Origin of the sequence: Nonomuraea sp. NPDC049655 (assembly GCF_044465465.1) — a bacterium.
GTDB lineage: Bacteria > Actinomycetota > Actinomycetes > Streptosporangiales > Streptosporangiaceae > Nonomuraea.
In genome coordinates, this window is the sequence record NZ_JBITLS010000015.1 from 220,785 (window position 1) to 274,731 (window position 53,947).

The 53,947-nt window shown below is 72.1% G+C and carries 57 protein-coding genes (2 of these 57 only partly in view); 29 read left to right on the top strand and 28 right to left on the bottom strand.

The genetic code is table 11. The features are described from left to right. Together ACIBQ6_RS40135 and ACIBQ6_RS40140 are read right to left on the bottom strand one after the other, a co-directional pair. Window positions 1-1,366 carry the 5' portion of an AMP-binding protein gene (locus tag ACIBQ6_RS40135; RefSeq protein WP_397218375.1) on the bottom strand. It extends 122 nt beyond the left edge of the window, so 1,366 of the gene's 1,488 nt are visible here — the first part of the coding sequence; its start codon is at window positions 1,364-1,366; its stop codon lies beyond the left edge, outside the window. Then, the gene (locus ACIBQ6_RS40140) at window positions 1,326-2,003 is read right to left on the bottom strand and encodes a TetR/AcrR family transcriptional regulator (protein ID WP_397218376.1); all 678 of its coding nucleotides are present in this window, start codon (window positions 2,001-2,003) and stop codon (window positions 1,326-1,328) included. The genes ACIBQ6_RS40135 and ACIBQ6_RS40140 overlap by 41 nt, the downstream gene beginning before the upstream one ends. Window positions 2,004-2,114: 111 nt before the next feature. Between ACIBQ6_RS40140 and ACIBQ6_RS40145 the strand changes: the two genes are divergently transcribed. The 3 genes from ACIBQ6_RS40145 to ACIBQ6_RS40155 are packed head-to-tail and all read left to right on the top strand — an operon-like array spanning window position 2,115 to window position 4,365. After that, the gene (locus ACIBQ6_RS40145) at window positions 2,115-2,933 is read left to right on the top strand and encodes a MerR family transcriptional regulator (protein ID WP_397218377.1); all 819 of its coding nucleotides are present in this window, start codon (window positions 2,115-2,117) and stop codon (window positions 2,931-2,933) included. After that, window positions 2,894-3,865 carry an RNA polymerase subunit sigma-70 gene (locus tag ACIBQ6_RS40150; protein ID WP_397218378.1) on the top strand — a complete coding sequence of 324 codons (972 nt, stop codon included), beginning with the start codon at window positions 2,894-2,896 and terminating at the stop codon, window positions 3,863-3,865. Before ACIBQ6_RS40145 ends, ACIBQ6_RS40150 begins: the two co-directional genes overlap by 40 nt. A 14-nt stretch (window positions 3,866-3,879) precedes the next feature. After that, window positions 3,880-4,365 (top strand): GyrI-like domain-containing protein, encoded by a 486-nt coding sequence (locus tag ACIBQ6_RS40155; protein WP_358282409.1) that lies wholly within the window; start codon window positions 3,880-3,882, stop codon window positions 4,363-4,365. Window positions 4,366-4,373: 8 nt separating this feature from the next. Here the strand turns inward: ACIBQ6_RS40155 and ACIBQ6_RS40160 are convergent, their stop codons facing one another. Further along, the gene (locus ACIBQ6_RS40160; protein ID WP_397218379.1) at window positions 4,374-5,879 is read right to left on the bottom strand and encodes an MFS transporter; all 1,506 of its coding nucleotides are present in this window, start codon (window positions 5,877-5,879) and stop codon (window positions 4,374-4,376) included. Window positions 5,880-6,036: 157 nt separating this feature from the next. Between ACIBQ6_RS40160 and ACIBQ6_RS40165 the strand changes: the two genes are divergently transcribed. Beyond that, a complete protein-coding gene (locus tag ACIBQ6_RS40165) occupies window positions 6,037-6,405 on the top strand; it encodes a YciI family protein (protein WP_352324881.1) in 369 nt (122 codons plus the stop codon). 194 nt (window positions 6,406-6,599) lie between these two features. Here ACIBQ6_RS40165 and ACIBQ6_RS40170 read toward each other — a convergent pair whose 3' ends face one another. Genes ACIBQ6_RS40170 through ACIBQ6_RS40185 form a run of 4 tightly spaced genes read right to left on the bottom strand, consistent with a single transcriptional unit; the run spans window position 6,600 to window position 11,370 of the window. After that, window positions 6,600-8,234, bottom strand: a complete 1,635-nt coding sequence (locus tag ACIBQ6_RS40170) for a phospho-sugar mutase (RefSeq protein ID WP_397218459.1) — start codon at window positions 8,232-8,234, stop codon at window positions 6,600-6,602. Between the two features lie 47 nt (window positions 8,235-8,281). Continuing rightward, on the bottom strand, window positions 8,282-9,085 hold the full coding sequence (locus tag ACIBQ6_RS40175) for a purine-nucleoside phosphorylase (protein WP_397218380.1): 804 nt from the start codon (window positions 9,083-9,085) through the stop codon (window positions 8,282-8,284). Window positions 9,086-9,088: 3 nt separating this feature from the next. After that, window positions 9,089-10,393, bottom strand: a complete 1,305-nt coding sequence (locus tag ACIBQ6_RS40180; RefSeq protein WP_358282414.1) for a M20/M25/M40 family metallo-hydrolase — start codon at window positions 10,391-10,393, stop codon at window positions 9,089-9,091. Continuing rightward, entirely contained in the window at window positions 10,390-11,370 is a 981-nt protein-coding gene (locus ACIBQ6_RS40185; protein WP_352361981.1) for an Lrp/AsnC family transcriptional regulator, read from the bottom strand. The genes ACIBQ6_RS40180 and ACIBQ6_RS40185 overlap by 4 nt, the downstream gene beginning before the upstream one ends. 114 nt (window positions 11,371-11,484) lie before the next feature. Here ACIBQ6_RS40185 and ACIBQ6_RS40190 point away from each other — a divergent pair, with 114 nt between their 5' ends. Further along, window positions 11,485-12,789: an MFS transporter gene (locus ACIBQ6_RS40190; protein WP_397218382.1), complete on the top strand. Its 1,305-nt coding sequence runs from the start codon at window positions 11,485-11,487 to the stop codon at window positions 12,787-12,789. On the opposite strand, the gene ACIBQ6_RS40195 is transcribed toward ACIBQ6_RS40190, so the two are convergent. After that, entirely contained in the window at window positions 12,786-13,205 is a 420-nt protein-coding gene (locus tag ACIBQ6_RS40195; RefSeq protein ID WP_358282418.1) for a gamma-glutamylcyclotransferase, read from the bottom strand. The two genes, ACIBQ6_RS40190 and ACIBQ6_RS40195, sit on opposite strands and share 4 nt — an antisense overlap. Before the next feature lie 253 nt (window positions 13,206-13,458). Here ACIBQ6_RS40195 and ACIBQ6_RS40200 point away from each other — a divergent pair, with 253 nt between their 5' ends. Beyond that, a complete protein-coding gene (locus ACIBQ6_RS40200) occupies window positions 13,459-14,853 on the top strand; it encodes an NAD(P)H-quinone dehydrogenase (protein ID WP_352325471.1) in 1,395 nt (464 codons plus the stop codon). Between the two features lie 138 nt (window positions 14,854-14,991). Then, window positions 14,992-15,498, top strand: a complete 507-nt coding sequence (locus ACIBQ6_RS40205; RefSeq protein ID WP_358282420.1) for a hypothetical protein — start codon at window positions 14,992-14,994, stop codon at window positions 15,496-15,498. Window positions 15,499-15,526: 28 nt separating this feature from the next. Here ACIBQ6_RS40205 and ACIBQ6_RS40210 read toward each other — a convergent pair whose 3' ends face one another. Further along, window positions 15,527-16,072 (bottom strand): TIGR03086 family metal-binding protein, encoded by a 546-nt coding sequence (locus ACIBQ6_RS40210; RefSeq protein ID WP_397218383.1) that lies wholly within the window; start codon window positions 16,070-16,072, stop codon window positions 15,527-15,529. Between ACIBQ6_RS40210 and ACIBQ6_RS40215 the strand changes: the two genes are divergently transcribed. Then, window positions 16,071-16,958, top strand: a complete 888-nt coding sequence (locus tag ACIBQ6_RS40215; RefSeq protein ID WP_397218384.1) for a DUF6597 domain-containing transcriptional factor — start codon at window positions 16,071-16,073, stop codon at window positions 16,956-16,958. The two genes, ACIBQ6_RS40210 and ACIBQ6_RS40215, sit on opposite strands and share 2 nt — an antisense overlap. Here the strand turns inward: ACIBQ6_RS40215 and ACIBQ6_RS40220 are convergent. Together ACIBQ6_RS40220 and ACIBQ6_RS40225 are read right to left on the bottom strand one after the other, a co-directional pair. Beyond that, the gene (locus ACIBQ6_RS40220; protein WP_397218385.1) at window positions 16,904-17,290 is read right to left on the bottom strand and encodes a DUF5713 family protein; all 387 of its coding nucleotides are present in this window, start codon (window positions 17,288-17,290) and stop codon (window positions 16,904-16,906) included. The genes ACIBQ6_RS40215 and ACIBQ6_RS40220 overlap by 55 nt on opposite strands. A 39-nt stretch (window positions 17,291-17,329) precedes the next feature. Further along, window positions 17,330-17,776: a hypothetical protein gene (locus tag ACIBQ6_RS40225; protein WP_397218386.1), complete on the bottom strand. Its 447-nt coding sequence runs from the start codon at window positions 17,774-17,776 to the stop codon at window positions 17,330-17,332. 89 nt (window positions 17,777-17,865) lie between these two features. Between ACIBQ6_RS40225 and ACIBQ6_RS40230 the strand changes: the two genes are divergently transcribed. The 3 genes from ACIBQ6_RS40230 (at window position 17,866) to ACIBQ6_RS40240 (ending at window position 19,712) form a co-directional block, all read left to right on the top strand. Further along, the gene (locus ACIBQ6_RS40230; protein ID WP_397218387.1) at window positions 17,866-18,678 is read left to right on the top strand and encodes a helix-turn-helix domain-containing protein; all 813 of its coding nucleotides are present in this window, start codon (window positions 17,866-17,868) and stop codon (window positions 18,676-18,678) included. A gap of 80 nt (window positions 18,679-18,758) precedes the next feature. Continuing rightward, entirely contained in the window at window positions 18,759-19,148 is a 390-nt protein-coding gene (locus ACIBQ6_RS40235) for a VOC family protein (protein ID WP_397218388.1), read from the top strand. 60 nt (window positions 19,149-19,208) lie between these two features. After that, window positions 19,209-19,712 carry a GNAT family N-acetyltransferase gene (locus ACIBQ6_RS40240; RefSeq protein ID WP_358282433.1) on the top strand — a complete coding sequence of 168 codons (504 nt, stop codon included), beginning with the start codon at window positions 19,209-19,211 and terminating at the stop codon, window positions 19,710-19,712. Here ACIBQ6_RS40240 and ACIBQ6_RS40245 read toward each other — a convergent pair. Further along, window positions 19,646-20,023, bottom strand: a complete 378-nt coding sequence (locus ACIBQ6_RS40245; RefSeq protein ID WP_397218389.1) for a hypothetical protein — start codon at window positions 20,021-20,023, stop codon at window positions 19,646-19,648. The genes ACIBQ6_RS40240 and ACIBQ6_RS40245 overlap by 67 nt on opposite strands. A gap of 168 nt (window positions 20,024-20,191) precedes the next feature. Between ACIBQ6_RS40245 and sigJ the strand changes: the two genes are divergently transcribed. Together sigJ and ACIBQ6_RS40255 are read left to right on the top strand one after the other, a co-directional pair. After that, complete coding sequence (gene sigJ, locus ACIBQ6_RS40250; protein WP_397218390.1) at window positions 20,192-21,085, top strand: RNA polymerase sigma factor SigJ; 894 nt, start codon at window positions 20,192-20,194, stop codon at window positions 21,083-21,085. 66 nt (window positions 21,086-21,151) lie between these two features. Then, window positions 21,152-21,652 carry a carboxymuconolactone decarboxylase family protein gene (locus ACIBQ6_RS40255; protein WP_357969886.1) on the top strand — a complete coding sequence of 167 codons (501 nt, stop codon included), beginning with the start codon at window positions 21,152-21,154 and terminating at the stop codon, window positions 21,650-21,652. A 10-nt stretch (window positions 21,653-21,662) separates the two neighbouring features. Here the strand turns inward: ACIBQ6_RS40255 and ACIBQ6_RS40260 are convergent, their stop codons facing one another. From ACIBQ6_RS40260 to ACIBQ6_RS40290, 7 genes are all read right to left on the bottom strand, one after another. Beyond that, complete coding sequence (locus ACIBQ6_RS40260; protein ID WP_387669042.1) at window positions 21,663-22,424, bottom strand: PIG-L deacetylase family protein; 762 nt, start codon at window positions 22,422-22,424, stop codon at window positions 21,663-21,665. A gap of 8 nt (window positions 22,425-22,432) precedes the next feature. Beyond that, a complete protein-coding gene (locus ACIBQ6_RS40265) occupies window positions 22,433-23,569 on the bottom strand; it encodes an ROK family protein (RefSeq protein WP_397218391.1) in 1,137 nt (378 codons plus the stop codon). 2 nt (window positions 23,570-23,571) lie between these two features. Further along, entirely contained in the window at window positions 23,572-24,393 is an 822-nt protein-coding gene (locus tag ACIBQ6_RS40270) for a carbohydrate ABC transporter permease (protein ID WP_358282444.1), read from the bottom strand. A gap of 1 nt (window position 24,394) precedes the next feature. Continuing rightward, on the bottom strand, window positions 24,395-25,276 hold the full coding sequence (locus ACIBQ6_RS40275; protein ID WP_352325487.1) for a sugar ABC transporter permease: 882 nt from the start codon (window positions 25,274-25,276) through the stop codon (window positions 24,395-24,397). Window positions 25,277-25,279: 3 nt separating this feature from the next. Further along, a complete protein-coding gene (gene ngcE, locus ACIBQ6_RS40280; RefSeq protein ID WP_358282445.1) occupies window positions 25,280-26,707 on the bottom strand; it encodes an N-acetylglucosamine/diacetylchitobiose ABC transporter substrate-binding protein in 1,428 nt (475 codons plus the stop codon). A 112-nt stretch (window positions 26,708-26,819) separates the two neighbouring features. Further along, window positions 26,820-27,797: an N-acetylglucosamine kinase gene (locus tag ACIBQ6_RS40285; RefSeq protein ID WP_397218392.1), complete on the bottom strand. Its 978-nt coding sequence runs from the start codon at window positions 27,795-27,797 to the stop codon at window positions 26,820-26,822. Next, window positions 27,791-29,041 (bottom strand): 6-phospho-beta-glucosidase, encoded by a 1,251-nt coding sequence (locus ACIBQ6_RS40290; protein ID WP_397218393.1) that lies wholly within the window; start codon window positions 29,039-29,041, stop codon window positions 27,791-27,793. Before ACIBQ6_RS40290 ends, ACIBQ6_RS40285 begins: the two co-directional genes overlap by 7 nt. A gap of 179 nt (window positions 29,042-29,220) precedes the next feature. Between ACIBQ6_RS40290 and ACIBQ6_RS40295 the strand changes: the two genes are divergently transcribed. Further along, window positions 29,221-29,820 (top strand): dihydrofolate reductase family protein, encoded by a 600-nt coding sequence (locus ACIBQ6_RS40295; protein ID WP_397218394.1) that lies wholly within the window; start codon window positions 29,221-29,223, stop codon window positions 29,818-29,820. Here ACIBQ6_RS40295 and ACIBQ6_RS40300 read toward each other — a convergent pair. Next, a complete protein-coding gene (locus ACIBQ6_RS40300; RefSeq protein WP_397218395.1) occupies window positions 29,789-30,250 on the bottom strand; it encodes an ATP-binding protein in 462 nt (153 codons plus the stop codon). The two genes, ACIBQ6_RS40295 and ACIBQ6_RS40300, sit on opposite strands and share 32 nt — an antisense overlap. 219 nt (window positions 30,251-30,469) lie before the next feature. On the opposite strand from ACIBQ6_RS40300, the gene ACIBQ6_RS40305 reads away from it, so the two are divergent. From ACIBQ6_RS40305 to ACIBQ6_RS40320, 4 genes are all read left to right on the top strand, one after another. Continuing rightward, window positions 30,470-31,285: a Scr1 family TA system antitoxin-like transcriptional regulator gene (locus ACIBQ6_RS40305; RefSeq protein ID WP_397218396.1), complete on the top strand. Its 816-nt coding sequence runs from the start codon at window positions 30,470-30,472 to the stop codon at window positions 31,283-31,285. Continuing rightward, window positions 31,273-31,479: a DUF397 domain-containing protein gene (locus ACIBQ6_RS40310; RefSeq protein ID WP_397218398.1), complete on the top strand. Its 207-nt coding sequence runs from the start codon at window positions 31,273-31,275 to the stop codon at window positions 31,477-31,479. The genes ACIBQ6_RS40305 and ACIBQ6_RS40310 overlap by 13 nt, the downstream gene beginning before the upstream one ends. Window positions 31,480-31,680: 201 nt before the next feature. Further along, entirely contained in the window at window positions 31,681-32,382 is a 702-nt protein-coding gene (locus ACIBQ6_RS40315) for an RNA polymerase sigma factor (protein ID WP_397218399.1), read from the top strand. After that, entirely contained in the window at window positions 32,372-33,385 is a 1,014-nt protein-coding gene (locus ACIBQ6_RS40320) for a CU044_5270 family protein (RefSeq protein WP_397218400.1), read from the top strand. Before ACIBQ6_RS40315 ends, ACIBQ6_RS40320 begins: the two co-directional genes overlap by 11 nt. Window positions 33,386-33,395: 10 nt before the next feature. Here the strand turns inward: ACIBQ6_RS40320 and ACIBQ6_RS40325 are convergent, their stop codons facing one another. The 5 genes from ACIBQ6_RS40325 to ACIBQ6_RS40345 form a co-directional block, all read right to left on the bottom strand. Beyond that, window positions 33,396-34,472: a CU044_5270 family protein gene (locus tag ACIBQ6_RS40325; protein WP_397218401.1), complete on the bottom strand. Its 1,077-nt coding sequence runs from the start codon at window positions 34,470-34,472 to the stop codon at window positions 33,396-33,398. After that, window positions 34,469-34,966, bottom strand: coding sequence for a SigE family RNA polymerase sigma factor (locus ACIBQ6_RS40330; RefSeq protein ID WP_358282469.1), 498 nt, complete (start codon window positions 34,964-34,966; stop codon window positions 34,469-34,471). Before ACIBQ6_RS40330 ends, ACIBQ6_RS40325 begins: the two co-directional genes overlap by 4 nt. A 103-nt stretch (window positions 34,967-35,069) precedes the next feature. Next, window positions 35,070-36,470: a hypothetical protein gene (locus ACIBQ6_RS40335; RefSeq protein ID WP_358282471.1), complete on the bottom strand. Its 1,401-nt coding sequence runs from the start codon at window positions 36,468-36,470 to the stop codon at window positions 35,070-35,072. A gap of 105 nt (window positions 36,471-36,575) precedes the next feature. Continuing rightward, window positions 36,576-38,327 carry a biotin carboxylase N-terminal domain-containing protein gene (locus ACIBQ6_RS40340; protein WP_358282473.1) on the bottom strand — a complete coding sequence of 584 codons (1,752 nt, stop codon included), beginning with the start codon at window positions 38,325-38,327 and terminating at the stop codon, window positions 36,576-36,578. 36 nt (window positions 38,328-38,363) lie between these two features. Continuing rightward, window positions 38,364-39,083 (bottom strand): SDR family NAD(P)-dependent oxidoreductase, encoded by a 720-nt coding sequence (locus tag ACIBQ6_RS40345; RefSeq protein ID WP_397218402.1) that lies wholly within the window; start codon window positions 39,081-39,083, stop codon window positions 38,364-38,366. A 124-nt stretch (window positions 39,084-39,207) separates the two neighbouring features. Between ACIBQ6_RS40345 and ACIBQ6_RS40350 the strand changes: the two genes are divergently transcribed. From ACIBQ6_RS40350 to ACIBQ6_RS40360, 3 genes are all read left to right on the top strand, one after another. After that, complete coding sequence (locus ACIBQ6_RS40350; RefSeq protein ID WP_358282476.1) at window positions 39,208-39,480, top strand: WXG100 family type VII secretion target; 273 nt, start codon at window positions 39,208-39,210, stop codon at window positions 39,478-39,480. 90 nt (window positions 39,481-39,570) lie between these two features. Continuing rightward, window positions 39,571-40,719: a S8 family serine peptidase gene (locus ACIBQ6_RS40355; RefSeq protein WP_397218404.1), complete on the top strand. Its 1,149-nt coding sequence runs from the start codon at window positions 39,571-39,573 to the stop codon at window positions 40,717-40,719. 90 nt (window positions 40,720-40,809) lie between these two features. Beyond that, on the top strand, window positions 40,810-43,224 hold the full coding sequence (locus ACIBQ6_RS40360) for a protein kinase (protein WP_397218405.1): 2,415 nt from the start codon (window positions 40,810-40,812) through the stop codon (window positions 43,222-43,224). 149 nt (window positions 43,225-43,373) lie between these two features. On the opposite strand, the gene ACIBQ6_RS40365 is transcribed toward ACIBQ6_RS40360, so the two are convergent. From ACIBQ6_RS40365 to eccCa, 3 genes are read right to left on the bottom strand one after another with little or no spacing between them, the layout of a single operon-like run. Further along, a complete protein-coding gene (locus tag ACIBQ6_RS40365; RefSeq protein WP_358282482.1) occupies window positions 43,374-44,444 on the bottom strand; it encodes a transglycosylase SLT domain-containing protein in 1,071 nt (356 codons plus the stop codon). Next, window positions 44,441-44,725, bottom strand: coding sequence for a hypothetical protein (locus tag ACIBQ6_RS40370; RefSeq protein ID WP_358282484.1), 285 nt, complete (start codon window positions 44,723-44,725; stop codon window positions 44,441-44,443). Before ACIBQ6_RS40370 ends, ACIBQ6_RS40365 begins: the two co-directional genes overlap by 4 nt. After that, window positions 44,725-48,714, bottom strand: a complete 3,990-nt coding sequence (gene eccCa, locus ACIBQ6_RS40375; protein ID WP_358282486.1) for a type VII secretion protein EccCa — start codon at window positions 48,712-48,714, stop codon at window positions 44,725-44,727. Before eccCa ends, ACIBQ6_RS40370 begins: the two co-directional genes overlap by 1 nt. Before the next feature lie 102 nt (window positions 48,715-48,816). Here eccCa and eccD point away from each other — a divergent pair, with 102 nt between their 5' ends. From eccD to ACIBQ6_RS40415, 8 genes are all read left to right on the top strand, one after another. Then, entirely contained in the window at window positions 48,817-50,253 is a 1,437-nt protein-coding gene (gene eccD / locus ACIBQ6_RS40380) for a type VII secretion integral membrane protein EccD (RefSeq protein WP_397218406.1), read from the top strand. A 74-nt stretch (window positions 50,254-50,327) separates the two neighbouring features. Continuing rightward, entirely contained in the window at window positions 50,328-50,780 is a 453-nt protein-coding gene (locus ACIBQ6_RS40385) for a YbaB/EbfC family nucleoid-associated protein (RefSeq protein ID WP_358282490.1), read from the top strand. A gap of 126 nt (window positions 50,781-50,906) precedes the next feature. Then, window positions 50,907-51,233 carry a WXG100 family type VII secretion target gene (locus ACIBQ6_RS40390; protein WP_358282492.1) on the top strand — a complete coding sequence of 109 codons (327 nt, stop codon included), beginning with the start codon at window positions 50,907-50,909 and terminating at the stop codon, window positions 51,231-51,233. A 13-nt stretch (window positions 51,234-51,246) separates the two neighbouring features. Beyond that, the gene (locus ACIBQ6_RS40395; protein WP_357994585.1) at window positions 51,247-51,561 is read left to right on the top strand and encodes a WXG100 family type VII secretion target; all 315 of its coding nucleotides are present in this window, start codon (window positions 51,247-51,249) and stop codon (window positions 51,559-51,561) included. Between the two features lie 52 nt (window positions 51,562-51,613). Continuing rightward, on the top strand, window positions 51,614-52,018 hold the full coding sequence (locus ACIBQ6_RS40400) for a hypothetical protein (protein WP_352361899.1): 405 nt from the start codon (window positions 51,614-51,616) through the stop codon (window positions 52,016-52,018). Window positions 52,019-52,024: 6 nt separating this feature from the next. Continuing rightward, on the top strand, window positions 52,025-53,467 hold the full coding sequence (locus ACIBQ6_RS40405; protein WP_397218407.1) for a hypothetical protein: 1,443 nt from the start codon (window positions 52,025-52,027) through the stop codon (window positions 53,465-53,467). 10 nt (window positions 53,468-53,477) lie between these two features. After that, a complete protein-coding gene (locus tag ACIBQ6_RS40410; protein ID WP_397218408.1) occupies window positions 53,478-53,936 on the top strand; it encodes a hypothetical protein in 459 nt (152 codons plus the stop codon). Between the two features lie 5 nt (window positions 53,937-53,941). Next, window positions 53,942-53,947: the 5' portion of a hypothetical protein gene (locus ACIBQ6_RS40415; protein WP_397218409.1), read on the top strand. Its footprint extends 1,269 nt past the window's final position; 6 of the gene's 1,275 nt are visible here — the first part of the coding sequence; the start codon lies at window positions 53,942-53,944; the stop codon falls past the right edge of the window.

The following is a 53,947-nucleotide window of genomic DNA, read 5'->3' on the forward strand; positions in this document are numbered from 1 at the left end:
ACGCCGGGACCTTGAAGCGGGCCAGGCGTTCCCTGGCGTGGGCGATGACGGCGGCGGCCGTGCCGGCGTCGGCGGCGTGACCGGGGCGGAGCTGGAGGAACGCCTTGGGCAACTCGCCGAAGAGGTCGTCGGGGATGGGCACCAGGGCCGCGGACAGGACCGCGGGGTGCCCGGCGAGCACGCTCTCGACCTCGGCGCACGAGATGTTCTCACCGCCCCTGCGGACCATGTCCTTCAGCCGCCCGGCGTGCCGGATGCGGCCTCGCGCGTCGCGGACGCCGAGGTCGCCGGTGTGGTACCAGCCGCCGCGGAAGGCGTGCGCGGTGGCCTCGGGGTGGTTCCAGTAGCCGGTCATCATGGGCGTGCCGCGGACCAGGATCTCGCCCGTCTCCTCGTCGAGCCGGACCTCCTTGCCGGGCGGCGGCGTGCCCAGCGCGCCGGTGCCGACGGTGTCGTCGGCGTCCGGGTCGGCCATCAGGTCGCAGCCGCTCTCGGTGGAGCCGTACAGCTCGCGCCAGGGCGCGCCCCAGCGCTCCTCGAACGCGCGGTGCAGGCCGGGCGCGATGCCCGAGCAGAGCACGAGCCGCATCCGGTTGTCGCGGTCGAGGGGGCTCGGCGGCTGCTTGTGCATCAGCAGCGGCATGGTGCCCAACACGTACGTGAGGGTCGCGCCGTGCTCCCGGACGGCGGGCCAGAAGCCCGATGCGGAGAATCGGGGGAGCACCACCTGCGGGATGCCGCCGAGCAGGCAGACCAGGGTGGTCCACTGAGGGTCCATGTACGAGTACGCCTGGGCGATCAGCAGCACGTCGTCGTCGCGCAGGCGGACGAGGTCGGCGACGACGCGGGCGGTCCTGACCCAGTAGTCGTGGGTGAGCAGGCAGGCTTTGGGGAACCCCGTCGTCCCCGACGTGTACTGAAAATTGGCGACATTGTCCGCGCTGAGGGATATGTCGAGAGGTGGGCCGTCGGTCAGCTCGTCCACGAGGTGCACCACGCCCGGCACGCGCGCGGCGTGCTCCGCGCCGGTCAGGGTGGCGACCGCGCCGGAGTCGCGCAGGACGTGCTCCAGGTCGGCGGCCTGGTACCGCACGTTCACGGGGACGGTGACCGCCCCCGCCTTCAGGACGGCGAACCAGCTCAACGGCCACCACGGCTCGTTGTCCAGCATGACGGCCACCCGGTCGCCGGGGCGTACCCCCTGGCCGGCCAGCGCGCGGGCCAGACGGTCGGAGACGGCGTCGGCCTCGGCGAAGCTCAGCGAGGCCGCCGGGAGGGCGGGTGAGGAAGCGGGGAAACGGAGGAACTCGCGCTCGCCGTACGTGCTAGCGGCGTGCCTCAGCAGGTCGGGGATCGTGGTGTGCATCCGGCGGCTCCCACGGGAAGACGGGCAGCAGGCGTCGATCGAGGGGCGCCACGACCGGGCCGGCGGCGCGTACGGCGGCCAGGCCGATCGTGACGAACTCCGCGCACACCTGCTCCAGCGTCGAGTCCCCGTCGGGGCGGTACCACTCGCTGGTGCCGGTGCACATGGACATGAGGGCGAGGCGGGTCAGCTTCTGGTCGGCGACGTGGAAGGCGCCTTCGGCGACGCCGTCGGCCAGGGCGCTCGTCCAGTGGCTCTCGTAGGCGTCGCGCAGGGCGATGACCTCGGTGTGCGCGGGCGAGCCGGGGGTCAGGGAGCGGAGCTCGCCGTCCATGACGCGGCTGGTCAGGGGGGTGAGCGCGTGCAGGGCGGTGAGCGAGGTGATCAGCAGGGCGAGGCGGTCGGCGGGACGGGTGGCCCCGTCCAGGACGCGGGCGGTCGAGTCGATCAGTCCTTGCAGGCCGGTCCGCATGAGGCCGGCCAGCAGGGCTTCCTTGCTGTGGACGTGGTGGTAGACGCCGGCGTTGGTCAGGTTCACCGCCCTGGCCAGGTCTCTGATGCCGGTGGCGGCGTAGCCCTGCTGGGCGAAGAGCCGCACCGCGGCCGTCCTGATTCGGAGCAGTGGGTCCACGTCCATGGCGACCTAACGAACGTTCGGTTGCTTCTTACGCTGGAAATTACCCCATGTCCCTAGAAATCGCCATAGGTTGACTCTGACACCGTGTGAGCCCCTACTTCTGGACCCGACATGTTCAGCATCGGAGATTTCGCTCGGCTGGGGCTCGTGTCCGTACGCATGCTCCGCCACTACGACGCCATCGGCCTGCTGCGCCCCGCGCACGTGGACCCGCTCACCGGTTACCGGTCCTACCAGGCCGCGCAACTGGCCAGACTCAACCGGATCGTCGCCATCAAGGACCTCGGCTTCACGCTGGAACAGGTCCGGACGATCCTGGACGAGAAGGTCAGCACCGAGGAGCTGCACGGCATGGTACGGCTGCGCCGCGCCCAGCTGGAGGCGCAGATCAACGCCGACCTGGCCAGGCTGCGCGGCGTCGAGGCGAGACTCCGCAGCATCGAGACGGAGGGGCACATGAGAACCGCGGAAGTCGTGCTGAAGAAGATCGACCCGGTCCGGGTCGCGCAGCTCGGCGCCAGGGCGGCCAGCTACGAGGGCGAGGACGTCGGCCCGGTGATCGGGCCGCTGTTCGAGGAGATCTGCGCCCGCGTGGAGCGGGCGGACGTCCGGGTGGCCGGCCCCGGCCTGGCCTACTACCGCCAGGAGGACGACGGCTCGGTCATGGTCCACGCCTGCCTGCCGGTCAACGTGGACCCCGACCCCCGCCACGACTTCGAGATCAGGGACCTGCCCGCGATCGGCACGGCGGCCACGATCATCCACCACGGCCCGATGGAGGCCGTCGGACCGACCTTCCAGGCCCTGGCCCACTGGATCGAGGAGAACGGCTACCGCTCGCTCGCCCTGGCGAGAGAGGTGTCGCTGCACTGCCCGCAGGACCGCGCGGAATGGGTGCACGAGCTGCAGATCGAGGTGGCCGCGGCGTAGTGGAGGCGAGCGAGCTGGAACACCATCGGGTCGAGCTGACCGGCTACTGCTACCGGATGCTCGGCTCGGGCTTCGAGGCCGAGGACGCGGTGCAGGAGGCGTTCGTCAGGGCGTGGCGCACGTACGAGCCCGGGCGGGGGCCGTTGCGCCCGTGGTTGTTCCGGCTCGCCACGTCCGTCTGCCTGGACATGCTGCGCGGGCCGCAGCGGCGGGCGCGGGCGATGGACCTCGGGCCGCCGGCGCGTCCCGGCGACCCGCTCGGCGATCCGCTGCCGGGGGACGCCTGGGTGTGGCCGGTGCCCGACGGGCGCGTGTTGCCGGCCGACCCGGCGGAGCTGGCGGTGGCCAGGGAGAGCGTGCGGCTGGCGTTCGTGGCCGCGCTGCAACGGCTGCCGCCGCGGCAGCGGGCCGTGCTCATCCTGCGCGACGTGCTGAAGTGGCAGGCCGCCGAGGTGGCGGGGCTGCTGGGGGTGAGCGTCGCGTCCGTGAACAGCGCGTTGCAGCGGGCCCGCGCCCGGCTCCCCGCGGTCGCCTCTGAGGACGCCCCGGAGGACGCCGCGGTCGACGGCAGGCTGCTCGACCGCTACGTCTCCGCCTTCGAGCGGTACGACGTGGCCGCGCTGGTCTCGCTGCTGCACGAGGACGCGACGATGTCGATGCCGCCGTTCGCGTGGTGGCTGCGCGGCCGGGAGGCGATCAGGGCGGTCCTGCTGGCCGCCGGGGCGCCCTGCGAGGGCACCCGCCTGCTGCCGGTCGGGGCCAACGGCGCGCCCGCCTTCGCCCAGTACCGGGACGGGGAGGCGTTCGCCCTGGTAGTCCTGGAGATCGGCGGCGGAGTCGTCACCGGCGTGACCACCTTTCTCGATCCCCGGCTCGTGCCGTTCTCCGGCCTGCCGATGAGTATCGGCCGGCCGCTCCGTACTGACAGGTGAAGGAGGACAGACACATGCCACAGATCGTCGAACTTCCCGAGCGTCCTTACCTCGGGATCACGAAGACCATCACGATGACCAGTTTCGGCCTCGTCGGGGACCGGATCGCGGAGATGATCGGCTGGCTCGCCGAGCGCGGGCACACGATGGCCGGAGCCCCGTTCTTCCGGTACCACAGCATCGACATGCCGCAGGACCGGCTGGTGGTGGAGGCGGGCGTGCCCGTCACCGAGCCCGTGGAGGGCGAGGGCGAGTTCCACGCGGGCACGCTGCCCGCGGGCCGTTTCGTCACCGAGTCCCACCACGGGCACCCCGACCAGCTCTCCGGCGTCATCGAGTCGGTGCTGACGTGGGCCGCCGAGCAGGGCCTGACCTGGGACATGACCGAGAAGGACGGCACCGAGCACTGGGGCTGCCGGCTGGAGCTCTACCAGACGGACCCGCGGATCGAGCCCGACCTGAACAACTGGGACATCGACCTGCAGTTCCGCCTGGCCTGAGCCGGCCGTCACGCCGCGTTCGCGCGGGGCAGCAGCGAGGTCAGCAGCGCGGCCAGCACGAACAGGACCGCGCCCGCCAGGCCGATCGCCACGATCCCGTTGAAGAACGCGGCGTGACTGGCCGCCAGCAACTCGGCGGCCCGCGCCGGGGCGAGCGTTCCGGCCACGGCCGCCGCGCCCGCCAGGGTCTCCCTGGCCGCGTCGGGCACGTCCGCGGGCAGGGCGTGGTGGTAGACGGCCGCGGCGACCGTGCCGAGCAGGGCCAGGCCGAGCGTCCCGCCCAGGAAGTTGCCCGACTCGGCCAGCGAGGCCGCCGACCCGGCCTTCTCGGGCGGCACCGAACCGACCACGATCCCCGTGCCCAGGGCGAACAGCGGGCCGGTGCCCAGCGCCAGCACGGTGATGGCGGTGATCACCACCGGCAGCCCGGCCTCGGCCTGCGTGAGCAGCGCCGCCCCGGCGGCCGACAGCGTCAGGCCGCCCATGACGGCGGCGCGGGGGGCGACGCGGCGGGTCAGGGCAGGGGTCAGCGTGGTGCCCAGCGCGACGCCGAGCCCCATGGGCGCGAACCACAGCGCCGACTGCGCCGGGGTGTACCCCAGCACCGACTGCAGGTACTGGGTGACCAGGAGCCCGGTGCCCGCCATGGCGATGCCCGCCAGCACGAGCGCGGTCAGGATCAGGGTGAGCGGACGCTGGGCGAACAGGCGCAGGTTGAGCAGGGGAGCGTCGAGCGTGAGCTGCCGCCGTACGAACGCCGCCCCGAACGCGAGACCGACCGCGATCGCGGCGAGCGGCGCGCCGGGCCCGGCCGACGCCGACGAGGCGGCCAGCTCCTTGACGCCCCAGACCACCGGCAGGATCGCCAGCATCGACAGCGCGACGCTGGCCAGGTCCATGCGCCCGCCGTCCGGGTCGCGGAACTCCGGCAGCAGCAGCACGCCGCCCACGAGCAGCACCGCGATCACGGGGACGGCCATCAGGAACACCGACCCCCACCAGAAGTGCTCCAGCAGCAGCCCGCCGACCACCGGCCCGAGCGCGGCCCCGGCGAACTGGCAGGTGGCCCAGACGGCGATGGCCGTGCCGCGCTGCCGGGCGTCGCGGAACATGTTGGTGATGAGCGCGAGCGTGGAGGGCATGAGCGTGGCGCCGGCGACGCCCAGCACCGTACGGGCGGCGATCAGCATGGCGGGGCTGGCCGCGTACGCCGCCACGAGGGAGGCGACGCCGAAGGCCGCCGCGCCGGTCAGCAGGAGCCGGCGGCGGCCGATGCGGTCGCCGAGGCCGCCCATCGTGATCACCAGCCCGGCGACCATGAACCCGTAGATGTCGATGATCCACAACTGCTGGACGGCGCTCGCCCCCAGCTCCACGCTCAGCCTGGGCAGCGCCAGGAACAGCGCGTTGATGTCGACCGCGACGAGCAGGGTGGGCAGGGCGAGCACCGCCAGCCCGGCCCATTCACGCCGCCCGGCCCTCGGTTCGGCGGCGGTCTCGGTGAGATGCGGCATGTCGGGAGCCTCCTGGTGTCGTCCGTTTCACCAGGAGGTCGGAGCCCGGCTCGCGCGCTCGACGTGCTTTCCGGAAAAGTTTCGCGGGGCATGTCGAGAGGGACGCGCCGGCTCCGACCACGGCACGACGGAACTCGCCCGACCACGAGGAGAGACGATGAAGTTTCTGTTGATCATGCAGGTGAACCAGCAGGTCATGGACACCCTGAGCGAGGAGCAGCGCGAGCTGATCATGAGCGGCCACGGCGCGTTCATGAAGACGATCCAGGAGTCCGGCGAGATGATCGGCACGCAGGCGCTCGGCGACCCGTCCACCAGCGCCGTCGTCCGCACCCGCAATGGCCTGCCGGCCGTGACCGACGGCCCCTTCCTGGAGGCCAAGGAGTACATGGGCGGCTACTACATCGTCGACTGCGAGAGCCGCGAGCGGGCGATCGAGCTGGCCGGGATGATCCCCGACAGCCAGATCGAGGGCCTGGCGATCGAGGTCCGGCCGATCATGTTCTCGGCGGGCGCCGACATGTGACCGGGCGGGGGGGGGGGGGGGGGGGGGGGGGGGGCGGGGGGGGGGGGCGGCGGGCGGGGGGGGGGGGGGGGGGGGCGCGGCGCCCCCCCCCCCCCCCCCTGGGGCGGGGGGGGTGGGGGCGGGCCGCCCGGGGGGGGGGGGGGGGGGGCCCCGCGGGGGGGGGGGGGGGGGCCCGGGGGCGCGCCCCCACCGGTCTACAGGCCCAGGCGGGCGGTCAGGTCGGCCTTGAGGCCGTCGAGGTCGCGGGCGGCCGACGCGCGCGCCTGCGCCACCTCGCCGGTCACCGGCACCACGACCTCCAGGTAGCACTTCAGCTTGGGCTCGGTGCCCGACGGGCGGACCACGACGCGCCCGCCGTCCGACAGGTGGAAGCGCAGGCCCTCGGTCGGGGGCAGGCCGCCGTCGCCGCGGCTCAGGTCGTCCACGGCCTCGACCGTGTGGTCGCCCAGCGTGGCGGGCGGGGCGGCGCGCAGGCGGTCCATCGCGCCGGAGATCAGCGACAGGTCGGCGACCCGGAAGCTGAGCTGCGACGTCGCGTGCAGGCCGTACCGGACGGCCTGGTCGTCGAGCAGGTCGAGCAGCGTGCGGCCGGCGCGCTTGGCGGCGGCGGCGACGGCGGCCACGGTCAGGGCAGCGCCGATGCCGTCCTTGTCGTGGACCGGCAGGCCGGCGTCGGAGCCGACGCAGTAGCCGATGGCCTCCTCGTAGCCGAAGACCAGGCCCTCGCCCGCCTTGACGATCCACTTGAACCCGGTCAGCGTCTCGCCGTAGCGCACGCCGTGGGCCTGCGCGATCTTGCTCAGCAGGGTCGAGGAGACGATCGTGGTGGCCACCAGCCGGTCGCCGGTGGTGTGCGTGATCACGTGCTCGGCCAGCAGGCCGCCGACCTCGTCGCCGGTCAGCATGCGGCACGTGCCGTCGGGCAGCGGCACGCCGACCGCGCACCGGTCGGCGTCGGGGTCGTTGGCCAGCACCAGGTCGGAGCCGAGCTTGGCGGCCAGCGCGACCGCCAGGTCCATCGCGCCGGGCTCCTCCGGGTTGGGGAAGGCCACCGTCGGGAAGTCGGGATCGGGGTTGCGCTGCTCCTCCACGGCCATCGGCGTCTCGAAGCCCGCCGCGAGGAAGGCCCCCGTCAGCGTCCCCGAGCCCACCCCGTGCAGCGGCGTGTACGCCACCCGCAGCTCGCGCGCCTGGCCCAGCGGCAGGGCGGTCACCGCGTCGATGTAGTCGTCGACGATGTCCTCGCCCAGCTCGGTGAGCGTGCCCGGACCGTCGAGAGGGAGCTGGTCGACCCGGCCCACCGCGTCGATGGCGGCCGAGATCTCCCGGTCGACCGGCGGCACGATCTGCGAGCCGTCACCCCAGTAGACCTTGTAGCCGTTGTCCCTGGGCGGGTTGTGGCTGGCGGTGACCGTCACGCCCGCGTCGGCCCCCAGATGGCGGACGGCGAAGGCCAGCACCGGCGTGGGCAGCGGGCGCGGCAGCAACGAGACGTGCAGCCCCGCGCCGGTCAGGACGGCGGCGGTGTCCCTGGCGAACACGTCGGACTTGTGCCGGGCGTCGTAGCCGATCACGACGTGCTTGCCGGCGCCGAGCACGCCGGCCAGACCGGCGGCGGCGCGCATGACGGTGACCCGGTTCATCCGGTTGGGGCCCGCGCCCAGCTCGCCGCGCAGGCCGGCGGTGCCGAACTCCAGCTTGGCCTGGAACCGCTCGCGAAGGGCGGGCAGGTCGTCGTCCTCCAGGAGGTCGGACAGCTCGGCCCGGGTGTCGGGGTCGGGGTCCTGGGCCAGCCACTGGCGGGCGCGGCGCAGCAGGTCGGCGTCCACGGGCGGGAGCGGGACGTCCCCCTCGGCCTCCGGCGGGATGCCGGCGGTCACAGGCGGTCCACCACCTTGGCCAGCAGCACGCCCATGCGGGCGGCAGTGGCGCGGCCCACCTCCAGGACCTCCTCGTGGTTGAGCGGCTCGCCGGACAGGCCCGCCCCCGGGTTGGTGACCAGGGAGACGCCGAGCACCTCCAGGTTCGCCTCGCGGGCGGCGATGGCCTCCAGCACGGTGGACATGCCCACCAGGTCGCCGCCGAGCGTGCGCAACATCCGGATCTCCGCCGGCGTCTCGTACGTCGGGCCGCGGAAGGCCACGTAGACGCCGTCGGCCAGGGTCGGGTCGATCTCGCGGACCAGGGCGCGCAGGCGGCGCGAGTAGACCTCGGTGAGGTCGATGAAGGTGGTGCCGGTGATCGGGTTGGCGCCGGTCAGGTTGATGTGGTCGCTGATCAGCACCGGGTCGCCGACGTTCTGGGTCTCCGGCCGCAGGCCGCCCGCCGCGTTGGTCAGCACGATCGTGCGCACCCCCGCCGCGGCCGCCGTGCGCACGCCGTGGACGACCGCGTCGACGCCGAGGCCCTCGTACAGGTGCGTGCGGCCGAGGAAGACCAGCGCGTGCCGCCCGGACGGCGTGCGCACGACGCGGATCTTGCCGCCGTGCCCGGCCACGGCGGGGGCGCGGAAGCCGGGCAGATCGGTGAACGGGATCTCGGCCACGGTCTGCCCGATCGCGTCGGCGGCGGGGACCCACCCCGACCCCATGACGAGGGCCACGTCGAAGGTGTCGAGGCCGGCCGCGCCGGTCAGGGCGGCGGCGGCCTCCGCGGCCAGGGTGTATGCGTCGTTGCTCACATCTCAGTAGTTTAGGAGCAGCCTGTCCAGAACCCGCACCCCGAACTGCAGCGCGTCCACCGGCACCCGCTCGTCCACGCCGTGGAACATCGAGGCGAAGTCCATGTCGCCGGGCAGCCGCAGCGGCACGAACCCGAAGCCGCGCACGCCCAGGTCGGCGAAGAAGGTCTTGTTGTCGGTGCCGCCCGACATGCAGTACGGCACCGCCCGCGCGGTCGGGTCCTCGGCCTTCAGCGCCGCGATCATCGACTCGACCAGCGCGCCGTCGAACGTCGTCTCCAGCGCGATGTCGTGGTGCACGAACTCGCGGCGCACGTTCGGCCCGATGAGCGAGTCGACGGTCTTGAAGAACTCCTCCTCGAAGCCGGGCAGGAAACGCCCGTCCACGACGGCGGTGGCCTGGCCGGGGATGACGTTCGACTTGTAGCCGGCGTCGAGCTGGGTCGGGTTGGTGGTGTGGCGGAGTGTCGCGCCGACGAACCGCACCAGCGGGCCGAGCTTGTCCAGCAGCGGGGCCGGGTCGTCCTCGTCGAACGGCAGGCCGAAGGCGTCGGCGACCTCGGTGAGGAACTGTCGCACGGTCGGCGTGTAGGTGAGCGGCCACTCGTGCCCGCCGAGCCGGGCCACGGCCTTGGCGACCTCGGTGACCGCGTTGTCGGAGTTGAGCATCGAGCCGTGCCCGGCGGTGCCGTCGGCGACCAGCTTCATCCAGGCCAGGCCCTTCTGGGCGGTCTCGATCAGGTACAGCCGCAGCGACGGGTCGACCTCCAGCGAGTAGCCGCCGACCTCGCTGATGGACTCGGTCACGCCCTCGAACAGCTCGCGGTTGTTGGCCGTGAGGTACTTGGCGCCGTACACGCCGCCGGCCTCCTCGTCGGCGACCCAGGCGAAGACGATGTCGCGGCGCGGACGGCGTCCCTCGCGCTTCATCTGGCGCAGCACGGCCAGCATCATCGCGTCCATGTCCTTCATGTCCACGGCGCCGCGGCCCCAGATGTAGCCGTCCTTGACCTCGCCGGCGAACGGGTCGACCGACCAGTCGGCGGCGTTGGCGGGCACCACGTCGAGGTGGCCGTGGACGAGCAGCGCGGGCAGCGACGGGTCGGTGCCCTCGACGCGGGTGACCACGTTGCCGCGGCCCGGCTCGCTCTCGACGTACGTCGCCTCGATGCCGACCTCGTCCAGCCTGGCCATGACGACCTCGGCCGCGGCCCGCTCGCCGGGGCCGCTGCCGTCCCCGTAGTTGCTGCTGTCGACGCGGATCAGCTCCACGCACAGGTCGGCGACTTCGTTCTCGGCAGGTGTCATGGCGTCTTCTCCAGGGTGAGCAGTCCGGACTTGTGGAGGTGACCGCGCTTGTACGCGCGGGTGATGAGGGTCAGATCGCTGTCGGTGATCTCGTCGAGCCGGCCGAGCACGTCGGTCATGAAACGATAGAGGTCCGCCTCGTGGGCCACCGCCACCTGCACGATGAGGGAGTGGGTGCCCGAGGTGGCGGCGCAGTAACGCACGTTGGGGTGCTCGGCCAGGCGCCGGCCGGTCTCGCCCAGCCCGTACGGCCGCACCTTCAGCCAGAGCATGGCCTCGACCTCCAGCCCGAGCAGCGCGGGCTCGACCTCGGCGCGGGGCAGCAGTAACCGGCGGTCGATGAGCGAGCCGACCCGCCGGCGCGCGGTCGGCACGGACAGGTCGAGCCGTTCGGCGATCGTGGTGAAGGCGGCCCGGCCGTCGGCCGCCAGCAGCTCGGCGATCTCCTTCTCCAGCGGCGACAGGCCGTCCTCGTCGGGCAGGTCGGGGGGCGGCGGCGCGGGGCGCAGTTCGGCCACCTCCCGCTCGGTGAGGAAGGGCGCGTGCCACTCGGCCACGGTGGTGAACGTGTGCAGCACGACCTGGGTCTGTGTCTGGAGCACGCCGTCGATCTCGCTGATGTCGTGGGCCAGGATGGTGTGCAGGTCCTGCCGGGACGGCGGCACCAGCTCGCAGGCCAGGTCGGCGGCCCCGGTCAGCGCGTAGACCGACCGCGTGTCGCGCCGGTCGGTGAGCGATCTTGCCACCTGGGCCGCCGTGCCGGGCCGCACCTGGACGTGCAGGTGCGCGGGGCGGCCGTGGCCGGTGCGCAGGTCGTCGTAGATCGCGGTGACGCGGACGACGCCGTCGGCGATGAGCCGCTGGAGCCGGCGGGCGACCGTGCGTTCGTGCTCGCCGACCGCCCTGCCGATCTCGCCCCACGAGGCCCGCGGGCTCACCTGCAGCGCGGCCACGAGCCGCCGGTCGAGAACGTCCACCTGCAACCGCTTCCGTGTCGGGTTTGTAAATAATTGCCCAGACATTTGACTGTTTCGGTCTTCCGAATGCACAGTAAGCCATCACTCCACGTGTCAGCAAAAGGAGCACATGCCGTGTCGACCTCCCCCGTCGTGCAATCGCCGCTCGGCATACCGAAGAGCAGGGTCCGTCAGCTCATGGCGGCCAGCATCGGCAACGTGGTCGAGTGGTACGACTGGTACGCCTACACCTTCCTGGCCACGGTCTTCTCGGCGCAGATCTTCCCCGACAGCTCCGGCAACAGCCTGGTGCCGCTGCTGAGCTCGTTCGCGGTGTTCGCGGTGGGCTTCTTCATGCGGCCCCTGGGCGGCCTGCTGGTGGGCGCGTTCGCCGACCGGTACGGCCGCAAGTCCGCGATGACCTTCACCATCATCCTGATGGGCGGCGGCTCGCTGCTGCTCGGCCTGACCCCCACCTACGAGGCCGTGGGCCTGCTGTCGCCGGTCATCCTGACGCTGGCCCGGCTGATCCAGGGCCTGTCCGTGGGCGGTGAGTTCGCCGCCGCCACCACGTTCCTCGTCGAGTCGGCCCCGCCGCGCCGCCGCGGCCTGTTCTCCTCCTTCCAGTACGTCAGCACCACCATCGGCCAGCTCATCGCCTCCGGCCTGGCCGCGGTGCTCACCTCGACGCTGGTCAAGGAGGACATGAGCTCCTACGGCTGGCGCATCCCGTTCCTGGTGGGCGCGCTGCTCAGCCTGGTCGGCCTGTGGATCCGCAAGGGCGCCGACGAGACCTCGGCCGTCGCGGAGGAGATCCAGCGGGGCGAGGTCAAGCGGCCGGGCATGTTCGAGTTCCTCAAGCACCACCCCAGGTCCGCGCTCACCATCGTCGGCATCACGATCGCGGGCACCGTCGCCTACTACACCTGGACCAGCTTCCTGCCCACCTACGCGCAGATCACGGTCTCGTTCGACAAGGCCGAGTCGCTCCAGGTCGGCACGATCTCGCTGGTGTTCTTCATGCTGCTGCAGCCGCTGCTCGGCCTGCTGTCGGACAAGATCGGGCGCAAGCCCATGCTGATCGCCTTCGGGCTCGGCTTCCTGATCCTGCCGGTGCCGCTGCTGAGCCTGCTCACCGACTCCTTCGCCAGCCTGCTCGTCGTGCAGATGATCGGCATGGTGTTCCTGGGCTGCTTCACCTCGGTCTCGGCCGCGGTGAACTCGGAGCTGTTCCCGACCCGGGTGCGGGCGGCGGGGGCCGGGTTCCCGTACTCGCTGACCGTGGCGATCTTCGGCGGCACCGCGCCGCTGATCGGCACCGCGCTGCAGAAGGCCGGCAACCCCGGGATGTTCCCGTGGTACATGTCCGCCCTGGCGCTGATCTCCACGCTCGTGTACGTCTTCGTGCTGCGCGAGACCAAGGACGAGCCGCTCCGCTAGGGCGCCGAGGTGCAGGGGCGCTCCCGAAGCTCCTTGACGTAGTCGTCGGGGGCGCCCGCGCGCTCGGCCGCGTCGGCCAGGTTGCACAGGTAGCGGGCCGAGGGCAGGCCGCCCTCGTAGCCGTCGAGCACGTAGAACCAGGCGACGACCTCGCCGTCGAGGGTCTGCACCCGCAGCCGCACCTTGTGGTAGGCCCCGCGGACCGCGCCCTCCCACTGGTCGAGCGAGGTCTCCTCCCACTCGGGCACGTCGTAGAGCACGACGAAGACGTGCGCGTCGGGGTCCTCCACGATGGTGGCGAGCGAGCTCTCCCACTTGCTGTCGGTACGCCCGAAGGTCAGCCGCCACCCCGTCAGCCAGCCCACCCCCCAGATCGGGGAGTGCGGGGCGCGCATGGCCATCTGCTCGGGGTCCATGTTCATCCCGTAGGAGCCGTAAAGCCGTAGATCATTCGGCTTCCCTGATTGATCCGAAAGCCACGCCACGATCCACCCCTCTCGCCGGGTGCCGCTCGTCATCCAGCTACCGCGCCATCCTGCCACGCTGACCCGGCGTGTCGGTCCATCAAGCCGGGCACGGAAGGCCCATGTGTCCCCCATGTCCGCCGGAGCGTGATCCCGTCATGGGCCGGTTGCGGCTTCCGGGGGCACGTGCGGGAGAATGGGACACGTGACGAGGATCGTGATCATTGGTGGCGGGCCGGGCGGCTACGAAGCGGCGCTGGTGGCCGCCCAACTAGGCGCACAGGTCACGATGGTCGAGCAGGACGGGCCGGGCGGGGCCTGCGTGCTCACCGACTGCGTGCCGTCCAAGACGCTGATCGCCACCTCCGTCCGCAAGCAGGCCCTGCTCGACGCGCCCTCGCTCGGCGTGTCGTTCTCGGGCGGCCCCGACGGCGACGCCGGCGTGGTCGGGGTCGACCTGCCGCTGGTCAACAAGCGGGTCAAGGAGCTGGCCCAGGCCCAGTCGGCCGACATCGCGACCCGGGTCGAGGCCGAGGGCGTCGAGATCATCAAGGCGCGGGGGCGGCTGGTCGATCCGCAGGTCGTGCGCGCGGGCGACCGTACGATCAGGGCCGACGTGGTGCTCGTGGCCACCGGCGCGACGCCGCGCGTGCTGCCGGGGGCCGAGCCCGACGGCGAGCGCATCCTCACTTGGCGGCAGCTCTACGACCTGGAGGAGCTGCCCGAGCACCTGATCGTGGTCGGCTCCGGCGTGACCGGCGCGGAGTTCGCCGGCGCCTACCGCTCGCTCGGCGCTGAGGTCACGCTGGTCTCCAGCCGTGACCGGATGATGCCCAACGAGGACGCCGACGGCGCCGAGGTCCTGGAGGAGGTCTACCGGCGGCGCGGCATGAACGTCATGGGCCGCTCGCGCGCCTCCTCCGTCAAGCGCACGGCCGACGGCGTGGTGGTGACCCTGGAGGACGGCCGCACGGCCGAGGGCTCCCACGCGCTGATGACGGTCGGCATGGTCCCCAACACCGGCGGCATCGGCCTGGAGGAGGCCGGCGTGCAGCTCGACCGCAACGGCTTCGTCAAGGTCGACAAGGTCTCGCGCACGTCCGCGCCCGGCGTCTACGCGGCCGGCGACTGCACCGGCGTGCTGATGCTGGCCTCGGTCGCCGCCATGCAGGGCCGCATCGCCGTGTGGCACGCGCTGGGCGAGGCCGTCCAGCCGCTGCGGCTGGCCACGGTGGCCTCCAACATCTTCACCGACCCCGAGATCGCGGCCGTCGGCGTGGCGCAGCGCTCGATCGAGGCGGGCGAGATCGACGCGAACGTGGTCAAGCTGCCGCTGGCCACCAACGCGCGGGCCAAGATGCAGGGCTTCAACGACGGCTTCGTCAAGCTGTTCTGCCGCCCCCACACCGGCATCGTGCTCGGCGGCGTGGTCGTGGCACCGCGCGCCTCGGAGCTGATCCTGGCGGTGTCGCTGGCCGTGCAGCAGCGGCTGACGGTCGACCAGGTCGCCCACTCGTTCGCGGTCTACCCGTCGCTGTCGGGCTCGATCACCGAGGCGGCCCGCCGCCTCATGCAGCCCGAGGCCGCCATCGGCATCTAGCCGTCCCTCCTCAACGCGCGAAGCCGTGCGGGTCGTCCTGACCCGCACGGCTTCTTGCTGTCCGCGCTTGCTTCCACAGTCATTGGATAGTACTGTTATCCAATGTCGGATAACGATACTATCCAATGAGGTGTTCCGGTGACGGTGATCGTTCTTTTGGTGGCCACGCTGGGCTTCCGGCTGCTGGGCGCGCTCGGCGTGCGGCGGTTCGGCACGTGGCAGGTGTCGGTGGCGCACGGGCTGGCCGTCATGGTGGTCATGACGGGAAGCGCGCACTTCGTCCCTGAAGGGGTGACCTTCATGCCGAACCACGGCGACCTGGTGCGCATGGTGCCGCCCTTCGTGCCGTTCCCCGCCGCCGTGGTCTACCTGACCGGCGTGCTGGAGCTGGCCGGGGCGATCGGGCTGGTGCTGCCCGCCACCCGCCGGGCGGCCGGGATCTGCCTGGCCCTGCTGTTCGTCGGCCTGCTCCCGGCGAACGTCTACGCGGCGGTCTCCGACGTGCCGTTCGCGGGCGGGGAGGCCACGCCGCTGTGGGAGCGCGTCCCGGAGCAGGTGCTGTACATCGCCGCGGCGCTCTTCGCCGCCTGGCGGCGGGCCGTGGCCGTCCGGGAGGGCGTGCGGCCCGTGCCCGCCGCCCGCTGACCCGTCGTCTCCTTCGCGGGTGGGCCGGTCAGGGCTTCCAGGCCGGGTCGCGGCCGATCAGGCCGAGCAGCCGGTCGAACGCCGGGGCGTCGTCCGGCACCGCCACCGGCGGCCCGAACGCCCCCCTCTGCCGACCCATCTCCACCGACTGCTCCGTGAACCCCAGCGCGCGGGCGACGGCCTCGGCGTCCGGCTCGTACGCCTGGTCGGTGGCCCTGGCCAGGTCCCAGCCGTGCACGACCATGTCCACCAGCCACAGGTGGGCCACCATGGTCATCGGCAGGCCGCCCAGCGCGGCGCACGTGCCCTCCCACGCCTGCGGCCGCGACCAGGCGGCCAGCATGCGCTCGGCCCGCTCGGGGAAGTCGCCCGCGTACGGGCCCTGCTCGGTGCGCTCCCCGCCGTGCGCCAGCGACGCGAACATCTCCGCCACCCACTCCAGGTGGTTGACCAGCGCCTTGACGTCGAACTCCGCGCACGGCGTCGGGGACCCGAACTGCTCGGGCCGCACGGCGGCCACCAGGCCGGCGGTCCGGTGGGTGACCCGGGTCATCAGCGGCATCATGTCTTCCATGGCAGACATGATGTCCCGCCTGCCTCGGGCGCGGCTTGTAGAAACGCGACAGCGCGGCTGGGTCAACCCCTACGCGGGGCTGGCCGCCTTCGACTTCGCGCGCCAGGCGCCGTCGCCGGAGCTGGCGGCGTACGTCGACCACTTCTGGGTCGTCACCTGGACCGACCTCGCCGAGCCGTACGAGCAGCGCATCCTGTCGCACCCGACGGTGAACCTGACGATCGTCCAGGACTTCCACCGGATCGCGGGGGTGATCGACGGCGGGTTCTCGTACACGATGCGGGGCACCGGCCGCGCGCTCGGCACCCGCTTCCGCCCCGGCGGTTTCCGGACATTCCTCGGCGGCCCGGTGTCCGAGCTCACCGGCCGGTTCGTGGAGATCGGCGAGATGTTCCCGGCCACCGGCCCGGCGCTGGTCGAAGGCGTGCTGGCCGAGCCGGACCCGGGGGCCGCCATCGCGCTGGTGGAGGCGTTCCTGCTGGCGCTCGGGCCGGCGCCGGACCCGCCGGCCGAGGAGGCCGCGGCCCTGGTGGGGCTGGCCGAGGACGACGTGACCGTGACCAGGGTCGACGAGCTGGCCGCGCGGGCGGGCCGGTCGGTGCGCTCGCTGCAACGGCTCTTCCGGGACTATGTCGGCATCGGCCCCAAATGGGTGATCCGCCGCTTCCGGCTGCACGAGGCCGCCGAACGCGTGCGGCAGGGCCTCGACCTCGCCACGCTCGCCGCCGAGCTGGGCTACACCGACCAGGCCCACCTGACCCGCGACCTTCACCGCCGCCGTCGGCATGCCGCCCGCCGCCTACGCCCGGCTCAACGCCCACGCCTGACGCGTCACCATTCGCGGGTGGCGATCAGCTCCTCGACGTCGGCCTCCGGGAAGCCGTAGGTGGTGGCCACGAACCAGAACTCCTCGGCGATCGCCTCCCGCGCGACGGTCTCGATCTCGCTGCCGGCCTCGTGGAACTCCTCGTCGAGCGCGTTGAACTCCTCCGTGGCGGCATGCGTCAGCGCGTAGAGGGAGGCCAGGTCGCCGGGCCGCTCGGTCTCGACGCGTTCGCACAGTCGCAGCAGGACGGCCCTGCCCTTGTCGACGACGTGGTCGGGGTAGTAGCCGTCGGCGTAGAGGGCCTTGAGGAAGGCGTGGCCGATCACCTGCGGATGCGTGGGGGACAACGCGATCTCCATTTCCGTGCGGACGCGGTCGGACGGCTCGATCATGCCCGCCGCCACCGACAGAATCCGCCGGACGCGCCCACGTCAGCGCATCAGCTCGTACGCCGCGTACGCCGTGATCCCGTACGCGAGGTGCGGGACGACGTCGGAGACCCACGCGCCCGCCGGCCACTCGCTCGGATGCGTGACGTCGAGCAACGTCAGGGGCACGTTCGAGCCGGACATGGCCAGAGCGGTGAGCGCCAGCACCCCGACCGGCCACGACCTGCGCCGCCCCGACAGGAACCCGTAGGCGATGGCCGAGGCGATGCCGGTCGCGTACCCCATGAGCGAGCCCAGCGCCTCCGTGCGGTTGGCGGCCCGGTCGCCCTCGCCGAGGCCGGTGTGCGTCAGGCCGGACAACTTCGCCACGGCCTGCCGCGGCGTGCTGCTGGCGGCCCGCGCCCGGACGAGCATGTCCAGGTAGGAGACGGTGTTGAGCGCCGTGGTGCCCGCCGCTCCCGCGATCAGTCCCTTGACGAGTGTGTGCATGCCCTGGCCGCTACCCCGACCGGCCCGCCCGTCACCCGCGCGCCGGACCTGAGAACCGGCGCGCGGCCGGCGGGCCGTACCGTGGCAGGGTGAGCGCCGATGGAATGTCCGCCGCGCTGTCGCCGTACGTGACGACGCTGGCCGCCTACGACCTCGGGCCCGGTTCGGGCGGGGTTCATCGCGGGCTGCCGTCGTCCACGCTGTCGGTCACGATCCCTGAGGACGGCCCGGTCGACATCGCCTGGCTCGGGCGGCCGGGGCCCGGTCGGCGGCTGCGCGCCGCGGTGGCCGGGCTGCACCTCGACGCGGCCGAGCTGCGGCAGCGGACGGGCACGCGCGGGGTGTGGCTGACGCTCACCCCGCCGGGCGCCGCCGCCCTGCTCGGGGTCCCCGCCTCGGCGCTGGCCGGGGAGGTGGCCGACCTCGCCGACGTCGTCCCGGCGCTGGCCGACCTGCCGGAGCGGCTGGCGGGCTGCCGGTCCTGGGCCCAGCGCCGCGCCCTGGTCGAACACCGTCTGCTCGCGGGGCTGGCCCGCCACGGCGACAGCGCCGCCCGCCGCGCCTCGCGGGCCACGCTCGCGGCCCTGTCCGGGACCGCCCGGGTCGAGGAGGCCGCCCGGCTGCTCGGTTGCTCGCGGCGGCACCTGAGCGGGGCGGTGCGCGGCGAGTTCGGGGTGACGCCGAAGGAGTACCAGCGGCTCGTCCGCTTCGAGGCCGCCCGGCGCCGGCTGGTGGCCGCCGCGCGCTCCGGACGGACGGCGCTCGCGGAGGTGGCCGCCGCCTCGGGCTTCGCCGACCAGGCGCACCTGACCAGGGAGTGGCGCGCGATGGCCGGTTGCACGCCCACGGAATGGCTGCGCGCCGAAGGCCCGCCCGCCCCGCCTCCTCCCGTTCCACACTGACCCCCGGGCCTCCGGCGCCCGCCGTGGTCCGTGCCCGTTTGTTCAAGACCCCGGCCGCCGCGCGCCGCCACGATGGCCGCATGGACCTGCACTTCGTTCCTCGCCTCATCGTGCCCGACCCCGACCGGGCGTCCGCCTTCTACCGGGACGCCCTGGGCAGCGAGGAGGTGTTCCGCGCCGCGCCGGGCGACGACGGGCGGCCCACCGTCATCGAGCACCGCCTCGGCGGCGCCGCGTTCCGGGTCTCGCCCGCCGTCGCCGACTGGGGCTGGCTCTCGCCGGACGACCTGGGCGGCTCGCCGGTGCTCCTGGAGATCGTCGTCGCCGACCCGGACGCCGTCGGCGAGCGCATGACCGTCCAGGGGGCGCGGACGCTCGTGCCGATCGAGAACCGGCCCTACGGCCTGCGCTCCGGCCGCCTCCGCGACCCGTACGGCCATCTGTGGATCCTCACCGGCGACCTGCGCTGAGGCGCCGGGCGGCGCGGTGGCCCTTTTTTCCCGCGGGTCCGGCCTGTCATGCTGCTCGGCATGGAGGACATGGCTCAGGCGCACGTCCGCATCCGGCCCTACCGCGAGGAGGACCGTCCGGGGGTGCTGGCGCTGGCGCCCCGGCTGGCGGAGGGGGTCGCGGCCTGGCGGGACCCCGGCGCGGCCGTACGGGCGGCGGAGCGGTGGCTCGCCGGCTCCGTCGCCGCGGCGGGGGAACGACGGGGAGCGGTCTTCGTCGCCGTGCGCGGCTCCCGGGTGGTCGGCGTCGTCTCGGTGGACCGGCAGCGGCACTTCACCGGCGACGAGGACGCCTACGTCGGCGAGCTGGCCGTCGCCCCGGACGCCGTCCGCACGGGCCTGGGCCGCCGGCTCATGGCGGCGGCCGAGGACTGGGCCCGCGACCAGGGGCTGCGCCACCTCACCCTGGAGACGGGCGCCGCCAACACCACCGCCCGCCGGTTCTACGCCGCTCTCGGCTACACGGAGGAGAGCGTGCGGCTGGCCCGGTCGCTGGACCGCGCCGTCCAGACCCGGCTGAGCTGAAGCACGCTGCCGGCGAACAGCAGCACGCCCAGCGGCACGTGCAGGGCCGTCACGTGCGCGATGCCCAGCGCGACCTGGGCGCTGACCAGCACCAGGAACCCGGCCGCGTACATGATCGGCTTCGGCGAGCCGCCGCCCGGCCGCCACGCCAGGATCGCGGCCACCAGGTGCAGCACCGCCACGACGAACACCGTGTACGCGGCGGCGCTGTGCAGCGGCTGCCCGTTGGGCACCGACAACAGCAGCCCGGCGGTGACCGGCGCGGCGAACAGGGCCAGGGTCTGCAGGATGATCGCGACACGTAGCAACATGGGGTACTCCTCGACCGCCGGGTGACGGCGGTCCGCTTCTGGGGCTTGCCTTCGAAAGTCCGACGACGTGGCCGCCGGAAATGTGAGGTGGCGCGGTGACCTCACATCCGGGAGCGCCGTCTCGTCGGACACACTAGGGCAAATGCGACTAAGGGAGTCGTCCACATCATGACCACCGCACCCGACCCCGGTCTGGACGCGATCATCAGCGAGCGCCGGCAGCTCATCAACCTGGCCTACCGCCTCCTCGGCTCGCTGGCCGACGCCGAGGACGTCGTCCAGGAGACCTACACCCGCTGGTACGCCATGTCACCCGGGCAGCAGGAGGCCATCGAGTCGCCGGGCGCCTGGCTGACCAGGGTCGCCGGCCGCATCTGCCTGGACGTGCTCGGCTCGGCCCGCGCCCGCCGCGAGCGCTACGTGGGCGAATGGATCCCCGAGCCGCTGCCCGACCGCACGGAATGGGCCGGCGACGACCCCGCCGACCGGGTCACCCTGGACGAGTCGGTCAACATGGCCTTCCTCGTCGTGCTGGAGTCGATGACGCCGGCCGAGCGGGTCGCGTTCGTCCTGCACGACGTCTTCCGCTACCCCTTCGCCGAGGTGGCCGCGATCGTCGGCCGCACCCCGGCCGCCTGCCGCAAGCTGGCCTCCTCCGCCCGGCACCGCATCGACGCCGCGCGGACCTCGGTGACGCCGGTGGCCCGGCAGGCCGGCATCGTCCGCGAGTTCAAGCAGGCGTGGGAGGCCAAGGACATCGACGCCCTCATCGCCCTGCTCGACCCCGGCGTGGTCGGCGTCGCCGACGGCGGCGGCGTGGTCAACGCCGTGCTGCGGCCGATCGAGGGCGCCGGACGGGTGGCCCGCTACGCCGTCGAGATCGCCACCAGGGCGCCGGCCATGACGCTGCTGGAGCGCACCGTCAACGGCCGCCCCGGCCTGGTGGCCCAGCGCGACGGCGTCACCGTGATGGTCGTGGCGTTCGACGTGGCGGAGGGCCGGATCAAGCGGCTGTGGGCGGTGCGCAACCCCGACAAGCTGCACCCCTGGACGGCGGCCTGACCCTCACATTCCCGGACGCTGCGTCGTCGGACCGCCGAGACAGGATTCGCAGAAGAAGGGAAGCCGATGTCCACGACGACCGAGCAGGAGAACCTCCAGTCGCGTCTGCCCGATCCCTCCAGGTTCTTCCCCGAGTTGGGGGAGATCGCGGTGGCCATGACCAAGGCCACCCGCAACGGCGCGATCCCGGGGAGCACCGTCGGCCTGGTGCAGCTGCGCGCCGGGCAGATCGTCGGCAGCACGTACCACACGGTCCGGCAGGCCGACCTGCTGCGCCGGGCGGGGGAGCCGGACGAGCGCCTGGCCGCCGTGGCGTCGTGGCGGGACGCCCCCTACTTCTCGGGCGCCGAACGGGTGGCGCTGGAGCTGGTGGAGGCCGTCCTCACCGCGAACCCGGCCGGGGAACGCGTCCCAGACGAGCTGTACGCCAGGGCGGCGGCCCACTACGACGACAAGGCCCTGTGGACGCTCGTCCTGGCGATCAGCCAGATCTGCTTCTTCATCCCCGTCGCCGTCATTGCCAAGCCGATCCCCGGCAGGCCCCCCGGCAAGAACTACACCGGCTGACGCCGGGCGGCTACGCGACCGGGACGGCGGTCCCGGCGAGCAGGCGGCCGACCTCTTCCCGGTCGGCCTTCCTGCCGTAGCCGGCGAACTGGAAGGTCTCCTCCTTCAGGAACTCCGCCCAGTGTTCGAGCACGAACGCCCGTCCGGCGGCCACGTCACCGGGCGGGGGAGCCTGGTCCAGGAAGCCCCGCTGCCACGGCGCGAACTCCAGGAACTGGGAGGCGTGGGCCAGGCACGCGTCGAGCTTGGCCGTCAGCACCGAGGACACGTCCACCACCACGTCGGGCCGGTGGACGGGGGCGGAGGCGTAGTCCGTCATGAGCAGGCACACCGGCATGCGCTGGAGGGCCGGCTTGCCCACCTCCAGGTTGCGCGTCATCGCGAACTCGACCGCGTGCGCGGCCAGTTGCCCGGCGGCCCGGTTGTCGGGGTGGCCGCCGCCGTCGGCGTGCAGGGCGATCACCAGGTCGGGCCGCCAGGCGCGGATCTGCGCCAGCACCCGCAACCGCAGCTCGACGGTGGGTTCCAGCATGCCGTCGTGCACGTCGAAGATCTCGTAGTCCACCACGCCCAGCGCGTCGGCCGCGCGCCACGCCTCCTCGGCGCGGCGGCGCGCCAGCGGGCCGCGCTCCAGCTCGTGGTGCCCGGCGTCGCCGTTGGTGAGGGTCAAAAACTTCACCGCGTGGCCGGCCTGTGCCAGCAGCGCGGCCGTGCCGCCCGCGTAGATCTCGGGCTCGTCGGGATGAGCGGCGATCACGAGGGTTCTCAACATGTGCGTCCTTAGGGGTTGGATTCACCGGTACGACCGGCCGTACCGGCTTGGAAGACCCGCTCGCGGGTCAGGTCCAGGGCGTAGCTGAGAGCGCCGCCGAGCACGGCGTTGCCGCACACGGCGCTGAGGGCGACGGTCACCGGCACCAGCGGCGTCGAGGCCAGACGGTCGGCGACCCGCGCCCTGAGCGGCTCGCCTCCCGCGACGCACAGCGGCCCGGCCAGCACGACCAGGCCCGGGTCGAGGACCCCGATCGCGGCCGTCACGCCGAGCGCCACCCGCGCGGCGGCGTCGTCCAGGAAGCCCTGGGGAGCCTCGGCCAGCGTGCGGCTCACGGCGGTGAGCGTGGGGTCGCCGGGCAGGCCGTGCGCCTGCGCCAGCGCGGCCAGCGGCTCGGCGCCGAGCAGCGCGCCGAGTGGCCCGCCGTCCTGCCCGTAGCGGCGGCCGGTGGTCACCGGGTCGGGCACGATGACCGAGCCGACCTCGCCGCCGCGTCCGGTGACGCCCCGCCAGAGCGCGCCGTCGAGCACGACCCCCGCGCCGACCCCGCCGCCCACCCAGAACAGCACGAAACTGCTGTCGTCGTGCTCCTGGAGCTCGCGGATGGCGACCAGGTTGACGTCGTTCTCCAGGCGCACGTTGCCCGGCAGGTCGTCCAGGCCGGACCAGCCCGACAGCTGCACGGCCTGCCGCAGCCGCCGGCCGTCGGCCTCCACCACGCCCGGCACGCCCACCACGACCTGGTCGAGCTCGTCCAGCTCGAACCCGGCCGCGCGGACCGTCTCGGCCAGCAGCCGCCGGGCGTCGCCGGTCGCCTCGGTGCGATGGGTGCCGAGCACCCGGCCGGTCAGGTCGGCGACCGACACCTCGATCGAGCTCGTGGTGAGATCGACCCCCGCGACGCGCGCGGCCGAGCCGTCGAGCTGCCACATCTGCGCGGCCGGCCCGGCGTTGCCCGGCTTGAGGCCGGCCTTCCTGGCCAGCCCGCTGTTCTCCAGCCTGCGCAGCACCTCGGCCGCCGACGCCTTGGACAGGCCCGTGTGCAGTTCCAGCTCGGCGCGGGTGAGGCCGCCGTGCTCAAGGAGCAGGGTGAGCGCGGCGCGCTCGTTGAGCGTGCGGAAGACGGTGGGGTTTCCTGAAGACATTCCTACTTCAGCGCTCCTGAGGTCAGCCCGGACTGGATATGTCGCTGGAAGACGATATAGATCAGTACGACGGGAAGCACCGTCATGCTGAGCGCGGCGAACAGTCCGGGCCAGTCGGCCTCGTACCCGGCGATGGTGGAGATGTCGGCCACGCCCTGGGTGATGACCCACAGGCTCTTGTCGCCGGGCAGCAGGACCAGCGGGATGAGGTACTGGTTCCACTGGCCGAGCACGTTGAAGATGGTCAGGCTGACCAGCGCCGGGCGGGCCATGGGCAGCATGACCTGGAAGAACGTGCGGGTGTGCGAGGCCCCGTCGATCATCGCCGCCTCGGCCACCGCGTCCGGCAGCGCCCTGAAGAAGGACGTCAGGAAGAACACCGTGAACGGCAGCGAGTAGGCGACGTAGACCAGGACCAGGCCGACGTGGCTGTTGAGCAGCCCGAGCCCGTCCACCACGAAGAACAGCGGCACGAGCGCCAGGAAGACGGGGAAGGCCATGCCGGAGACGAACAGGAAGTAGACCAGCCGGTTGCCCGGGAAGCGGTAGCGGGCCAGCACGTACGCGGCCATCGAGCTGAGCAGCATCGTCCCGGCCACGCCGAAGAAGACCACGATGACCGTGTTGAGCAGGTAGCGACCGATGTTGGCCCGCTCCCAGGCCCGCGCCCAGTTGTCCCAGCGCAGCTCGCCGGGCAGTTGCAGGGCGTCGCCGAAGATCTCGGCGTTGCTCTTGAACGAGGCCAGCAGGGTCCACAGCAGCGGGGCGATGATGAGCAACGCCCAGAGGCCCAGAACAGCCTGGATGCTGATTTTTCGGAACATTTCAGTAGACGACCTTCTGGCGGCGGGTCACGCGCAACGTCAGCGCGGCGAAGGTGAGGGTCAGGAAGAACAGCGCCACGCCCATGGCCGAGGCGTAGCCGAACCGGGAGTAGGAGAAGGCGTTCTTGTAGATCTCCGTGGCCAGCACGGTGGTCGCGCCGTCCGGCCCGCCCTGCTCCACCGACAGGACGTTGACCAGCGCGAACCCGTCGAACGCGGCGATCCCCAGATAGACCCAGGCCACCTGGACGGTGTCCCACACCAGGGGCAGTGTGATGGAGAAGAACGTGCGCAGCCGCCCGGCGCCGTCGAGGGCGGCCGCCTCGAACACGTCCTTCGGGATGGCCGCCATCCCGGCCGAGAACAGCACGACGTAGAAGCCGACCGCCTGCCACACCATCACCGCGATGATCGACCACAGCGCCAGGTTCTGGTCGGTCAGCCAGCCGACCGGCTCGACGCCCAGTTTCGCCAGCGCGCCGTTCAGCACGCCGCTCGCGTCCGGCCGGTAGACGGCCTTGAACAGCACCCCGACCACCGCGACCGCCAGCACCTGCGGCAGGAAGAAGATCACCCGGTAGAAGCGGGCCCCCGGCGTGCCCGCCGAGTCGCCGAGCAGGTAGGCGAAGACCAGCGCGAGCGCGATGGTCGCCAACGGCAGCGTGACCAGCAGGACCGCGTGGTTGCGGACCGCCTGCCAGAACGTGTCGTTGCCGAGCATCCGCCGGAAGTTGTCCAGGCCGACGAAGTTCAGGTTCGCCGACACCCCGCGCCAGTCCGTCAGCGCGATCTGGAACGCCTGGACGTACGGGCTGATCACGAAGACCGCGTAGAGGACCACGGGCAGGGCGAGGAAGCCCGCGACGAAGCCGTGCCGCCTCATCGCTCAGACGCTCCTGGTCTGCTTGGCGATCGCGGAGTCCGCCTTGAGCTCGTCGGCCTTCTTCTGCATGTTCGCGCAGAACTGCTCGGGCGTGATGCGTCCGGACATCACCGAGTTGGTCTGGACCTGCCCGTGGTCGAACAGCTCCTTGTACCAGCCCTCGAAGCGGGCGTCGGTGATGATGTTCGTCCCGGCCGCCTCCTGGGCCTTAGCCGCGCTGCGCACGGCCGAGGTCAGGTCGAGGCCGTCCACCACGCCGTTGACGACGGTGAGGTTCTTGGTCAGCTCGGTGTAGCCGCGCGCGCCCTCCCGCGACAACATCAGGCGCAGGTACTCCAGGCCGCCCTGCGGGTTCTTGCCCTTGGCCGCCACGAAGAACGCCTCGCTCACCCCGATCATGATCGCCTCGTACGGCATCGCGTCGGCGGCGGTGATGCTGGGCACCGGGGCGATCGCGTACTCGAACGAGGCCGGCCGGTCCTTGGCCATCTCGTTCTCCAGCCAGGAGCCGCAGGGGTAGAACAGCACCTTGTCCTGCAGGTGCTTGACCTGCGTCTGGGTGTGGTCGAGCCCGAAGTACGCCTTGTCGCCGAAGTCGCGCTGCACCTGCGCCCACGCCGCGACGGCCTGCCGTACGGGCTCGGCCTGCCAGGCGCCGTCGGCGAGGTTGTCGATGTCGACGATCACCTTGTTGCCGCCGATCTTGGCGGCGCTGTAGACCAGGTTCCAGAGCTGGTAGAACGGGCCGACCTGGCCCGGGTAGGCGAACAGCGCGATCCCCGCCTTCTTGGCCTCCTCGCCGAGGGCGTTGAACTCCGCCCACGTCTTCGGCGCCTGCCAGCCGCGCTGGTCGAACAGCTTGGCGTTGTACCACAGGGCGCGGTGGGCGACCGTGTACTGCAGCACCCGGGGCACGCCGTCGATCAGCGAGTTCTCGTAGACGCCGCCGACCAGGGTGTCGCGCACCTTCTTGGCCGGGTCGGCCAGGGAGGGGGCGTCGAACAGTGGCGTCAGGTCGGCGAGGTGCCCCTCGGCGACGAGCGACTGCAGGTCGAGGGCGTCGGGACCGGAGTTGTTGACCACGTCGGGCGCGTCGCCGCTGATGAAGCGGGGGCGCAGCTGCGTGCCGACCTTCTGGGTGGGCACGTGCTTGATCTTGGCGGTCTTGTACGCCTTGCTGTAGAGGGCCTCGTGCAGGTCGGTCGCGTAGCCGTCGCCGTTGCCGCCGCTGAAGATCACGACTTCCAGTTGCCTGGCGGCGTCCACGCCGAGGGGGTTGGCGGCCGAGGTGGGCGCGGCCGAGGTGGAGGCGACCGGAGCGGCGGAGCGGCCCGTGGCGCACGCGGCGAGCAGCCCTGCGCCCGGGCCCGCCGTCAGGGCGGTGAGTCCGATACGTCGAAGAACCTCACGTCGGCTGGGGTTGGTGGACATGGGTGGCCTCCTTGACCGCCAACCGTCCGGATACTTTCCAGACGGTTGGCGGCCGACTCTAGACTTACCGCTCCACGTGCGTCAATACCTCTCTAGAACAGCGCTCGGATTCTCAGGACCCTGCCTGGACCTTCTGGAACTGGGCTCTAAGGCGAGCCTTGGCCTCCTCGGAGGCCCCGATGCGGTCCAGGCCGTTCAGCGCGGCCCCGACGATCGGCGGCTGGTCCGGGATCACCTGCTTGGCCAGCGGAGCCCGTACGGCGAACCGCTCCTCCAGCATCGCGACCAGCAGCGGGATGCGCGCGTGCAGCACGCCTCCGCCCAGCACGACCTCTGTCGGCGTCTCCAGCAGGTCCAGGCGGCGCAGGCACACCTCGGCCATCACCACGATCTCGTCGGCCAGCCGGGTGACCAGCTCCAGCGCGATCGCGTCAGCCGACGCGGCGGCCTCGAACACCTTGGGGGCGAGCGCGGTCAGGTGATGCCGCTCGATCTGTCCGAAATGCACCCCGAGCACCACCTCCTCGACCGTCCGCGTGCCGAAGTGCTCCTTGATCAGGCCGGCGAGCGCGGTGGGCGCGCCCCTGCCGTCCTCGGCGCGGATGGCGTGCCACAACGCCTCCTCGGCCAGGCCGCCGCCACCGCCCCAGTCGCCGCTGATCCGGCCGAGCGCGGGGAAGCGGGCCACCCCGCCCGTGGGCGAGACGCCGACCGCGTTGATGCCCGCGCCGCACACCACCGCGACGCCGCTCGGCCCGGACGCCCCCGACCGCAGCAGCGCGAAGCTGTCGTTGCCCACGACGACGTCGGCCGCCATCCCGCGGCCGCGGAACTCGGCCGCCAGGGCCTCCTCCTCCACCGGCAGGTCGGCCCCGGCCAGGTAGGCGTAGAGCTGGTCGGCGTACGGGGGAGCGGCCGCCGGTCCGAGCGCCCGCCGCACGGCCTCCTCCACGACGTCCACGGCCGCCGGCACGCCGACGGTCTGCGGCTCGAACGGCCCGCCGTCGCCCTGGGCCAGGATCGTGCCGTCGCCCGAGAGCACGACGACGTGCGTCTTGCTGTTGCCCGCGTCCACGGCGATGATCACCATGGCAGGTACCGCTCGTTCGCCGCCAGCAGCAGGCCGGTCAGCTCGTCCGCGACGGCCTCCTGGCCGATCAGCGGATTGGCCAGCAAGGCGTTGCGCACCCGGTCCGCGCCGCCGTGCAGCGCCGCGTCGAGCGCCAGCTCCTCGTACGCGGAGACGTTCGCGATCAGGCCCGCGTACAGCGGCTCCACCGGATCGACCGGCAGCGGCGCGGCCCCGGACGCCGAGACCCTGGCCGGGACCTCGATGACCGCCTCGTCGCGCAGGAACGGCAGCGTCCCGTCGTTGCGGGTGTTGACCACCTGGACGTCGCCCCGGTCGCCGAGCAGCGAGGCGATCAGCGCGACGGCGGCCTCGGAGTAGTAGGCGCCGCCCCGCTTGTCCAGCAGCTCCGGCTTGGTGTCCACGGCCGGGTCCGCGTACAGCTCCAGCAGCTGCTGCTCCATCGCCGCGACCTCGGCCGCGCGCGACGGCTTGGCCCGCTGCTCGCTCACCACCAGGTCGTGGGCGTAGAAGTAGCGCAGGTAGTAGGACGGGACCGCCTGGAGCCTGCGCAGCAGCCCGACCGGCAGGCCGATGTCGTCGGCCAGCTCCTGCCCGTGCTCGGCGAGCAGCCGCGGCAGCACGTCCACGCCGTCGACCACGACCGACCGCTCCCACGTCAGGTGGTTCAGCCCGACGTGCCCGAGGGCGACCCGCTCCGGCGGCACGCCGAGGTGCCGGGCGAAGCGGCGCTGGAACCCGATGGCCACGTTGCACAGGCCGATCGCGCGGTGCCCGGCGTCCAGCAGCGCCCTGGTGACGATGCCGACCGGGTTGGTGAAGTCGACGATCCAGGCGTCGGGGGCGTGGGCGCGGACCTGCTCGGCCAGTTCCAGCACGACCGGGACCGTGCGCAGGGCCTTGGCGAGACCGCCCGCGCCCGTCGTCTCCTGGCCGACGCAGCCGCACTCCAGCGGCAGCGTCTCGTCCACGTTCCGCGCGGCCTGGCCGCCCACCCTGAGCTGGAAGAGCACGGCGTCCGCGCCCGCGACGCCCTCGGCCACGTCGGCGGTGGCGATCACCTTCGCCGGGTGCCCGGCCCTGCGCAACATCCTGCGGGACACGCCCGCCACCAGGTCGAGCCGCGTGGCGTCCGGGTCGATCAGCGCGATCTCGGTGAGCGGCAGCTCGTCGCGCAGCCTGGCGAAGCCGTCGATGAGCTCGGGGGTGTAGGTCGAACCGCCCCCGATCACGGCGAGTCTCATGGGCAACTCCTCAATTAGGAAACTTTCCTAACCGCCGAACCTACCCGACCTCCTCCGATTCGACTCCTCCCACCCCGTTCCAGAAAATTTCCGCTCACCGTGTAGAGAGCCCGGCGCCGGCTCCGACTCCCTGGTGAGGGCGCCGGACGGGCGCCACGGACAACAGGAGACGAACCAGAATGAGCAAGGTCACGTGCGACATGGGGATGTCCGTCGACGGCTACGTGGCGGGGCCGAACCAGAGCCTGGAGCAGCCGTTCGGCGACGGCGTGGGCGACCGGCTGCACGAGTGGATGTTCGCGGAGCCCGAGAAGCACGCCGAGGTCATCGAGGCCATCACGGCGGCCGGGGCGTTCATCATGGGCCGCAACATGTTCGACCCCGGCCGCGGCGCCTTCGACCTGGACTGGACCGGCTGGTGGGGGGAGGAGCCGCCGTACCACGCGCCGGTGTTCGTCCTCACCCACCACCCGCGCGAGCCGCTGCCCATGAAGGGCGGCACGACGTTCCACTTCGTCACGGACGGCATCGAGGCCGCCTTCGCCATGGCGCAGGAGGCGGCGGGGGACCGCGACATCGCCATCGCCGGCGGCGCCGCCACCGTCAACCAGTACCTGGCCGCCGGCCTCATCGACGAGCTCCGGCTGCACGTCGCGCCGGTGATCCTCGGCCGCGGCGAACGCCTCCTGGCCGACGCCGGCGACATCACCCTCACCCCCGCCGCCCCGCCCACGGGCACCGCCCTGGTCACCCATCTGACGTACCGGGTGCTCCGCTAGCGTGAGGGACGGTTCTTGCCAGGTCGGCCCATACGGCACGGTGTCCGTGCGGTTCGGCGACATGCGTGCCGCTCCTGACCGCCAGGGCGGCCACCAGGCCGAGGCCGCGACCTGACTCGCGCAAGGACCCCGCGTCCAGAGGGGCGAAGCGCGGTTCTCGCTCCGCCGTCCCGGGGTCGACCACTTCCAGGCGTACGAGGCCGTCCCCGATTCCGAGCAGCACCGTGACCCAGTCGCGTCCGGGGCCGGGCGGCACATGCCTGACCGCGTTGGTCACCAGCTCCGAGACGACCGTCAGCGCGTCGTCCCGAACCAGCGGATCGACGTCGTCCAGCCAACGCCGAATCGCCTGCCGCATTTCTCCGGGAGCTCGGTCATCGCGGCCCAGCGTCATGCCTTTCCAGTTGACAATGCTCTGGTGAAGTGACATGCATTCACCCCAAATGAAGCGGGGATTCGGAAACCTCTGCTGGCGCGACAAAAGTGTTGTCGCTCGGATCCAGCATGAGCGCGCGCGGGGCCGTGCGGCGCTCACACCTCGCGAAACCTGCCCGACAAGCAGCGACGCCTGTCATGTATTGATTGTCGGAAGGGTGTCGCAGTAGCCTGCCGAAAGGCAACTGACTTGCTCTTGACCTGCGGAGACACCATGCCCCTCGACGTCGGCGATCATTTGTCGCCCAGAGCGCGTTTCGCTCGCGACCTCGCGGACCGCCGTAAAGCGTCTGGAATGACGCAATCCGCACTTGCTCTACGCATTCTCTGCCACGAATCACTCGTCAGCCACGTCGAGAAAGGCCGCCGGGTTCCCACGCTGGAATTCGCGCGCGAGGTGGACAAGGCGTTCGGCACCGACGGCCATTTCACCGGCCTCCACGAACGCATCTCCCAGTCACCCGCGCTGGGCTGGTTCGCACGCTGGGTCGAGGAGATCGAACCACGGGCCGTCATCATGTACTCGTGGGATCCGCTCGTGATCCCCGGCATGCTCCAGACCGTGGACTACGCCCGCGCTGTCTTCGCGGGTACAGGATCACCCGAGCAGGTGGAAGAGCAGGTCCAGGCGCGGACACAGCGCATCGGCGTCTTCGAGGCAGCCAACCCGCCATCCCTTCTCGCAGTCCTTGAGGAAGGAGTGCTTCATCGGCCCTTCGGCGGGTCCGATGTCCTGGTCGTGCAATTGCGTTACCTGCTGGAGCTCACCGAGCATCCCCAGATCACTGTTCAGATGCTTCCGCACACAGCTGGTTGCATAGCCGGCATGGTGAGCGCCTTCGCGCTGGCGCGGTTGCGCGACGGGTCCGAGGTGGTCTCTGCGGACTCGCTTCTGTCCGGGCAGGTGTCAGGCGACCATGACGCAGTCGCGCGCTTGAAGCAGAGGTATGACAGCATCAGAGCGCACGCACAGCCGAAGAACGTCACTCGACAGGCGATTGAGAGTGCGATAGCCAAATGGACCAGCTGAACCTTGATGATGCGCAATGGCGCAAGTCGAGCGCCAGCGCCGACACAGGACAGTGTGTCGAGGTGGCGACCAACCTCCCGGGGATCATCGCCGTCCGTGACAGCAAGGACCCGCAGGGCCCGGCGCTGATTTTCACTCCTGCGGAGTGGAAGGCGTTCCTGCACGGCGCCAGTCAGGGCGAGTTCAACATCTGAGGCAGGCGTCTGCCGCTTCGGAGCAGGGTTCGTCCAAGGGGTGCGGGGACCGGTGTGGGGGCTTACCCCCACGTGGGCGCAGCCTGAGCCCGGCGTCGCGCGAAGGGCGCCATCGGCGAAGCCCTTGCGGGGCCACACGAGAACCGGATCCGTCCTGTCGGGTGAAAGGGGGTGTTCAGCCCGAAGAACGGAGTCGAGAGTTTGACGCAGGACACCGAGGTGGACGACGCGGAGGTGATCAGACGTGCCCGTAGCGACCCCGCCGCCTTCTCGGCGTTGTACGACCGGCACGCCCCCGCGCTCCACAGATATGTCACCCGCCGCCTGGGCGATTCGCTGGCCGACGACATCGTGGCCGAGACGTTCCTGGACGCCTTCCGCCGTCTCGCCCGCTACGACACCGCCCACCGCGACGCCCGCCCCTGGCTGTACGGCATCGCCGCCAACCTGATCGGCAAGCACCGCCGTACCGAGACCAGGGCCTACCGCGCCCTGGCCAGGACGGGCCTCGACGCGGTGGCCGAGAGCTACGCCGACCGGGTGGCGGCCCGCGTGTCGGCCGGGGCGGCGCACCGCGAGCTGGCGGGGGCGCTCGCGACGCTGTCGCCGCCGGACCGCGAGGTGCTGCTGATGATCGCCTGGGCGGACCTCAGTTACGAGGAGGTCGCCCGCGCGCTCGGCGTCCCGATCGGGACGGTGCGGTCGCGCCTGCACCGCGCCAGGAGGAAGACCCGGGCGGCCCTGGGCGGCATCGACCCGTCAGCCCTCCACGACCCCGCCCCGCCAGCCCGCCACGACCCCGTGCCCCCAGCCGTCCGTGACGCCGCGCCTCCGGGCGTCCGCGACGCCGCGCGCTCAGCCAGCCACGACACCGACGAGGAGGACCCCGGCCGTGGACGATGACCTCACGCTCCTGCGCGAGCTGCGCGCGGACGCCCCCGCGCCCGACGCCGACCGCCTGAGCGCCGTGCGCGCCCGAGCCCTCGCTCCGGCGTCAACCCCGGCTCCGGTCCCGGCGCGGAAGAGGCGCCGGTTCTGGGCGGTGCCGTCGTTGCTGGCCGCCGCGACGGCCGCCGCCGCCGTGCTCGTGGCGGTGAACGGTTCCCGCACCCCGGCCCCGCCCCCGCCGAACGCCATGACCACCATGCCGGTACGCGCCGAGACGGTGCTGCGCCAAGCCGCCCTGGTGGCCGAGGGACGCCGCAAGCACCAAGAGCCGCGCCCCGACCAGTGGTTGTACCGGAAGGACCTGGTCAAGCAGCCCGGCGAGGAGCAGGGCACGGTCCAGGAGTACTGGACCCGGTACGATGGCACCCGCCAGGCGGTCCGCCACAACGATGGCGCCCTGGGCTTCCAGGACATCACCCCCGAACCGGACGACGACGACCTGACACCCCGCCAGTACGCGGCCAAGCTCGCCGACCTCCCCACCGACCCCGCCGCGCTGCTGGATCACGTCAGGGGAGACCGGCACTGGTCGACCCTGCCGAAGGGCGCGGAGCCCGAACATCCGGACGCGCGGGCGTTCCGCGTGTTGTCGGTCTACCTCGACGCGGGCGTCCCCATGCCGCCGAAGGTCGAGGCCGCCATCTTCCGTGCGCTGGCCGAGCTGCCCGGAGTGCGGGTGGACCTCGGCGTACGGGACGCGGCGGGCCGGGCGGGGATCGGCATCGCCTACGAGCCCCCCGGCTCCGTCCCCGGAGGGTCGACGCGGGACGCGCAGGGCCGGATCGTCTCGCGGTCGTACCTGGTGCTGGACTCCGCGACCTACCGCTTCCTCGGCAGGCGCGTGGACACCCTCCAGGACGAGGTGGTCGGCGGCGAGGTGCTGGCCCGCAAGGGCACGTTCTACGCGAGCGCCGACCTGGCGGCGGGCGTGGTGGACGAACCAGGCCGGACCCCCTGACAACAGGCCGTTACGGACGCGCGCCCAGGCGGTCCACCCAGCCCATCTCCTCGTACGTGGTCTGGATCAGCGGCTCGGACCGCCCCGGCGGGCGCAACTCGTAGGCGAGCAGGCGCCCCGTCGCGACGTCCACGACCAGGCGCGACTCGCCCGCCCCCGCACCGCTGCCCGGCGTGGTCAGCGTCAGGGCGACGCCGGTGCGGCCCAGCGGGTCGGTGACCTCGCCCAGCGACCTGATCGCGGGCTGCCCGGCGAGCAGCCGATACAGGGCGGACCGGGTTCCCGGACTGAGGGGACCGGCGAGCAGGTCCTGCGCCGTCGTCCACACATAGGAGGTGAACGTGGGCTTGCCGGGCCACCAGTCGCCGGGCTTCTCCTCGTCGAACAGCCGCCGCAGCAGGCCCGCCAGCCTCTCCTCGTCGGCCGGGAGCGCGAGCAGCTGGCGGAGCGTGTAGCGGTGGTTGCCGATCAGGAAGCGGAGTTGCATGGCGTAGTCATTGCTCGACGGCTTTCCGCCGCTCAGGTCGGGGGAGCCGAGCCGCCTCCATCGAGCCTCGTCCTCGGGGGAGGCGAAGGTGACCTTCGGGTCCTGGCCGGTCACGGTCCGGCTGGGCGCACCCCGGCGGGCCGCGTACCAGGTGTCCTGGGTGTGCGCCACCCTGGCCGAGAACGTCGGATTGTGGCGTACCGGCTGGGTGGTGCGCGCGCGGACGTGCCAGTACCGGCCGGCGGCGGCGGGCCCGTGCCCGGCGGACTCGGCCGCGGCCAGCAGCACGGACCGCGCGTCCAGCGCCCGGCGCGCTCCTTCCGAGGACGCCGGCGTACCGGCCGGAACGGCGCTCGGCGGCGCGCCCGCAGTACCGATCCCGGGAACGACCCCAGTGCCGATCCCGGTGCCGCCGAGGATCACGAAGGCGGCCGCCGAGGCGAGCAGCGCGCCCGCGGCGGCCCGCGTCGCGGTCCGGATCCGCCTGGCCCGGCGCCCTCGTCGTACCAGCGCGGGCACCGGCGGGGGCGTGGGCGCGGGCCCCTCGCGTCGGGCGAGATCACGCAGTGCCCGCGCCAGGAGATCCTGGTCGTCCTTCATCGTGCTGCCTCCTGATCTTCGCGCAGAGCCGTGCGCAGGCGCGCCATCGCTCTGGAGTGCTGGCTCTTGACGGCGCCGACCGAGCAGCCGAGGACGGCCGCGACCGCCTTCTCGGTCAGGTCCTCGTAGTGCCGCAGCACCACCACCGCCCGTTGCCTGGGCGACAGGGAGAGCAGGGCGCGGCGCAGGTCCTCGTGCGGCTCGGGGAGCTGCTGGCGGGGATCGGTGTGCTCGGGCGGACTGGCGGTCGGCACCTCCCGCCGTCGCCGCCGCCACCGGCTGACGTTGCCGTTGGCGAGCATGCGCCGCAGGTAGGCGTGCGGGTCGGCGGACCGCACCCGCCGCCAATGGACGTACAGCCGCACCAGGCAGTCCTGCAGCAGCTCCTCGCCCCGGTGCCGGTCGCCGGCGAGCAGGACGGCGACGGCCATGTGCCTGTCCCAGGCCGCCGCCACGAAGGCGGCGTAGGAGGCGTCGTCGGATGGATCACTCACATGGCCTCAACGCGGAAGCGGGCCGGGAAGGTTGACACCGGAACGCGAAAAGGGCGCGCCCCCCGGAAAGGGAGGGCGCGCCCGTCAGGGTCGGCGCAGGGGTTTACCAGTCGCCGCCGCCGAAGTCACCGCCGCCGAAGTCGCCGCCGCCGCCGAAGTCGCCCCAGCCGCCGCCTCCGCCGCCGAAGTCGCCTCCGCCGCCGAAGTCACCGCCGCCGAGGTCGCCTCCGCCGCCGTCCTGGTAGCCCTCGGCGTAGCCGGCGCCGTAGCCGCCGCCGCCCCAGCCGCCGTGGAACATGCTGCCCATCATCGTGCCGATGAACATGCCGGTCATGATGTCGCCGAAGCCGCCGTAGTAGCCGTAGGCGTACGGCTGGTAGGCCGGGCCCGCGTCGTAGTAGGGGCGACGGTGACCGTCGACCATGACCTCGCGCATCTGCGGGTCGAAGCCGCGCTCGACGGCCTCGGCGTCCATCGCGCAGGCCGGCACGTCGCGCACCGCGCCGCCGGGCGGGGCCCAGCGCACGTCACGGGCCGACGGGCCGTGCTGCGGGTTGAAGAAGCAGGGGGCGCGCCGCTCGGGGATCGGCTGGTTGTTGACCTTGGCCTTCACCACGGCCAGTGCGTAACGGCCGTCCTCAAGGGTCTGGGTGACCTCGCGGACCTGGTCGGGCCGCTGGACCGCGTTGAGCTGGACCTTGGCCTTCTCGTAGGAGTCGAGCGCCTGCTGCCACTCGGTGATGTGCCCGCCGCCCTGGCCGGCGAGGGTGACGTCGGTGTCGAGCTCGGTGATCTCCTCACCCAGCTTGGTGACGTCCTCCTCCACGGTCTGCTTGACCGCGGCGAGGTCCTTGGCCTCCTGGATGGCGCGCTTCTTCTTCTTGTTCTTGGAGTAGAGGAAGTAGCCGCCACCGCCGACCACCAGCAGGCCGAGCAGGGCCACCAGCGCGAACTGGCCGCCGGCGCCGGGGTTGGCCTGGCTGCTGGGGCTGAGGGCGCCGCTGCGGTCGTTCTTGCCCGCCGCGTCGACCCGGTTCGCGAAGTCCTTCACGCCCGCCACGATGTCGCCCGAGTTGGCGTCCACCGAGAGCTTGACCAGCTGGCCGGCGAGGTTGTTCCGCAGGGCGTTGGACCCGGCGAACATCGTCTCGCCGTCGAACACCACCACCGTCACCCGGGGGCGACCGGCCTCGACCAGCGCCTTGCCCAGCGACGACAGGTACGGCCCGACGGTGGAGTTGTCAAAGGTGCCGTCGGGCAGCGCGACAGCGTAGATCTTGCTGTCGGCGTCCTTCAGCGCGTCGTTGATGTCACTCTGCTGGCTGGAGCTCAAGGGGGAGCCCGACACCACGTAGAGCGGGGCCTTCTTCCAGTTTTGCACCACAGTCTGTGCGTCAGGTGGCGCCGCCGCCGCGTCGGCGGCAGGGGACAGCGTGAGAACGACGAACAGCCCGGCGATCAGAGCCGCGATCGCGGCCCCTGCTCGGCGCAGCGAATGGGTCATTGGCAGCAAGCCTCCTTCGCCCATGAGGACGAACGGGCGGTCGGCAAAGTTCCTCACTGGGCACGTTACCTGCCCGCGACGGCGCGCAGGCACAGGGGAGCGGGCTCAGGCGTCCTTGATCTCGCAGATCGTGGCGCCCGACGTGACGGTCTGGCCGACGGCGGCCGACAGGCCCGTGACGGTGCCCGACTTGTGGGCCGTCAGCGGCTGCTCCATCTTCATGGCCTCCAGCACCACGACCGTGTCGCCTTCGCTCACCACGTCGCCGTCGTTCGCGACGACCTTGACGATCGTGCCCTGCATCGGGCTGACCAGCGCGTCGCCGCCGGCCGTCGCGTGCTTCCGCGCGCCGCCGGCGCGGCGCGGCGCCTTGGCCGCGGCGGGCGCGGGCCCGGCCATGCCGAGCCCGGCCGGGAGCACCACCTCAAGGCGCTTGCCGCCGACCTCGACCGTCACCGTCTCGCGCACCGCCGGGGCGGCCGGAGCCGCGGCCACCTCGCCCGCATACGGTTCGACCGGGTTGTCCCACTCGGTCTCGATCCACCGCGTGTGCACGGCGAACGGCTCGGACGTGAACGCCGGGTCCGTCACGACCGCCCGGTGGAAGGGCAGCACGGTCGGCATGCCGTCGATCTCGAACTCGGCCAGCGCCCGCCGGGCCCGGTCGAGGGCCTCGTGACGGGTGCGCCCGGTCACGATCAGCTTGGCCACCAGCGAGTCGAACGTCTGCGGCACCGTCATCCCGGCCTCGTAGCCCGAGTCGAGGCGGACGCCGGGCCCGGCCGGGGCGCGCATGGCGGTCAGCGTGCCGGGGGCGGGCAGGAAGTTGCGGCCGGCGTCCTCGGCGTTGATCCGGAACTCGATCGAGTGGCCGCGCAGGGCCGGGTCGTCGTAGCCCAGGAGCTCGCCGTCGGCGATCCGGAACATCTCGCGCACCAGGTCGACGCCCGCGACCTCCTCGCTCACCGGGTGCTCGACCTGCAGGCGGGTGTTGACCTCCAGGAAGGAGATCGTGCCGTCCTGGCCGACGAGGAACTCGCAGGTGCCGGCGCCGACGTAGCCGGCCTCCTTCAGGATGGCCTTGGAGCTGGTGTAGAGGATGTCGATCTGCTCCGGCGACAGGAACGGCGCGGGCGCCTCCTCCACCAGCTTCTGGTGGCGGCGCTGGAGCGAGCAGTCGCGGGTGCTGACCACGACCACGTTGCCCGCGTGGTCGGCCAGGCACTGGGTCTCGACGTGCCGGGGACGGTCGAGGTAACGCTCGACGAAGCACTCGCCCCTGCCGAAGGCGGCCACGGCCTCGCGCACGGCGGACTCGTACAGCTCGGCGACCTCCTCCAGCCTGCGCGCGACCTTGATGCCGCGGCCGCCGCCGCCGTACGCGGCCTTGATCGCGATCGGCAGCCCGTGCTTCTCGGCGAAGGCCACGACCTCCTCGGCGCCGGAGACCGGGTCCTTGGTGCCGGCCACCAGCGGCGCGCCGACCTTCTGCGCGATGTGCCTGGCCTGCACCTTGTCGCCCAGCGCGGCGATGGCGGCCGGGGGCGGCCCGATCCAGGTGAGGCCGGCCTCGATGACGGCCTCGGCGAACGAGGCGTTCTCGGCCAGGAAGCCGTAGCCGGGATGGACGGCGTCGGCGCCGGAGCGCGCGGCGACGTCGAGCAGCTTGGCGATGTCGAGGTAGGTCTCGGCGGGGGACTGCCCGCCCAGCGCGTACGCCTCGTCGGCCACCCTGACGTGCAGGGCGTCGATGTCTTGGTCGGCGTAGACGGCCACGCTGCCGATCCCCGCGTCCGTGCACGCGCGGGCCACCCGTACGGCGATCTCGCCGCGATTGGCGATCAGAACCTTCCGCACCGACCTTCGTCCCTTCCTCGTGGTCCTCGTGAGTGCTCAGCGGCCGAGGTACGCGCCGCCGTTCAGATGCAGCACCTGCCCCGTCATGTGCCCGGCTCCCGCGGATGCCAGGAAGAGAACGGTATCGGCCACGTCGGAGGGGGTGCCAGGGCGGCCGTTACGCGTGTTCCGCACGCGGGCCCTGATGCCCTCCTCCGTGAGCCTGCCGCGGAAGAACTCGGTCTCCATCACCAGGCCGGGAGCCACGACGTTGGCGGTGATGCCCCGGGGGCCCAGCTCGGCGGCCAGGTCGGCGGTCCAGGACTCGACGGCGGCCTTGGCGGCGCCGTACGAGCCGGACCCGGTGCCGCGCGCGGCGATCGAGCCGATGGAGACGATCCGGCCGCCCTCGCCCATGCGCGGCGCGAGCGCGGTCGTGACCAGCACGGCGGACAGCAGGTTGGCGTTGAGGTTGGCCTGCCACGCCCCGGCGACGTCCGCCAGGTCGCCGGACTGGTCGCGTTCCAGGTTCGTGTTGCCCCCGGCGTTGTTGACCAGGACGTCCACGTGGGCGGGCAGGCTGTCGAGCGCGCCCTGGACGGCGGCCGGGTTCGCGGCGTCGAACGGCACGTACGCCGCCCCCAGCCGCGCGGCGGCCTCCTTCAGCACGTGCTCGCGCCGGCCGGTGATCGTGACGCGGTCGCCGAGGGCGGCGAACGCCTCGGCGATCGCGTAACCGATGCCGGTGCCGCCACCCGTCACCACGACCTCGCGCATGAGTGGATCACTCCTTTAGATCCGAATAATCCTCTGGACGACCATAGCCGCTCGGCATAACGGGGGCGACGGGCGGTGGCCCGCTTTATGGTGAGGGCGCTTTCACCAGTTCCAGGAGGTATGCATGAGCCAGAGTATGCTCGGCGGCAACCCCGCGGAAATGCAGCAGATGGCCAGCCAGTTCACGCAGCAGTCAGAGGCGCTCCGCACCATCATGACCGCGCTCGACCGCGAGGCGGCCAAGGTCGGCACCGCGTGGACGGGCCCCGGAGCCCAGCGTTTCAATCAGGCCTGGCAGAACTACCGCACGGCCTTCCAGCGCATGACCGAGGAGTTGCAGGAGGCTTCCCGGGTCATCGGCACGTACCAGCGGAACATCGAGTCCGCCACGCAGTGAGCACGGACAGGGGCCCTGGCCCGCCGCCGGGGCTTCTTCCGTCGTGAGGGGAGCTTTCCTCCCGGATCGGGCAGGCTACGCTCTTTCTCCATGATTGGTCGCGCCTTGGCGGCGAGCGTGCTCGCCCTGCAGTTCGCGGCGGCGCCGGCGCAGGCCGCGCCCGTGCGGTGCACGCCCAAGAAGGCCACCATGGCGATCGCCGAGACCTGGGCACAGCGGCGGGTCAACGCGGAGAAGGTGTGGCCGCTGACCACGGGCCGGGGCGTCACGGTCGCCGTCATCGACAGCGGCGTGGACGAGACCCACCCCCAGATCCGGCTGGGCGGCAAGGCCGACCTCACCAACACCGGCTTTCGCGACTGCGTCGGCCACGGCACGGCGGTCGCCGGGCTCATCGCCGGCCAGCCGCGCAAGGACATCCCCTTCCACGGCGTCGCCCCCGGCGTGAGCCTGCTGTCGATCAAGTACGTCACCGGCGACAGGGGCGACGTGGGCCTGCTGTCCAAGGCCATCAAGACGGCCGTGGACGAGCACGCCGACGTGATCAACGTCTCCGTCGAGGCCTCCAACACCCCCGACCTGAAGGCGGCCGTCGACTACGCGCTGGAGCGGGACGTGGTGATCGTCGCCGCCGCCGGCAACCTGTCGAACGACGACGGCACCTCGACCCCTTCCTACCCCGCCGCGTACGACGGGGTGCTGTCGGTGGGCTCGGCGACCCCGGACGGCGGGCGCTCGACGTTCTCCAACCCCAACGCGGTCGCCGTGCTCGGCCCTGGGGAGGGCGTCAGCTCGACCTGGCCGCTCAAGGGGTACCAGTCCGCCCTGAAGGGCACCAGTTACGCCGCCCCGTACGTGACGGGCGTGGTCGCGCTCGTCCGCGCGCGGCATCCCGGGCTGACGCAGCTCCAGGTGCGCAGGCGCATCACGCTGACCGCCGACGGCGCGTCCGGGACGGGCACCGGCGCCGGGATGGTGAACCCGCTGCTCGCGGTGACCGCGGTGCTGCCGTCGGAGCAGGTGGCCGTGGCGCCGCCGGTGCCGCCGCCGCTGCCCGAGACCGTCGTGCGCAAGGCCGTGCCGCCGGACCAGCGGTCGATGGAGGTCGCGACGGTGGTCGCGGCGGGCGGGTTCTCGCTGGTCGGGGTGGCGTTGGCGGCCTGGGTGTTCGTGCCCATGGGACGCAGACGGCGCTGGCGGCCCGGCTCGCCGCCGGATATCGGGAGAATTGACGGTTAACTGTAAGAGTGGCCGCCCGAAACTGCTGATGCTTATGGGGCTTATTTGGTTAAATGTCTCTGATCATGACGGACTCCTGAAAGGACGGTCATGGTGGAGAAGGACTCCCCCCAGGCAGCAGTACCGGAGCGGATCGGCGATCACGAGATCGTGAGCCTGTTGGGACAGGGCCCGCGTGGCGCCGTTCATCTGGGCAAGGAGTCCGAGGACGCCGATCCGGTCGCCATCAAGACGCTGACCGTGGACCCCGCGGCCGACCCGGACTTCGTGACCCGGCTCAAGGACGTCAGCCGGGTGTCCAGCTCGTACGTGGCCCGCACGCTCGACGCCGGCGTCCAGGACGGCCTGCTCTACGTCGTACGTGAGCACGTCGAGGGACGTTCGCTGGCCGAGACCGTCGCCGCCGACGGCCCGCTGACCGGCGACGCGCTCGAACGCGTGGCGGTCGGCATGCTCACCGCGCTGACCGCGGTGCACCTGGCCGGATTCGCGCACCGTGGGCTCACCCCCGACAACGTGATCCTCACCGGCGAGGGGCTGCGCGTCACCGACATCGAGATCGGCGACCCGGCCGGCGAGGTCGGCTACCGCGCCCCCGAGCAGCTCAACGGCCTGCAGTACGGGCCCTACGCCGACGTCTTCGCCTGGGCGGCGACCGTGGTGTTCGCCGCCACCGGCTCCGCGCCGTTCGGCCAGGACGCGCACGCCGTGCTCACGGACGAGCCCAAGGTGGACGGGCTGCCCGATCCGCTGCGCCAGACGGTCCTCGCGGCGCTGTCCAAGGACGTGTCCGGGCGGCCCACGACGTACACGGCGCTGCTGCGCCTGCTGGGGGACGACAAGGCCCCCATGCCGGCGGCGCCGATCGAGGGCGTGCCGGTCCAGGCGCCGATCGACGGCGTGGCGGTGCAGATGCCGCCGTCGCCGATGGCGCCGTCCGACCCGGCGGAGCTCGTCACCCTGATCGACGGCCAGCCGCCCGTGCCGGGCCAGCCTCCGGTCCCGGGCCAGCCCCCGGTGCTGCCCCTGGCCATCGAGGGCGCCCCGATCCCCAACGGCCCGATGCAGCCGGGCCCGATGGCGAACGGCCCGATCCCCAACGGCCCGATCCCCAACGGCCCGATGCTGAACGGCCCCATCCCGAACGGCCCGATCCCCAACGGCCCGATGGCGCACGACCCGATGCAGCCCGGCCCGTTCGTGCCCGGCGTGCCGCCGCAGGGCCCGATGGGGCATGAGCCCATGCAGCCCGGTCCCATGCAGCCCGGCCCGATGCAGCACCTTCCCGTGAACGACGAGCCGGTGCAGGGCGTCCCGGTGCAGTACCCGCCGGTGCCCGTGCAGGCCGCCTGGGGGCCGCCGTCCGGACCGCAGAACCCGCCCGTGGAGCCGGCGCAGCCCGCGATGGCCGGTGCGGGCAGCACCGGACCGGCGCGCAAGCCGTTCCCCATCGGCCTGGTCGCCGGTGTGGTCGCGGTCATGCTGCTGTCGGCGATCGGCCTGTGGGGCGCGAGCCGCTACTCCTCCAGCGTCACCTTCGAGCCCGCCGCCGCGGCGGGCTCCGCGTCGCCCAGCTCGGGCGCGGCGGCGGCGGCCCAGAAGGCGGTCACCACCGTGCCCACGCAGCCCCAGCCCGAGGTCACCGCCCCCTGGGCGACCACGCCGTCCCCTGATGACGACGGCGTGGGCCCGCTGGTGCTGCCGGACGACGACACCTCCGCCGACACCCCGCAGGTGCCGGTGCTGACCACGGTGCCGACGCCTACGGCGACCCAGCAGCTGACGGTCCCGACGATCCAGCCGACCGTGCAGGAGCGGAAGACCACCAAGGAGCCGGAGCCGACGGCCACGGTCACCAGGACGGTCACCCCGACTCCCTCCGCGACGCAGACGCAGACGCAGCAGCCGACCGAGACGCCCACCCAGAAGCCGACCGGGAAGCCCACGGAGAAGCCGACCGAGGAGCCGACGCAGAAGCCCACGGAGAAGCCGACCGAGAAGCCGACCGAGAAGCCGACCGGGGAGCCGACGCAGAAGCCCACGGAGAAGCCGACCGAGAAGCCCATCCAGGCTGCGCCGACCCAGACGCCCACGAAGGCGCCGGAGCCCAACCCCCAGAGGCCCACCCAGGCGCCGGAGCCTGCCAAGACCACCGCACCGCCGGCGACCAGGCCGACGCCGAACCCCTACACGCCGACGCAGGTGTGCGGATCCGGCTTCGTGGTCCAGCGGTCGACCCCGTTCGCCGGCGGCACGACGTACCAGCTCTACAGCAGCAGCACGGGTCAGAACTGCGTGGTCACCCTCAAGTCCGGCCCCGACGTCGGCAAGGCGACCCCGATGAGCGCGACCTTGGAGGTGCAGGGCGGCCCGAGCAGCACCGACAGCGGCAACTACGAGTACTACGCCGGCCCGGTCAAGCTCCCCGCCAAGGGCAAGTGCGTGCGTTACGCGGGCAGCGCGGGCTCCGGCAACACCAGTGCGGACTGGGGGAACTGCGGCTAGGCCCGACACGGAGCCGAGGTCGGAAGGACCTCCTGCGCCATGCCCGGTGGCCCTGGTGGGCCATCGGGCATGGCGTGACCTGCCGGACGCCTCATGGATCCGAAGCCTCCGGCGGCCGGGAGACCCGAACTCCGTACAGGCGCCAGGTCTCAGTATCCGCGGTAGCCGGACCCGGTCTTCATGCCGACGACCCCCGGCACCGCGGACACACTGCCGTAGCGCTCGATCGAGTAGCGCACGCCCGCGATGATGTTGTCCACCGGGTTGTAGATGTCCCGGTGGCCGTCCAGGGCGTGGGCGTTGAAGGTCGGGTCGATCGTCTGCATGAGCCCCTTGGAGGGGTGCCCGGCGGCGGCGTTGGAGTCCCACAGGTTGATCGCGTGCGGGTTCCCGCCGGACTCGTGCTGGATGATCATCCAGATGTCGTCGACGTTCATCTTCCCGACCGGGTAGCCGTGCTCCTTGAGGATGGCGACGGCCTCCTCGATCCACTGCTTCACCTTGCCCGTGGGCGCCGGTCCGCCGCCCGCGGGAGGGGGCGGGCCGCTGGAGCCGTAGCCGCCGATGATGGGGCTGCCGCCGGTGCCCGAATAGGGCGAGGTGTAGCTCTGGGTACGCCGCCAGTCGAACCGGTGCCCGGCGTCCGGCACGAACTCCTGGTCGCCGGCCGCCTTGATCTTGGCGAAGGTCGTCGTGCGCTCGCCCAGCGCCGTGCCGATGGCGTTCTTGGCGTCGGTGACGGCGTCCTTGGCGTCCTTGACCGGTTTCCTGGCGTTCTCGGTCTCCTCGCGGACCAGGCGGCCGATCTCGGCGTCCAGGTCCTCCTGCTTGGCGTCGGGGTTGGCCGTCCGGTGGTTCTGAACGCGGGTGAGCAGGCGGTCGCAGATGCCGTCCACCTGGCGCTGGGAGCTCTCCAGCACGCCGGCGGCGGCGTCGAGCGCGTCGGCGCAGGAGTTGAGCGCGTCGTGCAGGCCCTGCCCGGCCCTGCCGTAGTCCCCCATGTAACGGACGAACGCGTCCGCCGAGTCGCCCTCCCAGGCCAGGTCCACGGTGGTGACGGCGCTGCCGAGCTGGCCGGAGTCGGCGAGCACCTTGCCCGCGGCCGTGCGCCAGCGCTTGGCGATGCCGCGGATCGCGCCCGGGTCGCCGCTCACCTGCCCGGCCAGCGCGGCCAGCGTGGGGCCGCCGGGCAGGGCGTTGATCGCCTCCGGTGCGCTCATGCCGGGGAGTTCGCCTTCCGCACGTTGCTCTCCACCAGGTCCAGGGCCCGTTCGACGCTCTGGACGAGGCTCTTGGCCTTGCCGAACTCGCGGTCGGCGACGCTCTCCACCTGGTCCACGGCGGTCGCGAGGGCCGCGGAGTCGGCCAGCTTGCCGAAGATCGAGGAGTCGGCGGCGCCGGCGGGGAAGCTCTCCGCCAGGTCGCCGAACTTGCCCGCCACGGTCTTGGCCGCGATGCGGCAGTCGTCCAGGGCCTCGAAGTGGATGTCCAGTCCTGCCATCACTCCTCCTCCGCCGGCGGCCAGAACGCCGTCTGCGCCAGCCGCGAGCCGAACCTTCTGTCCACCACGAAGCCGCGTCCCGGAGGCTGCGGCTGGGCGCGTACGTTGCCGAACAGGAAGCCCTCGTCCCTGCTGCCGGACAGGATCACCGCGGGGCTGGCCATGTCCTTGATGCGCTGGATCACCGGGTCGAACATGGCCCGGCCCAGGCCGCCCATGGCCCGCGACATGATCAGGTGCAGTCCGATGTCACGGGCCTGCGGCAGCAGCTCGACCAGCGGCAGCAGCGGGTTGTTGGACGTGGCAACCAGGTCGTAGTCGTCGACCACGATGTACAGGTCGGAGCCCTTCCACCAGTCGCGGGCGCGCAGCTGCTCGGGCGTGAGGTTGGCCGGCGGCAGGCGCTTGAGCAGGGCGTTGCGGGCGTCGTTGACCAGTTCGAGCGCGGCGGCGCTGGAGGCGGCGTAGCCGATGCGGTTCTCGCTGACCGCCGTGTCCAGCAGCGACCGGCGGTAGTCGATCACGATCATCATGGCCTCGCGCGGCGTGTGCCGGGCGACGACGTTCTCGGCGATCACCTTGAGCATGTTGGACTTGCCGCTCTCGGTGTCGCCGACCACGACGAAGTGCGGGTCGGCGTCGAAGTCGATCAGCACGGGCGCGAGCGCGGCCTCGTCCACGCCGATCGCGATCCGGGACTTGCCGGTCTCCTCCACGCCCGGCAGCGACGCGGCGGGCAGCACCGACGGCAGCAGCCTGACCTGCTTGGCGGGCGGGCCCTGCCAGGAGTCCCCGATCGCCTGCACCAGGCCCTGGAGGCCGGCGGCCAGGTCGTCGGAGTCCTGCACGCCGTCGATCCTGGGCAGCGCGCCGAGGAAGTGCAGGCCGTCCTTGGTCAGGCCGCGTCCGGGCACGCCTTCCGGCACGGCCAGCGACTTCTTCCTGTTGATCTCGGACTCGTACGCGTCGCCGAGCTTGAGCTCCACCCGCGTGCCGAACAGGTCCCGGATGCCGGGCCGGAACTCCGACCACTTGCCGGTGGCCGCCACCACGTGGATGCCGTAGCCGAGGCCGCGCGCCGCCAGGTCGGTGATGACCGGCTCCAGGGCCTCGAAGTCCTGCCGGATCGTCAGCCAGCCGTCCACGACGAGGAAAATGTCGCCCCAGCCGTCGCCCTGGAGCGAGCCGTCGGCGACCCGCCTGCGGTAGGTGCTCATGGAGTCGACGCCGTTCTCGGTGAACTCCCGCTCCCGGTCGCGCAGGATCGAGGCGATCTCGGCCACCGTGCGGCGCACCCGGTCGGCGTCCAGCCTGGAGGCCACGCCGCCGACGTGCGGCAGCCCCTCCAGCGAGGCCAGCGCGCCGCCGCCGAAGTCCAGGCAGTAGAACTGCACCTCGCGGGGGGTGTGCGTGAGCGCCATGCTGGTGATCAGCGTGCGCAGCACCGTGCTCTTGCCGCTCTGCGGGCCGCCGGCCACGCCCACGTGCCCGGCCGCGCCGGACAGGTCCAGCCAGTACGGGTCCCGCCGCTGCTCGAACGGCCGGTCGATGATCCCCACCACGGCCTGCAACCGCCCGCGGCCGGTCCACCCGGCCGTGGACAGCCCCAGCTCGGGCGTGACCGACAGCGGGGGCAGCAGGTGCGCCAGGGTGGGCGGCTCGGCCAGCGGCGGCAGCCAGATGCGGTGCGCGGGCGGCCCCTGGCCCACCAGGCGGCCGACGACGATGTCCAGGAGGCTCTGCTGCGCCTTGTTGCTCTCCTCCTGCGCGGCGGGGTCCTCGGGCGGCTCCTCGACCATCGGGACGGGCACGAAGTCGGGGCCGTACTCGACGATCTCCCGGACCGTCACCGAGCCGTCGGTGGTGGCGACGTGCCGCGGGTCGACCTGGTGGGGACCGGACACGTACGCGGCCTTGAACCGGGTCATGCCGGACGTGTCGAACTTCAGGTACCCGTTGCCCGGCGCGGACGGCAGCTCGTAGGCGTCGGCCACCCCCAGCACGACCCGGCTCTCCATGGCCGAGAACGTGCGCAGACCGATCCGGTACGAAAGGTGCGTGTCGAGCCCGCGCAGCCGTCCCTCCTCCAGCCGCTGCGAGGCCAGCAGCAGGTGCACGCCGAGCGAGCGCCCGAGCCGGCCGATCATCACGAACAGGTCGATGAACTCCGGCTTGGCCGTCAGCAGCTCGCTGAACTCGTCCAGGATGACGAACAGCGTGGGCAGCGGACGCAGGTTGGCGCCCTGCTCGCGGGCCCTCTCGTAGTCGCGCAGGGAGGCGTAGTTGCCGGCCGCGCGCAGCAGCTCCTGGCGGCGCACCATCTCGCCGTGCAGGGCGTCGTGCATGCGGTCCACGAGCGGCAGCTCGTCCTCCAGGTTCGTGATGACCGCGGAGACGTGGGAGAGGCCGTCCAGGCCGAGGAAGGTCGCGCCGCCCTTGAAGTCCACGAGCACGAAGTTGAGGATCTCCGAGGAGTGCGTGACCGCCAGGCCGAGCACCAGCGTGCGCAGCAGCTCGCTCTTGCCCGAGCCGGTCGCGCCGATGACCAGGCCGTGCGGGCCCATGCCGCCCTGGGCGGACTCCTTGATGTCCAGCTCGACCAGCCGGCCGTCGGCGCCGAGGCCGATCGGCACCCGCAGCCGGTTCCGGCCGGCGCGGGGCCGCCAGGTCACCGACGGCTCCAGCCGGGTCGGGTCGCCGACGCCGAGCAGCTCGGTCAGCGTCGTGTTCACCGCCAGCACGTCCTGGGCGTCGCCGCCCTTGGCCGAGGAGGCGCGCAGCGGCGCGAGCTGGCGGGCCAGCCCCTCGGCGCGCAGGTAGTCCAGCGCGTCGGGGTCGCCGAGCCGGTTGGTGTTCTCGCGGCCCGCGTGGTCCAGCTTGACCATGTGGAAGCCGGCGGCGTCGATGCGCAGCCGCAGCGTGCTGCGCTCCTCGACGGTCCCGGCTGAGTTCGACAGGTCGATCACGGTGACGCCGTCGATGGCGTCCGCGCCGAGCTGGGAGTCCTGCGGCACGTGCCCGCCGTCCAGGATGAGCACGTGGTACGGCAGCGCGTCCGGCGAGGCGCCCGGCTTGAAGCGGGCCCGCTCCTTAAGCTCCGCGCCCACCAGGCGGTCGAGCTGGGCCAGGTTCTCCGCCATGAGCCTGACCTGGCCGGCGCCGTCGGTCTCCTCCGGGTGCAGCGCGTGCGGCAGCCACTTGACCCAGTCCCAGTGGCTCATCCACTCCTTGCTCGCGCACACCATGATCCGCATGTCGTCGGGGGAGTGGAAGACGGCCATCTGCGCGATCATGGCCCGGACCAGGTCGCGGACCAGGGCGGGGTCGCCGTCCAGCTTGATGCGGGAGAAGGAGTGCAGCGCGACGGCGACCGGGAGGCGTTCGACGGTCGAGTGGGTGCGGATGAAGCGGCGCAGCGCGCCGGCCGACAGGGCGTCCAGGTCCTCGACCGGCTTGGAGTCCGGCGGGATGAGCTGGACGGCCAGCTTCTGGATGCCGGTGCCGAGGCGTACGGTGCTGAAGTCCTCGTCGCGGGGGCGGCGCTCCCACAGGCGCGGGCCCATCGCGGTCCACCACAGGGTGTCGGGGGCCGGGCCGCTCCACTCCAGGGCCTCGCGCTGCTGGATGGCCGCCTTGCGCACCTTCTTGCGGATCTGCGCCAGGTAGCGGAAGTAGTCGCGGCGGGCGCCGTTGAGCCGGGCCTTGCGTTCGCCGGCCTGGCGGCCCATCTGGCCGACCGTCATGCCGACCATCGAGAACGCGAACAGGCCGCTGGCGACGTACATGATGGGGTTGGCGTTGGTGCCCCCGGCGGTGAACATCAGGCCCATCGCCGCCGCGCCCGCCACCATCGGCAGGTACGTCAGCACCGCCATCATGCCTTGCGACTGGACCTCTGGGATCTCCGGTGGGGACTCCAGCAGGATCTCACCGCGCGGCGGCTTCGGGCTGGGGCGGCGCTCCGGGCGCCGTACTACGACGATGCTCACCCTTGTGACAGGCCCTTCTGGTGCTCGGAAGAACCTTCTTACCAGATGTGCCTAACGTCCGAGTTGAGGTCTGAGTTAACTCTGTCTCGCTATGTTGTGTTTGTGACATCGCTGGCCGAAATCCCCCCTCCACAGCAGGGCGCGTTGCACCAGGTGCCCGCTCCGCTCCCGCCGCTGTGCCACGTGACGGTGGTGGGGCCGCGCAGGAAGGCCGACCTGGCACTGCCCGCCGACATCCCGCTGCCGCACGTCCTGCCGGGGCTGCTCAGAGCCATGGGCGAGCTGGGCGGCGACATCGCCACCGCGCCCGGCTGGACGCTTCAGCGGCTCGGCGGCCCGCCCTTCGACCTGGGACAGAGCCTCGGCGCGCTGGGCGTGCTGGACGGCGAGATCCTCTACCTGCGCCCGCGCGCGGTGTCGCTGCCGCCGACCAGGTTCGACGACGTCGCCGACGTGGTCGCCACCGGCGTGCGCGAGGGCAAGGGCAAGTGGTCACCCGACCTGACCCGCGGGCTCGGCGGCGGGGCGGCCTGCGGGCTGCTCGTCGCCGGCGCCGTGGCGCTGGCCTTCGGCGGCCTGACCCCCATGGTGACCGCGATCGTGGCCGGGGCGCTCGCGCTGCTGATCGTCGGCGTGGGGATGGCCATCTCGCGCGCGGTCGGCGACTCCGGCTCCGGCGCGCTGATCGGGTACGCCGCCCTCCCGTACGCGTTCCTGGCCGGGCTGCTGGCCCCGGCGGCGGGCGGCGGGCTGATGACCGTCGGCTCGCCGCAACTGCTCGGGGCCCTGGCCTGCACCGCGCTGGTGGCCACGCTCGGCGGCACCGCGATCGCGGACGGCGTGCCGGGCTTCCTCGGCACGGCCATCGCCTCGATGACCGGCGCGGTCTGCGCGGCCGTCGTCATGGTGACGGGGGCGTCGCCCGCGGGCGTGGCGGCCGTGGGCGCGGCCGTCGTGATGGCGCTCAGCCCGCTGGTGCCCGTGTTGTCGTTCCGGCTGGCCCGCGTGCCGCTGCCGGTGATGCCCACCAACGCCGAGGAGCTGCGCGGCGACAACCAGCGGCTCGACAGCGCCTCGGTGCTGGAGCGCACCGGTGCGGCGCGGCGGTACGCGACCGGCATGGTCGTGGGCGTCGCGCTGGTCGGGGCCGGGGCGCACGCGCTGTTCGTCGCGGACGGCCGGTGGATCTCGGTGGCGATGTCCGTGGTGCTGGCGTTCACGCAGATCATGCGGGCCCGGGTGTTCCAGGGCGTCGGGCAGCGGCTCTGGCTGCTGCTGGTCGGGCTGGCCGCGCTCGGCGCGGTGGCCGTGTCCGTCGGGGTCGGCGTGGGCGGCGTGGCCTCGGTGGCCGTGGTGCTCGGGCTGTTGTGGGCGGCCATGGTGGTCGTCGGCATGGGCGTGTGGCTGCCCGGCGGCAGGCCCTCGCCGTTCTGGGGGAGGGCCGCCGACATCCTCGAATGGGCGCTGATCGTCGCGCTGGTGCCGCTGGCGCTCGGGGTGCTGGAGGTCTACGCCTGGGTACGCGGCCTGGCCGGTTAGCCGGCTCGTCCCCGAAGTGAACATCACGAAGCCCTGATTGTGGTTAACTCGCACCGATGTGCCCTATGGGAGGGATGGTGTCGGTGACGGATTTCGGGGACTTCGGCAACATCGACATGGACCGGCTCCTGAACAGCATGGACGAGCAGCTGAGCAAGTCCGAGGAGCTGCAGAAGGCCATGTCCGCCCTGGTGGGCAGGGGAGAGGACGAAGGGCACCTGGTCGTCGTCGAGTACGCCCAGGAGGGCCTGCGCACCCTGGACATCCACCCGAAGGCGATGCGGCTGAGCGCGGCCGAGCTGTCGGAGCGGATCAAGGAGGCCATCGCGGCGGCGACCGCCGACCTGCAACGCCAGGCCGACGAGCTGCTGACCGAGATCTTCGGCGTGCACGGCAACCCGATGCGCATGCTGGAGAACCCCGACCGGGCGCTGCGCGAGGTCCGCAAGGCCGAGGCCAGCTACGAGCGGGCGTTTGAGGACGTAATGGGAGAACTCGACAGAATCCGCCGCGAACTGGACCTGTGATTGACCAGGGCGTTTGCTGACATGTCGAGAAGTTGTTACATCTTGGCCATTGGGTCTGCTGTTACTCATGGGCAGTTTGGTGCTTATATGGTTTAGCGACCGAAATGATCGTTACGGAGGTGACGAGTGTCCGAATTCTTTGGGGCAAGCCCGAGCCAGATCAAGGTGGCCTCTGGCCACGTGGTGGACACCGCCCAGTACATCGAGGGTCTGAGGACGGCGGTGGAGACGACCGCCAACGGTCTTCTCGCGACCGGCTGGCTCGGCCCGGCGGCGGCCCGGTTCAAGAACGCCATGACCAACTGGGACAACTCCATGCGGAACGTACGGACCGACCTGGAGGGGATCGCCGACAAGATGGGCGTCAACGCGGTCGTCTACTCCGCGGCCGACCAGGACGTCCAGGCCGGTATGGGCCGCGTCGAGTCCCTGATCAACGTCGACATCAAGTAGGAGGGGGACCGCGGTGTCCGCTGAGCTCGACTTCACCAAAGTCAACTTTGGGCACATGGAGCTCGCCCAGGGCGACTTCATCAAGATCCTCGGCTCCTTCGAGAAGGCCACCGACGACCTGATGGCCCGGCTGAAGAACGACCTGGCCGGCCATTGGGAGGGCCCGGACGGCGCCGAGACGTTCTTCCGGCAGCACGAGCAGAAGTGGCAGGCCGCGGCCGCCCAGATGCGCGGGCAGCTGGACGAACTGCAGAAGGCCGTTCAGATCGCGAACGAGAACTACCGCGCGGCCGAGAACCGCAACAAGTCCATCTGGTACGACGGCTGACGTCTTCTGCTCGGCCACCCGCGCGGTGGCCGAGCCTGGTGATGGGAGGATCATGGCCGGGCTCGAACCCGAACCGTGGCCGGGGCTCGACGACACCGACGCCGAGCTCTACTACAACGTGGGCAAGATGCGGGCCATCGCCGACGACCTGGAGATCGCCCTGGCGCTCACGCAGGGCGCCGGCGGCAACAGGGACGGCGTCACCGGCTCGGTCGAGACCCTCACGAGGTACTTCGCGCTGGGCGAGGAGCACATCGGGCGGTGGCCGGCGGCCAGCGCCCTGGCGCACAGCGTGGGCAGCACCGGCGCGGACCCCGGCGGCCAGGTGTCGATGGAGGGCCGCGGAGCGCTGCTGACCGCCCTGTACCAGGACTACGTCGAGTGCTGCCAGAAACTGGTCAAGGCCATCAGGGACAGCGCCGACAGTTACGCCAAGACGAACCCGGGCCGAGAGTGAGCAGCGTTGGCTGAGCGCAAGGTCGACATCCGTGACAATTCCCGGCGGCCGAAGAGCGAGCCGGTCACCGCGTCGCGGGAGCAGATCGAGGGATGGCTCAAGGCCACCTCCGCCATGGAGGTGCACGACCGGGGCCTGTCCTACAAGCAGGTGGCCAAGGTCGTCCGCGGGGTGGCCGACGCGCTGCCGCAGATCGGCAAGGATCTGTCCGGCGCCTGGCGGTCGGACACCTCCGCCCAGGCGCAGCGGGCGCTCCAGCTGCTCCACGCCTCCGGGCGCGAGATCGCCGAGGCCATGGACAAGATGTCCGAGGCGCTGATCCTGTACGGGCGCGACTACCTGCCCAAGGCGATCGAGGAGGTCGAGGCCGCCAAGAACCAGAAGACGGCGGTCCCGGCGCCCTCGCCGGGCGCGCCGCCGAAGCCGCCGTCCGCGACGCCGTCGCCGTCGTATACGCCGCCGGTGCTCGGGCCCGTGACCTCGCACAACGTGCCGGAGCCCAAGCCGGGCCTCACCAAGTCGCCCACGGAGATGCAGGCCGACGTGGCCCGGCGGGCGCTGGAGAAGCTCAACAACCACATCGTCGACCTGTACGACTTCCGGATCCCGGAGAGCGTCGTCGTCGAGCTGCCCGAGGTGAAGCCCGCCGAGGCGCCGGCTCCCGAACGGGACATGCCGCTCACCGACCACTCGCCGTACGGGAAGGGCTCGTACTGGACCGGCGGCGGCCATGACAGCGGCGGCACGGGCGGCTCGACCGGCTCCGGCACGCACGGCGGCTCCGGGGGTTCGGGCGGTTCAGGCGGTTCGGGCGGTTCGGGCGGCTCCGGCGGTTCGGGCGGTTCGGGCGGCGGCGGCACCGGCGGCCACGACGGCGGCACCGGCACCGACCCCCGCCCCGGGGACCAGACCCCCGGCGGCGACAACCCGGGCACCGACCGGCCGGACACCCCCGGGCCGGACACCCCCGGCTCCGACCAGCCGGGCGGCCAGGGCGCCGGATCAGGGACCGGCGGCTCGGCCACCACCGGCGACGGCACCACGCCTCCCGTGCTCGACAACAACACCACCGGTGACCGCGCCACCCAGTCGCAGGACGTGGACGTCCGCGACCCGCGCGCCACCGAGACCGCCGGTTACCACCCGACCACCACCCCCGGGTACCCCGGCACCCCGAACCAGCCGTTCGTGACCCAGCCCGCCTACCCCTCGCCGTCCGCGGGGACGCCCGCGGTGATCGGCGGCCCGGGGTCGTACGTCCAGGGGAGCGCGCCCGCGGCGGCGGCCAGGACGGGCGCGATGGGCGGCGCCGGCATGCCGTTCATGCCGTTCGGCGGCAGCGGCGGACCGGCCCCCGAGGAGGGACAGGTCGAGACCTCGACCCTCCTGAAGGAGGACAACGACGTGTGGAGCCACCACGAGGGCTCCATCTCACCGGTGATCGGCTAAGGAGGCGGCCATGGCACTCGAACTGGACCTCAACTGGCCCGGTCTCGACGGGGACAAGGACAACTACACCAACCGCACGGAGATCAAGCGCATCGCCGGCGAGCTGAGCGAGCTGCTCAAGAAGCTCAAGACACCCACGCTCCCGCCGGTGACGCAGTACCTGACCGCGCCGGGGCAGAAGGCCCCCGGGCCGAAGCTGCCCGAGGGCGCCGGCTCGCTGCCCGATCTCCAGCGCTACTGCGCGCTCAGCCAGAACCAGATGGGCGAGTGGCCCGCCGCCATGCACTTCGGGCTGGCGGTCAACTCGGCCTACTCCCAGCTGATCGGCGAGCCGGGCTCCACCAGCGGCCTGTACGCCGCCATGGTCGGGCAGGGCGACAGCACGGTGGAGGCGCTGCTCGACATCTCCAAGGCCTCCGACGGCGCCGAGCAGGCGACCGAGGAAGCCGCCGCGCGGCGGGAGGCCTGACACCCATGGCC

What these genes read in the sequence shown, in the direction of transcription:
- ACIBQ6_RS40140 (WP_397218376.1), bottom strand. Translation starts at nt 2,003, where the DNA reads ATGGACGTGGACCCACTGCTCCGAATCAGGACGGCCGCGGTGCGGCTC.
- ACIBQ6_RS40145 (WP_397218377.1), top strand. Translation starts at nt 2,115, where the DNA reads ATGTTCAGCATCGGAGATTTCGCTCGGCTGGGGCTCGTGTCCGTACGC.
- ACIBQ6_RS40150 (WP_397218378.1), top strand. Translation starts at nt 2,894, where the DNA reads ATGGGTGCACGAGCTGCAGATCGAGGTGGCCGCGGCGTAGTGGAGGCG.
- ACIBQ6_RS40155 (WP_358282409.1), top strand. Translation starts at nt 3,880, where the DNA reads ATGCCACAGATCGTCGAACTTCCCGAGCGTCCTTACCTCGGGATCACG.
- ACIBQ6_RS40160 (WP_397218379.1), bottom strand. Translation starts at nt 5,879, where the DNA reads ATGCCGCATCTCACCGAGACCGCCGCCGAACCGAGGGCCGGGCGGCGT.
- ACIBQ6_RS40165 (WP_352324881.1), top strand. Translation starts at nt 6,037, where the DNA reads ATGAAGTTTCTGTTGATCATGCAGGTGAACCAGCAGGTCATGGACACC.
- ACIBQ6_RS40180 (WP_358282414.1), bottom strand. Translation starts at nt 10,393, where the DNA reads ATGACACCTGCCGAGAACGAAGTCGCCGACCTGTGCGTGGAGCTGATC.
- ACIBQ6_RS40195 (WP_358282418.1), bottom strand. Translation starts at nt 13,205, where the DNA reads ATGGACCCCGAGCAGATGGCCATGCGCGCCCCGCACTCCCCGATCTGG.
- ACIBQ6_RS40215 (WP_397218384.1), top strand. Translation starts at nt 16,071, where the DNA reads ATGGCAGACATGATGTCCCGCCTGCCTCGGGCGCGGCTTGTAGAAACG.
- ACIBQ6_RS40210 (WP_397218383.1), bottom strand. Translation starts at nt 16,072, where the DNA reads ATGGAAGACATGATGCCGCTGATGACCCGGGTCACCCACCGGACCGCC.
- ACIBQ6_RS40220 (WP_397218385.1), bottom strand. Translation starts at nt 17,290, where the DNA reads ATGATCGAGCCGTCCGACCGCGTCCGCACGGAAATGGAGATCGCGTTG.
- ACIBQ6_RS40225 (WP_397218386.1), bottom strand. Translation starts at nt 17,776, where the DNA reads ATGCACACACTCGTCAAGGGACTGATCGCGGGAGCGGCGGGCACCACG.
- ACIBQ6_RS40235 (WP_397218388.1), top strand. Translation starts at nt 18,759, where the DNA reads ATGGACCTGCACTTCGTTCCTCGCCTCATCGTGCCCGACCCCGACCGG.
- ACIBQ6_RS40240 (WP_358282433.1), top strand. Translation starts at nt 19,209, where the DNA reads ATGGAGGACATGGCTCAGGCGCACGTCCGCATCCGGCCCTACCGCGAG.
- ACIBQ6_RS40245 (WP_397218389.1), bottom strand. Translation starts at nt 20,023, where the DNA reads ATGTTGCTACGTGTCGCGATCATCCTGCAGACCCTGGCCCTGTTCGCC.
- sigJ (WP_397218390.1), top strand. Translation starts at nt 20,192, where the DNA reads ATGACCACCGCACCCGACCCCGGTCTGGACGCGATCATCAGCGAGCGC.
- ACIBQ6_RS40255 (WP_357969886.1), top strand. Translation starts at nt 21,152, where the DNA reads ATGTCCACGACGACCGAGCAGGAGAACCTCCAGTCGCGTCTGCCCGAT.
- ACIBQ6_RS40260 (WP_387669042.1), bottom strand. Translation starts at nt 22,424, where the DNA reads ATGTTGAGAACCCTCGTGATCGCCGCTCATCCCGACGAGCCCGAGATC.
- ACIBQ6_RS40265 (WP_397218391.1), bottom strand. Translation starts at nt 23,569, where the DNA reads ATGTCTTCAGGAAACCCCACCGTCTTCCGCACGCTCAACGAGCGCGCC.
- ACIBQ6_RS40270 (WP_358282444.1), bottom strand. Translation starts at nt 24,393, where the DNA reads ATGTTCCGAAAAATCAGCATCCAGGCTGTTCTGGGCCTCTGGGCGTTG.
- ACIBQ6_RS40275 (WP_352325487.1), bottom strand. Translation starts at nt 25,276, where the DNA reads ATGAGGCGGCACGGCTTCGTCGCGGGCTTCCTCGCCCTGCCCGTGGTC.
- ngcE (WP_358282445.1), bottom strand. Translation starts at nt 26,707, where the DNA reads ATGTCCACCAACCCCAGCCGACGTGAGGTTCTTCGACGTATCGGACTC.
- ACIBQ6_RS40285 (WP_397218392.1), bottom strand. Translation starts at nt 27,797, where the DNA reads ATGGTGATCATCGCCGTGGACGCGGGCAACAGCAAGACGCACGTCGTC.
- ACIBQ6_RS40290 (WP_397218393.1), bottom strand. Translation starts at nt 29,041, where the DNA reads ATGAGACTCGCCGTGATCGGGGGCGGTTCGACCTACACCCCCGAGCTC.
- ACIBQ6_RS40295 (WP_397218394.1), top strand. Translation starts at nt 29,221, where the DNA reads ATGAGCAAGGTCACGTGCGACATGGGGATGTCCGTCGACGGCTACGTG.
- ACIBQ6_RS40300 (WP_397218395.1), bottom strand. Translation starts at nt 30,250, where the DNA reads ATGTCACTTCACCAGAGCATTGTCAACTGGAAAGGCATGACGCTGGGC.
- ACIBQ6_RS40305 (WP_397218396.1), top strand. Translation starts at nt 30,470, where the DNA reads ATGCCCCTCGACGTCGGCGATCATTTGTCGCCCAGAGCGCGTTTCGCT.
- ACIBQ6_RS40310 (WP_397218398.1), top strand. Translation starts at nt 31,273, where the DNA reads ATGGACCAGCTGAACCTTGATGATGCGCAATGGCGCAAGTCGAGCGCC.
- ACIBQ6_RS40325 (WP_397218401.1), bottom strand. Translation starts at nt 34,472, where the DNA reads ATGAAGGACGACCAGGATCTCCTGGCGCGGGCACTGCGTGATCTCGCC.
- ACIBQ6_RS40335 (WP_358282471.1), bottom strand. Translation starts at nt 36,470, where the DNA reads ATGACCCATTCGCTGCGCCGAGCAGGGGCCGCGATCGCGGCTCTGATC.
- ACIBQ6_RS40345 (WP_397218402.1), bottom strand. Translation starts at nt 39,083, where the DNA reads ATGCGCGAGGTCGTGGTGACGGGTGGCGGCACCGGCATCGGTTACGCG.
- ACIBQ6_RS40350 (WP_358282476.1), top strand. Translation starts at nt 39,208, where the DNA reads ATGAGCCAGAGTATGCTCGGCGGCAACCCCGCGGAAATGCAGCAGATG.
- ACIBQ6_RS40355 (WP_397218404.1), top strand. Translation starts at nt 39,571, where the DNA reads ATGATTGGTCGCGCCTTGGCGGCGAGCGTGCTCGCCCTGCAGTTCGCG.
- ACIBQ6_RS40360 (WP_397218405.1), top strand. Translation starts at nt 40,810, where the DNA reads ATGGTGGAGAAGGACTCCCCCCAGGCAGCAGTACCGGAGCGGATCGGC.
- ACIBQ6_RS40365 (WP_358282482.1), bottom strand. Translation starts at nt 44,444, where the DNA reads ATGAGCGCACCGGAGGCGATCAACGCCCTGCCCGGCGGCCCCACGCTG.
- ACIBQ6_RS40370 (WP_358282484.1), bottom strand. Translation starts at nt 44,725, where the DNA reads ATGGCAGGACTGGACATCCACTTCGAGGCCCTGGACGACTGCCGCATC.
- ACIBQ6_RS40385 (WP_358282490.1), top strand. Translation starts at nt 50,328, where the DNA reads ATGGTGTCGGTGACGGATTTCGGGGACTTCGGCAACATCGACATGGAC.
- ACIBQ6_RS40400 (WP_352361899.1), top strand. Translation starts at nt 51,614, where the DNA reads ATGGCCGGGCTCGAACCCGAACCGTGGCCGGGGCTCGACGACACCGAC.
- ACIBQ6_RS40410 (WP_397218408.1), top strand. Translation starts at nt 53,478, where the DNA reads ATGGCACTCGAACTGGACCTCAACTGGCCCGGTCTCGACGGGGACAAG.